General features: G+C 29.2%; 70 protein-coding genes and 1 tRNA gene (2 of these 71 only partly in view). 29 read left to right on the forward strand and 42 right to left on the reverse strand.

Annotation, left to right across the window (positions count from 1 at the left end):
• The 14 genes from ACTTA6_RS05990 to hspQ form a co-directional block, all read right to left on the reverse strand.
• Positions 1-172, reverse strand: the 5' end (the start) of a protein-coding gene (locus ACTTA6_RS05990) for a 2-hydroxyacid dehydrogenase (RefSeq protein WP_440613664.1). 782 nt of this gene lie to the left of the window's left edge; 172 of the gene's 954 nt are visible here — the first part of the coding sequence; it begins with the start codon at positions 170-172; its stop codon lies beyond the left edge, outside the window.
• 7 nt (positions 173-179) lie between these two features.
• A complete protein-coding gene (gene glcF, locus ACTTA6_RS05995) occupies positions 180-1,469 on the reverse strand; it encodes a glycolate oxidase subunit GlcF (RefSeq protein WP_440613663.1) in 1,290 nt (429 codons plus the stop codon).
• Positions 1,469-2,749, reverse strand: coding sequence for an FAD-binding protein (locus ACTTA6_RS06000; RefSeq protein WP_440613662.1), 1,281 nt, complete (start codon positions 2,747-2,749; stop codon positions 1,469-1,471). Before ACTTA6_RS06000 ends, glcF begins: the two co-directional genes overlap by 1 nt.
• Entirely contained in the window at positions 2,703-4,199 is a 1,497-nt protein-coding gene (locus ACTTA6_RS06005) for an FAD-linked oxidase C-terminal domain-containing protein (RefSeq protein ID WP_440613661.1), read from the reverse strand. Before ACTTA6_RS06005 ends, ACTTA6_RS06000 begins: the two co-directional genes overlap by 47 nt.
• A gap of 3 nt (positions 4,200-4,202) precedes the next feature.
• On the reverse strand, positions 4,203-5,366 hold the full coding sequence (locus tag ACTTA6_RS06010) for a pyridoxal phosphate-dependent aminotransferase (RefSeq protein ID WP_440613660.1): 1,164 nt from the start codon (positions 5,364-5,366) through the stop codon (positions 4,203-4,205).
• A gap of 73 nt (positions 5,367-5,439) precedes the next feature.
• The gene (locus tag ACTTA6_RS06015; RefSeq protein ID WP_440613659.1) at positions 5,440-6,591 is read right to left on the reverse strand and encodes an alpha-hydroxy acid oxidase; all 1,152 of its coding nucleotides are present in this window, start codon (positions 6,589-6,591) and stop codon (positions 5,440-5,442) included.
• A 9-nt stretch (positions 6,592-6,600) separates the two neighbouring features.
• Positions 6,601-7,113: an acyloxyacyl hydrolase gene (locus ACTTA6_RS06020; RefSeq protein ID WP_440613658.1), complete on the reverse strand. Its 513-nt coding sequence runs from the start codon at positions 7,111-7,113 to the stop codon at positions 6,601-6,603.
• Positions 7,114-7,119: 6 nt separating this feature from the next.
• Positions 7,120-7,479, reverse strand: coding sequence for a cytochrome c-type biogenesis protein (locus tag ACTTA6_RS06025; RefSeq protein WP_440613657.1), 360 nt, complete (start codon positions 7,477-7,479; stop codon positions 7,120-7,122).
• The gene (locus tag ACTTA6_RS06030; RefSeq protein WP_440613656.1) at positions 7,476-7,994 is read right to left on the reverse strand and encodes a DsbE family thiol:disulfide interchange protein; all 519 of its coding nucleotides are present in this window, start codon (positions 7,992-7,994) and stop codon (positions 7,476-7,478) included. Before ACTTA6_RS06030 ends, ACTTA6_RS06025 begins: the two co-directional genes overlap by 4 nt.
• Positions 7,991-9,865, reverse strand: a complete 1,875-nt coding sequence (locus ACTTA6_RS06035; protein ID WP_440613655.1) for a heme lyase CcmF/NrfE family subunit — start codon at positions 9,863-9,865, stop codon at positions 7,991-7,993. The genes ACTTA6_RS06030 and ACTTA6_RS06035 overlap by 4 nt, the downstream gene beginning before the upstream one ends.
• Positions 9,866-10,285, reverse strand: a complete 420-nt coding sequence (gene ccmE / locus ACTTA6_RS06040) for a cytochrome c maturation protein CcmE (protein WP_262589939.1) — start codon at positions 10,283-10,285, stop codon at positions 9,866-9,868.
• A 10-nt stretch (positions 10,286-10,295) separates the two neighbouring features.
• Positions 10,296-10,523 (reverse strand): heme exporter protein CcmD, encoded by a 228-nt coding sequence (locus tag ACTTA6_RS06045; protein WP_440613654.1) that lies wholly within the window; start codon positions 10,521-10,523, stop codon positions 10,296-10,298.
• A complete protein-coding gene (ccmC, locus tag ACTTA6_RS06050) occupies positions 10,520-11,227 on the reverse strand; it encodes a heme ABC transporter permease CcmC (protein ID WP_428078967.1) in 708 nt (235 codons plus the stop codon). Before ccmC ends, ACTTA6_RS06045 begins: the two co-directional genes overlap by 4 nt.
• A 177-nt stretch (positions 11,228-11,404) precedes the next feature.
• Positions 11,405-11,725 carry a heat shock protein HspQ gene (hspQ, locus tag ACTTA6_RS06055; RefSeq protein ID WP_262589942.1) on the reverse strand — a complete coding sequence of 107 codons (321 nt, stop codon included), beginning with the start codon at positions 11,723-11,725 and terminating at the stop codon, positions 11,405-11,407.
• 87 nt (positions 11,726-11,812) lie between these two features.
• Here hspQ and ACTTA6_RS06060 point away from each other — a divergent pair, with 87 nt between their 5' ends.
• Both ACTTA6_RS06060 and ACTTA6_RS06065 read left to right on the forward strand, forming a co-directional pair.
• Positions 11,813-12,364, forward strand: a complete 552-nt coding sequence (locus ACTTA6_RS06060; protein WP_440613653.1) for a septation protein A — start codon at positions 11,813-11,815, stop codon at positions 12,362-12,364.
• A complete protein-coding gene (locus ACTTA6_RS06065; protein ID WP_440613652.1) occupies positions 12,357-12,701 on the forward strand; it encodes a DUF2794 domain-containing protein in 345 nt (114 codons plus the stop codon). Before ACTTA6_RS06060 ends, ACTTA6_RS06065 begins: the two co-directional genes overlap by 8 nt.
• A 1-nt stretch (position 12,702) precedes the next feature.
• Here ACTTA6_RS06065 and ACTTA6_RS06070 read toward each other — a convergent pair whose 3' ends face one another.
• Positions 12,703-13,464, reverse strand: a complete 762-nt coding sequence (locus ACTTA6_RS06070) for a Bax inhibitor-1/YccA family protein (protein ID WP_440613651.1) — start codon at positions 13,462-13,464, stop codon at positions 12,703-12,705.
• Between the two features lie 79 nt (positions 13,465-13,543).
• Between ACTTA6_RS06070 and ACTTA6_RS06075 the strand changes: the two genes are divergently transcribed.
• From ACTTA6_RS06075 to ACTTA6_RS06105, 7 genes are read left to right on the forward strand one after another with little or no spacing between them, the layout of a single operon-like run.
• Entirely contained in the window at positions 13,544-14,578 is a 1,035-nt protein-coding gene (locus tag ACTTA6_RS06075) for an aldo/keto reductase (RefSeq protein WP_440613650.1), read from the forward strand.
• Positions 14,569-15,078 (forward strand): invasion associated locus B family protein, encoded by a 510-nt coding sequence (locus ACTTA6_RS06080; protein WP_440613649.1) that lies wholly within the window; start codon positions 14,569-14,571, stop codon positions 15,076-15,078. Before ACTTA6_RS06075 ends, ACTTA6_RS06080 begins: the two co-directional genes overlap by 10 nt.
• A 4-nt stretch (positions 15,079-15,082) precedes the next feature.
• Positions 15,083-16,270 carry an argininosuccinate synthase gene (locus tag ACTTA6_RS06085; protein ID WP_440613648.1) on the forward strand — a complete coding sequence of 396 codons (1,188 nt, stop codon included), beginning with the start codon at positions 15,083-15,085 and terminating at the stop codon, positions 16,268-16,270.
• 4 nt (positions 16,271-16,274) lie between these two features.
• Entirely contained in the window at positions 16,275-16,892 is a 618-nt protein-coding gene (locus ACTTA6_RS06090; protein ID WP_440613647.1) for a DsbA family oxidoreductase, read from the forward strand.
• A 53-nt stretch (positions 16,893-16,945) separates the two neighbouring features.
• The gene (locus ACTTA6_RS06095; protein WP_262589950.1) at positions 16,946-17,404 is read left to right on the forward strand and encodes a hypothetical protein; all 459 of its coding nucleotides are present in this window, start codon (positions 16,946-16,948) and stop codon (positions 17,402-17,404) included.
• A complete protein-coding gene (locus ACTTA6_RS06100; RefSeq protein ID WP_075504930.1) occupies positions 17,404-17,784 on the forward strand; it encodes a phosphate-starvation-inducible PsiE family protein in 381 nt (126 codons plus the stop codon). The genes ACTTA6_RS06095 and ACTTA6_RS06100 overlap by 1 nt, the downstream gene beginning before the upstream one ends.
• A 6-nt stretch (positions 17,785-17,790) precedes the next feature.
• Positions 17,791-18,930 (forward strand): FAD-binding domain-containing protein, encoded by a 1,140-nt coding sequence (locus tag ACTTA6_RS06105; RefSeq protein WP_440613646.1) that lies wholly within the window; start codon positions 17,791-17,793, stop codon positions 18,928-18,930.
• Here ACTTA6_RS06105 and ACTTA6_RS06110 read toward each other — a convergent pair.
• Genes ACTTA6_RS06110 through ACTTA6_RS06135 form a run of 6 tightly spaced genes read right to left on the reverse strand, consistent with a single transcriptional unit; the run spans position 18,927 to position 22,009 of the window.
• The gene (locus ACTTA6_RS06110; RefSeq protein WP_440613645.1) at positions 18,927-19,148 is read right to left on the reverse strand and encodes a hypothetical protein; all 222 of its coding nucleotides are present in this window, start codon (positions 19,146-19,148) and stop codon (positions 18,927-18,929) included. The genes ACTTA6_RS06105 and ACTTA6_RS06110 overlap by 4 nt on opposite strands.
• Positions 19,141-19,332 carry a hypothetical protein gene (locus tag ACTTA6_RS06115; RefSeq protein WP_262589953.1) on the reverse strand — a complete coding sequence of 64 codons (192 nt, stop codon included), beginning with the start codon at positions 19,330-19,332 and terminating at the stop codon, positions 19,141-19,143. Before ACTTA6_RS06115 ends, ACTTA6_RS06110 begins: the two co-directional genes overlap by 8 nt.
• Complete coding sequence (locus ACTTA6_RS06120; protein WP_440613644.1) at positions 19,329-20,048, reverse strand: type 1 glutamine amidotransferase; 720 nt, start codon at positions 20,046-20,048, stop codon at positions 19,329-19,331. The genes ACTTA6_RS06115 and ACTTA6_RS06120 overlap by 4 nt, the downstream gene beginning before the upstream one ends.
• Positions 20,049-20,053: 5 nt before the next feature.
• The gene (locus tag ACTTA6_RS06125; RefSeq protein ID WP_440613643.1) at positions 20,054-20,182 is read right to left on the reverse strand and encodes a DUF2256 domain-containing protein; all 129 of its coding nucleotides are present in this window, start codon (positions 20,180-20,182) and stop codon (positions 20,054-20,056) included.
• Position 20,183: 1 nt separating this feature from the next.
• Positions 20,184-20,513, reverse strand: a complete 330-nt coding sequence (locus ACTTA6_RS06130; RefSeq protein WP_440613642.1) for a hypothetical protein — start codon at positions 20,511-20,513, stop codon at positions 20,184-20,186.
• Between the two features lie 5 nt (positions 20,514-20,518).
• A complete protein-coding gene (locus tag ACTTA6_RS06135) occupies positions 20,519-22,009 on the reverse strand; it encodes a cryptochrome/photolyase family protein (protein WP_440613641.1) in 1,491 nt (496 codons plus the stop codon).
• Between the two features lie 27 nt (positions 22,010-22,036).
• On the opposite strand from ACTTA6_RS06135, the gene ACTTA6_RS06140 reads away from it, so the two are divergent.
• Genes ACTTA6_RS06140 through ACTTA6_RS06155 form a run of 4 tightly spaced genes read left to right on the forward strand, consistent with a single transcriptional unit; the run spans position 22,037 to position 24,715 of the window.
• Positions 22,037-22,747, forward strand: coding sequence for an SDR family NAD(P)-dependent oxidoreductase (locus ACTTA6_RS06140; RefSeq protein WP_440613640.1), 711 nt, complete (start codon positions 22,037-22,039; stop codon positions 22,745-22,747).
• Positions 22,722-23,813 carry a PQQ-dependent sugar dehydrogenase gene (locus tag ACTTA6_RS06145; protein ID WP_440613639.1) on the forward strand — a complete coding sequence of 364 codons (1,092 nt, stop codon included), beginning with the start codon at positions 22,722-22,724 and terminating at the stop codon, positions 23,811-23,813. Before ACTTA6_RS06140 ends, ACTTA6_RS06145 begins: the two co-directional genes overlap by 26 nt.
• A gap of 4 nt (positions 23,814-23,817) precedes the next feature.
• Positions 23,818-24,441 carry an MBL fold metallo-hydrolase gene (locus ACTTA6_RS06150; RefSeq protein ID WP_440613638.1) on the forward strand — a complete coding sequence of 208 codons (624 nt, stop codon included), beginning with the start codon at positions 23,818-23,820 and terminating at the stop codon, positions 24,439-24,441.
• Positions 24,419-24,715 carry an MBL fold metallo-hydrolase gene (locus ACTTA6_RS06155; RefSeq protein ID WP_440613637.1) on the forward strand — a complete coding sequence of 99 codons (297 nt, stop codon included), beginning with the start codon at positions 24,419-24,421 and terminating at the stop codon, positions 24,713-24,715. The genes ACTTA6_RS06150 and ACTTA6_RS06155 overlap by 23 nt, the downstream gene beginning before the upstream one ends.
• Before the next feature lie 88 nt (positions 24,716-24,803).
• Here the strand turns inward: ACTTA6_RS06155 and ACTTA6_RS06160 are convergent, their stop codons facing one another.
• From ACTTA6_RS06160 to hemC, 8 genes are all read right to left on the reverse strand, one after another.
• Positions 24,804-25,595: a TauD/TfdA dioxygenase family protein gene (locus ACTTA6_RS06160; RefSeq protein WP_440613636.1), complete on the reverse strand. Its 792-nt coding sequence runs from the start codon at positions 25,593-25,595 to the stop codon at positions 24,804-24,806.
• 8 nt (positions 25,596-25,603) lie between these two features.
• Positions 25,604-25,876: an SHOCT domain-containing protein gene (locus ACTTA6_RS06165; protein WP_440613635.1), complete on the reverse strand. Its 273-nt coding sequence runs from the start codon at positions 25,874-25,876 to the stop codon at positions 25,604-25,606.
• A 3-nt stretch (positions 25,877-25,879) separates the two neighbouring features.
• Complete coding sequence (locus ACTTA6_RS06170; protein ID WP_262589965.1) at positions 25,880-26,083, reverse strand: hypothetical protein; 204 nt, start codon at positions 26,081-26,083, stop codon at positions 25,880-25,882.
• Positions 26,084-26,162: 79 nt separating this feature from the next.
• The gene (locus ACTTA6_RS06175) at positions 26,163-27,008 is read right to left on the reverse strand and encodes a bifunctional 5,10-methylenetetrahydrofolate dehydrogenase/5,10-methenyltetrahydrofolate cyclohydrolase (RefSeq protein ID WP_440613634.1); all 846 of its coding nucleotides are present in this window, start codon (positions 27,006-27,008) and stop codon (positions 26,163-26,165) included.
• 8 nt (positions 27,009-27,016) lie between these two features.
• Complete coding sequence (locus tag ACTTA6_RS06180; RefSeq protein WP_440613633.1) at positions 27,017-27,307, reverse strand: YggT family protein; 291 nt, start codon at positions 27,305-27,307, stop codon at positions 27,017-27,019.
• Positions 27,304-28,389 (reverse strand): mechanosensitive ion channel family protein, encoded by a 1,086-nt coding sequence (locus tag ACTTA6_RS06185; protein WP_262589969.1) that lies wholly within the window; start codon positions 28,387-28,389, stop codon positions 27,304-27,306. Before ACTTA6_RS06185 ends, ACTTA6_RS06180 begins: the two co-directional genes overlap by 4 nt.
• Before the next feature lie 2 nt (positions 28,390-28,391).
• Entirely contained in the window at positions 28,392-29,090 is a 699-nt protein-coding gene (locus ACTTA6_RS06190) for a uroporphyrinogen-III synthase (RefSeq protein WP_440613632.1), read from the reverse strand.
• 1 nt (position 29,091) lies between these two features.
• Positions 29,092-30,009 carry a hydroxymethylbilane synthase gene (gene hemC / locus ACTTA6_RS06195; protein ID WP_440613631.1) on the reverse strand — a complete coding sequence of 306 codons (918 nt, stop codon included), beginning with the start codon at positions 30,007-30,009 and terminating at the stop codon, positions 29,092-29,094.
• Between the two features lie 55 nt (positions 30,010-30,064).
• On the opposite strand from hemC, the gene tsaD reads away from it, so the two are divergent.
• From tsaD to acs, 3 genes are read left to right on the forward strand one after another with little or no spacing between them, the layout of a single operon-like run.
• On the forward strand, positions 30,065-31,138 hold the full coding sequence (gene tsaD / locus ACTTA6_RS06200) for a tRNA (adenosine(37)-N6)-threonylcarbamoyltransferase complex transferase subunit TsaD (protein WP_440613630.1): 1,074 nt from the start codon (positions 30,065-30,067) through the stop codon (positions 31,136-31,138).
• Positions 31,138-31,551 carry an EVE domain-containing protein gene (locus tag ACTTA6_RS06205; protein WP_440613629.1) on the forward strand — a complete coding sequence of 138 codons (414 nt, stop codon included), beginning with the start codon at positions 31,138-31,140 and terminating at the stop codon, positions 31,549-31,551. Before tsaD ends, ACTTA6_RS06205 begins: the two co-directional genes overlap by 1 nt.
• Positions 31,552-31,564: 13 nt before the next feature.
• Entirely contained in the window at positions 31,565-33,631 is a 2,067-nt protein-coding gene (gene acs / locus ACTTA6_RS06210) for an acetate--CoA ligase (protein ID WP_440613628.1), read from the forward strand.
• Here acs and ACTTA6_RS06215 read toward each other — a convergent pair.
• A complete protein-coding gene (locus ACTTA6_RS06215) occupies positions 33,628-34,251 on the reverse strand; it encodes an esterase (protein ID WP_440613627.1) in 624 nt (207 codons plus the stop codon). The two genes, acs and ACTTA6_RS06215, sit on opposite strands and share 4 nt — an antisense overlap.
• Positions 34,252-34,372: 121 nt before the next feature.
• On the opposite strand from ACTTA6_RS06215, the gene ACTTA6_RS06220 reads away from it, so the two are divergent.
• The 6 genes from ACTTA6_RS06220 to purH all read left to right on the forward strand — a co-directional run bounded on the left by ACTTA6_RS06220 (position 34,373) and on the right by purH (position 40,726).
• On the forward strand, positions 34,373-34,633 hold the full coding sequence (locus ACTTA6_RS06220) for a DUF4212 domain-containing protein (RefSeq protein ID WP_440613626.1): 261 nt from the start codon (positions 34,373-34,375) through the stop codon (positions 34,631-34,633).
• Complete coding sequence (locus ACTTA6_RS06225; RefSeq protein ID WP_440613625.1) at positions 34,633-36,447, forward strand: sodium:solute symporter family protein; 1,815 nt, start codon at positions 34,633-34,635, stop codon at positions 36,445-36,447. Before ACTTA6_RS06220 ends, ACTTA6_RS06225 begins: the two co-directional genes overlap by 1 nt.
• 69 nt (positions 36,448-36,516) lie before the next feature.
• Entirely contained in the window at positions 36,517-36,873 is a 357-nt protein-coding gene (locus ACTTA6_RS06230; RefSeq protein ID WP_440613624.1) for a hypothetical protein, read from the forward strand.
• A gap of 28 nt (positions 36,874-36,901) precedes the next feature.
• A complete protein-coding gene (rpe, locus tag ACTTA6_RS06235) occupies positions 36,902-37,561 on the forward strand; it encodes a ribulose-phosphate 3-epimerase (RefSeq protein WP_440613623.1) in 660 nt (219 codons plus the stop codon).
• 4 nt (positions 37,562-37,565) lie between these two features.
• Positions 37,566-39,191, forward strand: coding sequence for a heparinase II/III domain-containing protein (locus ACTTA6_RS06240; protein ID WP_440613622.1), 1,626 nt, complete (start codon positions 37,566-37,568; stop codon positions 39,189-39,191).
• Complete coding sequence (gene purH, locus ACTTA6_RS06245; RefSeq protein WP_440613621.1) at positions 39,191-40,726, forward strand: bifunctional phosphoribosylaminoimidazolecarboxamide formyltransferase/IMP cyclohydrolase; 1,536 nt, start codon at positions 39,191-39,193, stop codon at positions 40,724-40,726. Before ACTTA6_RS06240 ends, purH begins: the two co-directional genes overlap by 1 nt.
• Here purH and ACTTA6_RS06250 read toward each other — a convergent pair.
• Positions 40,716-41,063, reverse strand: coding sequence for a 4a-hydroxytetrahydrobiopterin dehydratase (locus ACTTA6_RS06250; RefSeq protein ID WP_440613620.1), 348 nt, complete (start codon positions 41,061-41,063; stop codon positions 40,716-40,718). The two genes, purH and ACTTA6_RS06250, sit on opposite strands and share 11 nt — an antisense overlap.
• A 6-nt stretch (positions 41,064-41,069) precedes the next feature.
• A tRNA-Gly gene (locus ACTTA6_RS06255) sits at positions 41,070-41,144 on the reverse strand.
• 181 nt (positions 41,145-41,325) lie between these two features.
• Between ACTTA6_RS06255 and ACTTA6_RS06260 the strand changes: the two genes are divergently transcribed.
• From ACTTA6_RS06260 to ACTTA6_RS06270, 3 genes are all read left to right on the forward strand, one after another.
• On the forward strand, positions 41,326-42,081 hold the full coding sequence (locus tag ACTTA6_RS06260; protein WP_440613619.1) for a hypothetical protein: 756 nt from the start codon (positions 41,326-41,328) through the stop codon (positions 42,079-42,081).
• Between the two features lie 9 nt (positions 42,082-42,090).
• A complete protein-coding gene (locus ACTTA6_RS06265) occupies positions 42,091-42,756 on the forward strand; it encodes a hypothetical protein (protein ID WP_440613618.1) in 666 nt (221 codons plus the stop codon).
• 122 nt (positions 42,757-42,878) lie between these two features.
• Entirely contained in the window at positions 42,879-43,520 is a 642-nt protein-coding gene (locus ACTTA6_RS06270) for an LON peptidase substrate-binding domain-containing protein (protein ID WP_440613617.1), read from the forward strand.
• Here the strand turns inward: ACTTA6_RS06270 and ACTTA6_RS06275 are convergent, their stop codons facing one another.
• Positions 43,521-44,597 carry a ubiquinone biosynthesis protein UbiB gene (locus tag ACTTA6_RS06275; protein WP_440613616.1) on the reverse strand — a complete coding sequence of 359 codons (1,077 nt, stop codon included), beginning with the start codon at positions 44,595-44,597 and terminating at the stop codon, positions 43,521-43,523.
• 62 nt (positions 44,598-44,659) lie between these two features.
• On the opposite strand from ACTTA6_RS06275, the gene ACTTA6_RS06280 reads away from it, so the two are divergent.
• On the forward strand, positions 44,660-46,744 hold the full coding sequence (locus ACTTA6_RS06280; protein ID WP_440613615.1) for a DNA translocase FtsK: 2,085 nt from the start codon (positions 44,660-44,662) through the stop codon (positions 46,742-46,744).
• Positions 46,744-47,289, forward strand: a complete 546-nt coding sequence (locus tag ACTTA6_RS06285; protein ID WP_440613614.1) for a LolA family protein — start codon at positions 46,744-46,746, stop codon at positions 47,287-47,289. Before ACTTA6_RS06280 ends, ACTTA6_RS06285 begins: the two co-directional genes overlap by 1 nt.
• Here the strand turns inward: ACTTA6_RS06285 and ACTTA6_RS06290 are convergent.
• From ACTTA6_RS06290 to hisB, 7 genes are read right to left on the reverse strand one after another with little or no spacing between them, the layout of a single operon-like run.
• The gene (locus tag ACTTA6_RS06290) at positions 47,286-47,789 is read right to left on the reverse strand and encodes a GNAT family N-acetyltransferase (RefSeq protein ID WP_440613613.1); all 504 of its coding nucleotides are present in this window, start codon (positions 47,787-47,789) and stop codon (positions 47,286-47,288) included. The two genes, ACTTA6_RS06285 and ACTTA6_RS06290, sit on opposite strands and share 4 nt — an antisense overlap.
• Positions 47,786-48,151 carry an HIT domain-containing protein gene (locus tag ACTTA6_RS06295; protein ID WP_440613612.1) on the reverse strand — a complete coding sequence of 122 codons (366 nt, stop codon included), beginning with the start codon at positions 48,149-48,151 and terminating at the stop codon, positions 47,786-47,788. Before ACTTA6_RS06295 ends, ACTTA6_RS06290 begins: the two co-directional genes overlap by 4 nt.
• Positions 48,148-48,420 carry a phosphoribosyl-ATP diphosphatase gene (gene hisE / locus ACTTA6_RS06300; RefSeq protein WP_440613611.1) on the reverse strand — a complete coding sequence of 91 codons (273 nt, stop codon included), beginning with the start codon at positions 48,418-48,420 and terminating at the stop codon, positions 48,148-48,150. The genes ACTTA6_RS06295 and hisE overlap by 4 nt, the downstream gene beginning before the upstream one ends.
• Before the next feature lies 1 nt (position 48,421).
• Entirely contained in the window at positions 48,422-49,177 is a 756-nt protein-coding gene (gene hisF, locus ACTTA6_RS06305; protein WP_440613610.1) for an imidazole glycerol phosphate synthase subunit HisF, read from the reverse strand.
• On the reverse strand, positions 49,170-49,895 hold the full coding sequence (hisA, locus tag ACTTA6_RS06310; protein WP_440613609.1) for a 1-(5-phosphoribosyl)-5-[(5-phosphoribosylamino)methylideneamino]imidazole-4-carboxamide isomerase: 726 nt from the start codon (positions 49,893-49,895) through the stop codon (positions 49,170-49,172). The genes hisF and hisA overlap by 8 nt, the downstream gene beginning before the upstream one ends.
• Positions 49,895-50,521, reverse strand: a complete 627-nt coding sequence (gene hisH, locus ACTTA6_RS06315) for an imidazole glycerol phosphate synthase subunit HisH (protein WP_440613608.1) — start codon at positions 50,519-50,521, stop codon at positions 49,895-49,897. The genes hisA and hisH overlap by 1 nt, the downstream gene beginning before the upstream one ends.
• A 5-nt stretch (positions 50,522-50,526) precedes the next feature.
• The gene (gene hisB, locus ACTTA6_RS06320; RefSeq protein WP_440613607.1) at positions 50,527-51,117 is read right to left on the reverse strand and encodes an imidazoleglycerol-phosphate dehydratase HisB; all 591 of its coding nucleotides are present in this window, start codon (positions 51,115-51,117) and stop codon (positions 50,527-50,529) included.
• Positions 51,118-51,206: 89 nt separating this feature from the next.
• Between hisB and hslV the strand changes: the two genes are divergently transcribed.
• Positions 51,207-51,722 carry an ATP-dependent protease subunit HslV gene (hslV, locus tag ACTTA6_RS06325; protein ID WP_440613606.1) on the forward strand — a complete coding sequence of 172 codons (516 nt, stop codon included), beginning with the start codon at positions 51,207-51,209 and terminating at the stop codon, positions 51,720-51,722.
• The gene (hslU, locus tag ACTTA6_RS06330) at positions 51,722-53,095 is read left to right on the forward strand and encodes an ATP-dependent protease ATPase subunit HslU (RefSeq protein ID WP_440613605.1); all 1,374 of its coding nucleotides are present in this window, start codon (positions 51,722-51,724) and stop codon (positions 53,093-53,095) included. The genes hslV and hslU overlap by 1 nt, the downstream gene beginning before the upstream one ends.
• On the opposite strand, the gene ACTTA6_RS06335 is transcribed toward hslU, so the two are convergent.
• The gene (locus ACTTA6_RS06335) at positions 53,085-53,507 is read right to left on the reverse strand and encodes a Smr/MutS family protein (protein WP_440613604.1); all 423 of its coding nucleotides are present in this window, start codon (positions 53,505-53,507) and stop codon (positions 53,085-53,087) included. The genes hslU and ACTTA6_RS06335 overlap by 11 nt on opposite strands.
• Positions 53,508-53,538: the end of a Tim44/TimA family putative adaptor protein gene (locus tag ACTTA6_RS06340; protein ID WP_440613603.1), read on the reverse strand. It continues 566 nt past the right edge of the window; the window shows 31 of its 597 coding nt (coding positions 567-597); its start codon lies off the right edge, out of view; it ends in the stop codon at positions 53,508-53,510. It lies immediately after the preceding gene.

The raw sequence follows: 53,538 nt of genomic DNA on the forward strand, positions 1-53,538 counted from the left end.
CATCTAATTTTTCAGTTAAAGATGATAAAATTCCATCACATCCTTTGCTCATTTCAATAATTTTTGATTGTGAATAAAGTTCATCATTTGAATTAAATTTAGCTTCAAATAATTTTGATGCTTTATCTTCACTCTCTCGGATCAGTCTTCTTGTAATTAAAATTTTTTTCATAAAACCCCTATTTTAAAATTTCAGGTTTGGGACCGCCTGTGTACCAATCCAAAACTTCAATTGTATGTAAAATTGGAACTTTAGTACCATGAGAAATTTGGGTAATACAACCAATATTTCCTGTTGAAATAAAATCAGGGTTTAAACTTTCTATGTTATTTACCTTATTTTTTAGTAGTTGTTTTGCAATTTTTGATTGTAAAATATTATAAGTTCCAGCTGATCCACAACAAATGTGTCCTTGTGGAATTTCCATAATTTCATTGTCAGTTTTTTCAAGTAATGAAATTGGTTGTGAATGGACTTTTTGACCATGCTGCATTGAACATGCAGAGTGATAAGCAACTTTATATTTCTTTCCTTTAGATTTTATATTTAGTTTTAAACTTTCAAAAATATATTCAGAAATATCTCTTGTAAGATCTGATATGACTTTTGCTTTTTTACTTAACTCTTTGTCATCTCTAAAAATAAAACCATAATCCTTCATGGTAGTACCACAACCTGATGTATTAGATAAAATTGCATCTAAATTTCCCTTTTGATGCTCCTCATACCAAGTATTTATATTATTTTTAAAATCTTGGTGAGCATCCTCTTCTTTTCCTAGATGGTGATTTAAAGATCCACAGCAACGAATTTTTTTTGGAACTACAACTTCAACCCCATGTCTATTTAATAATCTGATTGTTGCTTCATTTATTTGAGGTGAAATTTCTTTTTGTACACATCCAGTTAATAAAGCAACTCTTGCTATTCTTTTCTTGTCCGAAACTTTGTAAATCTCTTTAATAGGTAAAGTTTTTTTTGGAAAAGTTGTTGGCATTAATTCAATCATGTCTTTAATCTTTGTAGGCATTAAGAATTTAAATGGCATTGCTAATTTAACAAAAAAACTTGAGAGTCTAAATACTTTAACATTTGGTAAAGTGATTGATAAAAAATATCTAATTAGTTTATCAAAAAAAGATCTTTGATAATTTTTTTCAATATATTTTTTTCCATGATCTATGATGTGCATGTAATTCACACCAGCAGGACAAGTAGTCATGCAGCTATAACATGAAAGACAACGATCGATATGCTTAACAACTTTTTCAGTTGGTTTTCTGTTATTTTCCAACATGTCCTTAATAAGATAAATTCTACCTCTTGGACCATCCAATTCATCACCTAACAGCTGATGTGTAGGGCAAGTAGCATTACACATTCCACAGTGAACACACTTTTTAAATACTTTTTCTGTAGCAAAATTATCAGAGTCTTTAAGTTGCTGTTCAGTAAATTTTGTCTGCATTAAATTCCTCTATACATTTTTCCAGGGTTTAAAATTCTTTTTGGATCAAAACTTTTCTTAATTTTTTCTGAAATCATCAAACGTATATCATCAACTGTAAAAATTGATTCTCCATAATCATAATCTGCAGAAGTTTTTATTACAGTTAAATAACCATCAGATTCCAAAGCTATTTTTTTTAGCTCTTTTATTTTTTCTTCTTTATGTTCATCAACTTCTATCCAAAATAATGATCCACACCAATCCACAAAATATTTATATTTATTATCTAAAAATTTTAATAAATTTGACCCTTTTGCTGGAGGAATAACCATTCTAATTAAATTATTTTTTGTATTCTCAAAAATTTCTAAATTATTGATTTTTTTCCAAAATGGTTCTGATTGATAAACATCTAAAGTAGAATTTTCAAATTTATCAAGTTCAAGCTCTTTACTTAAATTTTTAATTTTTTCCTTAATTGAAATTTTATCTCCCTCTACTCTAAAAGCTAGAAAAGAAGTATTTGATTTTAAATCATTAAATTTAAATACAGAATTTTTTTTCTTCAAAAAATCATCATCCTTTGATTTATTAGGAACATACACTGCTCCTGATATTTCACTGCTGGAACTTGATAATTTAATAAATAAATCAAAAATTTCCTCAGATTTATCAATATAAATTGCAATTGTATTTGAAGAATCTTTTTTTGGTAGAACCTTTAAAGTGATTTCTGTTAAAGCTACTAAGGTGCCAAAGGATCCAGCTATAAGTTTTGACAAATCATAACCAGTAACATTTTTAACTACCGTACCTCCTGATTTGATAATATCCCCTTTACCATTTACTCCTTTAAAACCTAACACATGATCTCTAACACTTCCAACTTTAAACCTTCTTGAGCCTGCATAATTACAGGATAAATACCCTGCTATAGTTCCTTTGTTAGATACACCATTTTTTATATAACCAAAATCAATAGGCTCAAAAGCTAATTCCTGATTATTTTCATCAAGTATTTTTTCAACTTCTTCTATTGGCGTACAAGCCTTTACTTTAATATATAGTTCTTCAGGTCTGTAATCTATTATGCCTGTTAATTTTGAAAGCGACATTGTGTTTGCTGATTGAGCTTTATTTCCTATGAAGCTTTTAGAATTATGTCCTATTATTTCTGTGGGAGAATCTTTTTTATAAAGTTCTCTAATTAATTCTGAAACTTCACTCTCGTTTTTTGGATAATAGATATTATTAGAATCTTGGAAGATCTGGGAATTTATCTTTGCTTTTGTGGACATGAACCCTTCCTTCCTCCGCGCATTTTCTAAGAATAGGATATACTTTTCCAGGATTTAATAAATTTTTCTCATCTAATGATTTTTTAATATCTAACTGTTGTTGAATATCATCGTCATTGAACATCTCGCACATAAGTTCTCTTTTTTCGATACCAACTCCATGCTCTCCTGTGATTACTCCTCCAAGTCTTACGCAAGTCTTTAATATTTCTGATCCAAACTCTTCGGTTTTTCTTAACTGCTCTTTATCATTTCCATCAAACATAATTAGTGGATGTAAATTTCCATCACCTGCATGAAAACAATTTGCCACTGGTAAATTATACTTTTCTGAAAGTTTTTTTATTTCAAGTAAAGCTTCTGCGAGTTTACCTCTAGGTATTGAGCCATCCATACAATAATAATCTGGGGCCATCGCTCCACATGCTGGAAACGCAGCTTTTCTCCCAGCCCAGAAAGATAATCTCTCTTTTTCATTTTTGCTTAGTTTTAAACTTGAACAATTATTTTTTTTACAAATTATCTCAACTTTTTTGATCAACTCATTTACTTCTGACTCTGTTCCATCAAGTTCAACGATTAATAATAATTCAGCATCTCTTGGATAACCAGCTTTGCTAAAATTATCTGTTGCTTCAATAAGAGCTTTGTCCATAATTTCCATTCCAGCTGGAACTATTCCACTTGAAATTATTTCAGACGCTGCATCTCCTCCTTCTTTAATAGATGGAAAACCAATTAAAGCTGCTTTAACAACTTCTGGTTTTTTCAGAATCTTAACAGTTACTTCAGTAACAACGCCTAATAATCCTTCTGAACCACAAATTAATCCCATAAGGTCATACCCTTCTTGATCAAAAGATTTTCCTCCAATTTTACAAATGGTTCCATCCATCATTACCATTTCTACACCTAAAATATTGTTTGTAGTGGTTCCATATTTTAAAGAATGAACACCTCCTGAATTTTCAGCCACATTACCACCTATTGAGCATGCTAATTGACTAGATGGATCTGGAGCATAATAAAAACCCTTATGTTCTACAGCATGAGTAATTCCTAAATTAGTAACACCAGGTTGAGTGATCACACATTTATTCTCATAATCAATTTCTAAAATTTTATTAAATTTTCCTAAACCCAAAAGGATGGCATCTTGCAAAGGTAATGCCCCACCAGATAAACCCGTACCAGCACCTCTTGGAACTACTTTGATATTTTCTTCATTACAATATTTAAGAATTTCGCTAACCTCTTTAGTGTTTTCAGGCAAGACCACAGCTAAAGGAGTTTGGGTATAAACTGAAAGAGCATCAGTTTCATAAGGTCTTAATTCATCAGCTTCGCTTAAAACGTTTTCTGGGTTAGTTATGCTTGATAGTTTTTTTACTATCTGAGATTTATTAGATACAATAAATCTATCAATTTTTGGCAAAGCTATTTCAGACATAGCTTAACCTAGCATTTTTTTGATATTTTCCAATGCGTTAGAAATGTTATCCTGAGATGCAGCAAAGCTAAATCTTACGTAATCTTTGCATGTTTTTCCAAATGCTGTGCCTGGGACAATAGCAACACCCGCTTCATGCATAGCTCTTTTACAAAACTCTGAACCATCCATTCCAGTTCCTATAACTTTTGGAAATGCGTAAAAAGCTCCCCCTGGCAAACTGCATTCTACTCCAGGTAAACTATTTAATCCTTCATGAATTAGTTTTCTTCTTTGTGTGAATTTTTCCATCATCAAATCAATTGAATCGTCTGGTCCATCAAGTGCTGCTATTCCTGCAAATTGAGCTGCAGCATTAACACAAGATACACTATTGATTAATAGTTTATTTATATGTTCAATTAATTGCTCTGGCCAAAAACTCCAACCAAGTCTCCATCCTGTCATTGAGTAAGCTTTACTCCAACCTTCTAAAACAATTAGTCTGTCTCTTAACTCTGGATAATTAAAGAATGTTGGCATTTCTTTATTATCAAATATTTGTCTACTGTAAATTTCATCACTTAGGATTGTAACATGCGGATGTTTTTTTAAACCCTCTGCTAATTTATCAATTTCAGACTTCTCAACAAAACTTCCAGTTGGGTTGTTAGGGTTAATTAAAATTAACAATCTAGTCTTTTCAGTGATTAAAGATAAAATTTTATCTGCACTAAATTTTAAATCTTTATCTTCTGTTAAATCATAAGGTACAGCAGTAGAGCCTGTATAATTAATCATAGATTCATAAATAGGAAAAGCTGGTGTTGGATGAATAATTTCTGCTCCTGGCTCACCAAAACACTGTATTGCATAATGCATTGTAGGTTTTCCACCTGGCATTATGATAATTCTTTCTGGATCTACTTCAGCGTTATATCTCTTTTTGATCCATCTAGTAACCGCTTGTCTGCACTCTAAAATTCCGTTTGAAAGAACATACCCATGGTGACCATCATCTAAAGCTTTTTTTGCAGCTTCAACAACATGTTTAGGTGTTTTAAAATCTGGTTGACCCAATCCAAGATGTATCATTGGGTTTCCTTGCGCTTCTAATTTTTTAGCTTCTGCTAAAACTGAAAAAGCACTCTCTGTTCCTAGTCTATTAAGTGATGCTGCTAGTTTCATAATAAAGTTGGAAAATATACATAAATTAAATTGATTGTCTATTAAGATAAAATTTGAATTTCCTTAATTTATCTTAATTTCTGTAGATTATTTTTGATACATCAAGATCTTTTACAGATTTACAGCCCATCAAAATCATATTTCTTCTAATTTCTTTTTGCATGTTCTCTAGTAATCTTTCAACACCTTGTTGTCCTCCAGCGCCCAAACTAAAAAGAAATGCTTTTCCAAAACTACAAGCTGTTGCGCCGGCTGCAAGAGCTTTTAAAACATGCGTTCCTCTTCTTACTCCACCATCTAGAATAATTTCTAACTTATCACCTACTGCATCTGAAATTGCTTTAACTTGATCAAAGGGTGACCTAGATCCATCCAATTGTCTTCCTCCATGATTAGATATCATTATCGCTGTACAGCCTATATCAATTGCTCTCTTTGCATCTTCAACGGACATTACACCTTTTAGTGCCATTGGTTTATTCCATTTTTTAATACAGTATTCTGCATCTTTCCAATTCATCGCTGGATCATATTGCTCATTAATATAATCCATTACTGATTTAGCTATGTTTGTTCCTTTGTCGGTTTTGTTTTTAATATTTGCTAACTCAAATTTTTTATTAGTAAAATATTTAAAAACCCAACCAGGTCTCATGGCAAAACTTAATAAACTATCTAATGTAAATTTAGGTGGAGTAGTAAAACCAGTTCTATGATCTCTTTCTCTATTTCCTGCAACTAATGTATCAACAGTAATGCACATACCGTCAAAATTTGCTCTGCTACATCTATCAATTAAATCATCAGTAATTGATTTATCCTTATGGATATAAAGTTGAAATAGTTTTGGACCGCTAGAAACATTCGCAACTTCTTCTATAGAGAATGATGCCATTGTTGACATACTATAAATTGTATTAAATTTTTCTGCTGCTCTAGCAGAAGCTTTATCACCTTCTGGGTCATACAAACTTTGCATCGCTGTAGGAGACAAAAATAGAGGCATATCAATTTTTCTACCAAAAACTGTTGTAGATAAATCTGGCTCTCCAACACTGTTTAAAATATTAGGAACTAAGTCACAGTCGTTAAATGAGTCTGTATTTCTGTTTAAAGTTATTTCATCATCAGCACCTCCATCAATATAATGAAATATTGGTGCTGGTAATTTTTTCTTGGCTAATTTTCTAAAGTCATCAAAATTATAGCAATCATTTAAATTCATAAAAGTGTATTAGAAGCTTTTAAAGAAATTAAACATATAACTATTTGCCCCAGGATTTTTATCTCCTATACTTGCATTAGATATATGATTATATGAAAAACCAAATTGACTGCTCTCAGACATATCTAAAGAAATTTGTAACTCAGATTTAAATTCTAAAACGTGACCTAAGTCTTTTCCATCACCTTCGTGATATAATCCTGGAGTAAAACTTGGATTAAAATTTAAAGAACCTATTTTATATTGTGCTTCTACTCCTGTATAAACATAAGCCGCACTATCTGCAGTTATAAGAGCACCAGTAATAGGTGATAAATTTCCAAGAAAAGTATCTCTATTTAAGTTTTCATTTTGATGCTGAAAGCCAATTAATTCTGATTTTTTTCCATCGTCACTAAAATCAAACATCCCAGTATAAACGTTAAACTCAGTATTTAAATCTCTCTGTTTAATTTCCTCTGCATTTGATGAAATCGGAAACGCTAGAAATATAAGTAAAATCAGAATTTTTTTTAAATGCATTTTGGATTAATTTTTAAATTTTATTTTTTTGAGGATTATTGCACCTCCAAGTAAAAATATCAATATTGGCAATAACCAAAGAATATAAGTATTTTTATTTAAACCAGGATCATACAAAATCCATTCTCCGTATTTTTCTTTAAAAAAATCATAAATTTGGTTTTCAGATAATCCTTCCTCAAGTTTTTTATCAACTAAAATTTTCATGCTATTTGCAAAATCTGAATCAGAATCATACACAGATTGACCCTGACAAATTAAACATCTTAAATTTTTCGTAATCTTATTTCTTTCAAGCTGATCACTAGCAAATGATATTTTTGGAATTAATAATAAAATAACTAAAATAATTTTTAAAATTCTCATTTTATAATCAAGTTAATTTCTTTGACTAATTGTTCATTTAATGGCCCAATATATTTTGCAACTATTTTATTTTTATGAATTAAAAAAGTTTCTGGCACACCATATGCCCCCCACTCTATTGAAATTGTACCATCTTCATCTAATAATATTGTTTCGTATGGATTTCCCAATTTTATTAGAAAATTTTGAGCATTATTAAAATTATCTTTATAATTTAATCCAATTAAAGTTATTTTATTGTTTTCACTTAATCTCATTAAATAAGAATGTTCTTGTCTACAGGGAACACACCAAGAGGCCCATATGTTTAATAAATAAAATTTATTTGAATTAAATATTTCTGATGAATTAACATTTTCTTTAGTGTTAAAATTAATACTAGAAAAAATTGGTATATTTTTTTTTATTTCTGACTTAGGAGTGTAGATGTTAGTTTCCTGCAAACCTTTATAAAATATTAAAAAAATAATTATAAAACTAATTATTATGATTGAAGGTATTAATTTATCTTTCATATTTTCTTTCTAAAAAAACTCAATATTCCACCCATACTTAATAATAATACTGATACCCATATCCAAAGCATAAAAGGTTTGTCTTGATATCTAACATTAAAATATTCCTGATTTTGCACTAAGTTTATGACAATAAATTTATCTTTCATTAAAGAAGTTTTAATATCAGCTTCACTGGTTACTATATTTGGCTGATTATAAATTCTTAACTCTGGAGACATTTTATTAATTTTTCCATCTGAAGAAATTATTTTAAAATTTGCTACCACTGAGTTGTAATTTTTTTCACTTCTCTGGTTTACATCTTCAAGTGTAATTTTAATTTTTGAGTTTTCATAACTCTGACCAATTTTAAGATTGGTTATTACTTCGCTAGAAAGCAAATTATTAAATAAAATACTTAAAACTAATAAGCTAAATCCAAAGTGAGCAATAGTTTGAGAAATGTTTTTATATTTTTTTGTAAAAAAATCCCTCACAGTAATAAAAAACAAATAAAATGCACTTGAGATTAAAATAGTGTTTACAAGTAAATTTTTATGAAAATTCTTAACAATCAAATAAGATATTAAAATTGATATAAATAATAAAAATATAAGAATTTTTTTACTCTCTAAGTTAGATTTAATCCATTTCAATTGAGGTCCAATCGCCATAGCGATTAAAAATGGAATTAAGAAAGGGATAATTAGTTTATGATAGAACGGTGGACCGACTGATATTTTTTCTGAAGAAATTACATCTAAAAAAATTGGATACACTGTACCAATTAAAACTACAGATAAAAAATACATCATGAACCAATTATTCAATATAATCGCACTTTCTTTACTTAACCAAAAAAGATTTATTGAATTTTTTTGACCCTCTTTATGAAAAAAGAAAAAAATAAATAAAGAAATAAAAATTAGAACAAATAAAAATATTAATATGAACAGACCTCTTTCAGGGTCGTTAGCAAAAGTATGAACTGAATTAAGGATACCTGATCTAACTAAGAAAGTTCCACACATACTAAGTGTAAATGTAGCAATAGATAAAATTATAACCCAAGAGGTTAAAATCGATTTTTTCTCTAAAACTAATATACAATGTAACAATGTGGTCAATGCTAACCAAGGCATAAGAGATACATTTTCAACTGGATCCCAAAACCAAAATCCTCCCCACCCAAGTTCATAATATGCCCAAATAGAACCTAGTAAAATTCCTAACGTTAAAAATATCCATGAAATTAAAGTCCATTTTTTTATATGAGCTGCCCAGCTTCCAGAAACCATTTTTAAAGTTGTTGCTGCTAATGCGGAAGAAAATATTATTGATGAACCAACATAGCCTAAATATAGAATAGGTGGATGAATTGCTAATGCAGGATCTTGCAATATTGGGTTTAAACCTAAACCTTCCTCAGGAATTGGGAATAAGTAATTAAATGGATTAGAAGTTTTTAATAAAAATATAAAAAAACCAATAATTATTATCTGCTGAAATATTGTTGTTAGAGTTTTATATTTTATTGATTGATTATTTGTTCTTAATAAAAAAATGAAAATGAATAATGTTAAAACCAACAACCACAATAATAAACTACCCTCATGGTTCCCCCAGGTTCCTGTAATTTTGTAAAACAAAGGTTTAGTAGTATGGGAATTACTAAATACAGTTTCGTTACTAAAATCTGAAACTATAAAAGATAAAACCAAACCAAAAAAACTAACAACAACAAAAAATAATTGTAAAAATGATAATGATAATATTTTAGTATCCAAAATTTCTGAATTTCTAAAATTTTGAATTGATAAATAAATCAAAATTGAACCACTAATTAATCCTAAAATAAGTGCATAATATCCAACAACGCTATAAATCAATTAATTTTCCTCCAATGCAGCTTTAACCTCTGGAGGCATATAATTTTCATCATGCTTTGCTAAAATTTTTGTTGCTGAAAAGAAATTTCTGTCTTTCAAAACACCTTCGGCTACAACTCCCTTTCCTTCTTCAAATAAATTTGGGACAGCGCCTGAATAAGTAACATTAATCTCATTTTTAAAATCTGTAATAATAAAATTCACTTCATTAGAATTCATACTAATAGAATTTTTTTTAACCATTCCACCTACTCTGATTTTATTATTTGTCAGCTCAGTTAATGACTTAATCTCTGAAGGAGATTGAAAATAAACAACGTTTTCCTCTAAGGATTTTAAAACTAAAAAAACAGTTAATATTAAAATTAATAAAATAGTCGAAACAAACAGAAATCTTAACTTAACTTTTCGACCATACATCGATCAAAAATTAGTTGTTTGTTGCGTCAGCTAAAATTTCTTTATTTATTCTTTGTGATTTTGCAGAATTAGCTTGTTCAGCGTTAAGTGATCCAAACTTAGCAACAAATTTATTTTGTTCTTTAATAAATTGAACCTTTGTTACTAAATATAAACTTAGGAAACTTAATAAAGTAAAACCAAATGCAGATAACACGTATACTGCATATCCATTCATAAATAATAATTCGTTAATCATAATCTATCTAAACCTTTATTTTTAATTTTTATCAGTTCTGTATTATATTTCATTAAGAAAATTAACAACGAAAATAGAGCAAATGCCGCAGTCATTATCAATAATGGATAAAGCATTGATGAATGAATTGAGCTTTTAGACAAAATATTTATTGAAGCAGGTTGGTGAAGTGTATTCCACCAGTCAACTGAGTACTTAATTATTGGCACATTAATAATTCCAAGAATGGTGATAAAAGTTGAAATTTTAAAAACTTTTTCTTCATTTTCATAAATTCTCCAAGAGATTAAGTATAAAGCATAAAATAGTGCTAAAATTAACATCGAAGTAATCCTCGCATCCCAAGCCCACCATGTACCCCAAGTAGGTTTCCCCCAAATAGAACCTGTTACCAAAGCAATTATGTTAAAAACAAAACCTGAAGGTGCTAAACTTTTGGATATTAAAAAAAAATTTTTGTTTTTAAAAATAAATCCTGAAATTGACAAAACAGTTATCGAAGAAAAAATTCCAAGAGAAATCCATGCAGCAGGAACATGAACATACATAATTCTAACAGCGTCACTCTGCTTGTAATCTTCTGGAGACAATATGAGTGCTTCAACTAATCCAACAGATAGAACAACAACAAATAAAAATAAAACATATTTTGGCGCCTTCGAAGTAATTTGAAAAATTTTATTTGGCTCTAAAAGTTTAAACATAACTCTAATTTAGGGATTTATTTTGAAAATACTATTGTGAAAAATTATCTGATCAAGAATGAAGAGGGGGAGGTAATAAAGAAAGATTAACTTTTAACACTCTTGATCAGAATATAACTATTTTATAAAAAATTAGTGTGGCCTAGATTGGAAATAAATGTGTTTGAATAATGATAGCTAATTAGAAAGCTTGAAATAACTTGAGCCTTTTTTACCTGAAAAAATTTCTTCAATTAACGGATGTTTTATAGGCTCGTCTGAGTCGTCCATCAAAAGATTTTGCTCTGAAACATAAGCTTCGTAAGTGATTTCATCATTTTCGGCAAGTAGATGATAAAAAGGCTGATCTTTTCTTGGTCTAACGTTTTTTGGAATAGACTGATACCATTCCTCTGAATTGTTAAACTCGAAATCTACATCATAAATAACACCCCTAAATTCGAAGTGCTTATGTTTAACAATATCTCCAATTGAGAATTTAGCTTTTTGGATTGCCATGATAGTTAGTATGGGTATTTAAAAATAAAAATCAATGTAAAAAATATTAATGTTTTGTGATGTGGCAAATATGTTAATATCTTTTAAGTGAATAAATCTTTTTTAAAATTTGTTACTGATTTTGGACCACTAGCAATATTTTTTTTCTATTATTACAACAGTGGAAAAAATTTATCAGTAGCAATTCCTCCCTTAATAGTTGCAACTATCATTGCATTAGCTGTTGTTTGGTTTTTTGAAAAAAAAATACCACCAATGCCTTTGTTAAGTGGAATTTTAATAACTTTTTTTGGAGGTCTCACTATCTACTTTAATGATCCAATATTTATTTATGTAAAACCAACAATTATAAATATTATGTTTGCTTTAGCTTTATATTTTGGAAAATACTTTACGAGAGAACCAGTGCTTAAAAAAGTTATGGGTAAATCAATACCTTTGTCAGATATCGGATGGGAAATTTTAAATCGGAGATGGATGTTTTTTTTCTTCGGTCTTGCTTTATTAAATGAATTTGTTTGGAGAACACAAACTGAAGAATTTTGGGTTAATTTTAAAGTATGGGGAATGCTTCCAATAACAATAGTGTTTACTGGATTTCAGGTACCTTTAATAAATAAACATAAAATAGATGCGTAATAACTTAAGATTAGTAGTAAACAATCCACATAATAAAATAGAGGAAAAGCAATTTTTTGAAAAAGATGAGCTTAAAATTATTTTAGATCTTTATGCAAAGATGGTTTCTGAAGGCTCTTGGAAAGATTATGGTCTCAACATATCAAGCAAACAAGTTAGCTTTAGTGTATTTAGGAATGCAGCAGAAAATGCACTCTATAAAATTTGTAAAAATTTTAAGCCAAAAAATAAAAATTTAAAATACTTAATCACAGATACAAGCGGTAAGATTTTAAAAAATTCTTACGAACTTAAGTCTTTACTTAAAAATACTAATTGGAAGAAACTTCAAAAATAAATTATCGTCTTTGACCAAAAAGTCTTAACAACATTATAAATAGATTAATAAAGTCTAGGTATAATGTTAAAGCACCCATTACTGCTTTTTTTCCAACGATTTCACCAGAGTCACTTGCAACATACATGTTTTTAATTTTTTGAGTATCATAAGCTGTTAAACCTACGAAAATTAAAACACCTAATATTGAAATTACAAAGTACATCATTGAAGACTTCAAGAAAATATTAACGATTGATGCAATAATTATACCAATCAATCCCATCATTAAAAATGATCCAAACTTAGTTAAATCTCTTTTTGTTGTATAACCATAAATACTCATCGCTCCAAAAGTTGCTGATGTTATGAAAAACACTCTAGTAACACTCAAGCCAGTATAAACTAATAAGATTGAAGATAAAGATAGTCCCATTAAAGCTGCAAACACCCAAAATGTTGTTTGAGCTTTTGAAGCGCTCATCTTATTAATTCCAAAACTCATGTAAAAAACGATACCTAAAGGAGCTAACATTACTAACCATTTAAGTCCTGACAGATAAATTGCATTCCCCATTTGTGTTAATCCAACAATTGCTCCTGATTGATCAGTCACGACTGACATCTTAAATGTCATTAATGCAATGATCCCTGTTAACAACACACCTGTTGCCATATAGTTGTAAACTTTTAACATGTAGGCTCTTAAGCCTTCATCCATTACAGCTGCAGTTTGTTGCGCTGCTTTTGCTCTGTTTAATATTCCGTTTTTATCAAATTCCATAATATGCTACATATAATAGTCTTTTAATAATTATTCAAGACACCTTAAAAGATTAATAAAAAGTTAACATAAAACATTAATGAATTACAAAAAATTGGGAAATACCGATCTTGATGTGAGTACAATTTGTCTCGGTACAATGACTTGGGGAGAACAAAATACTCAAGATGAAGCATTTGAACAAATGGACTTTGCTTTAAGTAATGGAGTAAATTTTTGGGATACTGCTGAATTGTATGCAGTTCCTCCTCGTAAAGAAACTTATGGGGACACTGAAGAAATAATTGGTAATTGGTTTGAAAAAACAAAAAAAAGAAAAGAAGTTATTTTAGCTACTAAAGTTGCTGGTCCAGCAAGAGATTATTTAAGAAATGGAGAAAATAGTTTTACAGGTCCAAACTTAGAGTCGGCTTTGAACAATAGTCTCAAAAGACTTAAAACAGATTATATTGATTTATATCAACTGCATTGGCCAGAAAGAAATGTAAATAATTTTGGAAGACTTGGTTACGTTCATAAAGAAAATGATTGGAATAAATTTGAAGATGTTCTTGGAGAATTAGATAAATATATTAAAGCTGGGAAAATAAGATACGTTGGTCTTTCAAACGAAACTCCTTGGGGAGCTTTAAATTATTTGCAGCTTTCAAAAGATAAAAATTTACCAAGAATGATGTCTATTCAAAATCCATACAGCTTACTAAATAGATCTTATGAAGTGGGATTATCCGAGGTTTCTATTAGAGAAAAAATTGGATGCCTTGCATATTCACCTCTAGCAAGTGGATACTTAACGGGAAAGTACAGAAATAAAAATTTTCCTAAAGGATCAAGAATGGAAAGAGACTTTGATTTTTGGACAAGATATAGAAAACCCAACACAGAGGCTGCCGTAGAACTGTATTTTAAAATCTGTGAGAAACACAATTTAAATATGACTCAAATGTCTATTAAATTCTGTGAAATTCAAGAATTTATGACAAGTGTAATTATAGGTGCAACTACAATGGAGCAGTTGAAATCAGATATAGAAAGTGTAAATGTAAACTTGTCTAATGATGTCATTGAAGAAATCAATCAAGTTCAAACAATTTATCCAAACCCATGTCCTTAATTAAAAAAATAATAATTTTATCAACCATATTTATCTTAAGTTCAAATCATCTATTTGCTCAGGAAGTAAAAAAAATCGGTAAATTTAAAGATTGGGAGGCAATGGTGGCATATGAACCTGATGGCAAAGTATGTTTTGCTCAATCAGTGCCTATACTGCAAGCACCAAAATCAAACAAAAGAGATGCAAAATTATTTGTAACTTTTAGACCAGAGGAAAGTATTTCAAATGAAGTAAGTGTTACTCCTGGATATGAATTTAATAACAAGAATTCTGTTATTGCAGCATCTGGAAAGAACAAATTTAAGTTTGATATAATGCAACAAGGATTTGCATGGATTGCTGATAACAAAATTGAAGTAAAAATGATTAGTAGAATGAAGAAGGGATCAAGAATAATGATTACCGGTTACAATCAAAATGGATCCCAAACAATTGATCATTATTCTTTACTTGGATTTACAAAAGCTTACAACGCATCAAAAAAAGCTTGCACATAATTAAATGAAATCAAAAAATAAAATTGTACTTGCCTACTCAGGCGGTTTAGATACATCCATAATTTTAAAATGGCTTCAAGAAAATTATAACGCTGAAGTAATTTGTTATACTGCTGATGTTGGTCAAGAAATTGATAGAAAAAAAATTTTTAAGAATGCAAAAAAATTTGGTGTCAAAAATATTATTATCCAAGATTTAAAAGATGTTTTTGTAAAAGATTACGTTTATCCAATGATTAGAGGACATGCAATTTATGAAGGCGTGTATCTTTTGGGGACTTCTATTGCTAGGCCACTGATTGCAAAAGACCAAATAAGAGTTGCTAAAAAATTTAAGGCTAACGCAGTTTCACATGGTGCTACAGGAAAAGGAAACGACCAAGTAAGATTTGAATTGGGCTATCATTACTTTGGACCAAAAATAAAAATTATTGCTCCATGGAGAATTTGGAAATTAAGATCAAGAACTGATTTAATTAACTATGCAAAAAAACATGGGATACCAATACCAAAAGATAGAAAAGGTGCTCCACCTTTTTCAGTAGATGACAATTTATTTCATACATCAACTGAAGGGAAAGTGTTAGAAAATCCAAAAAATTCTGCACCAGAATTTATTTTTCAAAGAACAGTTTCTCCTGAGAGAGCTCCAAACAAACCTTCATTTATTACTATCAATTTTAAAAATGGAGATCCCTTTGCAATTAATGGAAAAAAAATGTCTCCTTCAAAACTATTAGAAAAATTGAACAAAATTGCTGGAAAAAATGGAATAGGAAGAGTCGATTTAGTTGAAAACAGATTTATTGGAATAAAGTCTCGAGGTGTATACGAAACACCAGGTGGAACTTTATTAATTCATGCACATAGAGCAATCGAATCCGTAACTTTAGATAAAGAAACAATGCATAAAAAAGATCAGATTATGCCAAGATATGCCGAGCTTATTTATAATGGTTATTGGTATTCAAAAGAAAGATTCAAACTTCAAAAAATCGTAGACCTTAAAAGAAACAAAGTTAATGGCTCAGTGAAACTTAAACTTTATAAAGGAAATGTAATAATCGAGTCTCGAATTACAAATAGTTCTGCCTACTCTATGAAAAAAGTTTCCTTTGAAGAAAATAAAACATTTAACAAATCTAATGTTGAAAGATTTATTAATTTACATAAGAAAAAACTTCGTTCATAAATAAATGGAAATAAATGTATTTGCAGACACTATTTGTGGATGGTGTTACATAGGTCATAAAAATTTAAATACAGCGATTAAAAAATTTCCAAACATAAAATTTGAAATTAAACATATACCTTTTCAATTAAACCCAGATATGCCTCTTGAGGGAATAACTCGTGATAAATATCTTGAAATAAAATTTGGTGGGAAAAAATTTGCAGATCCCATGTATGAAAATATGAAATTAAAAGCAAAAGAGTCTGGAATGAATTTTAATTTAGATAAAATAAAAAAAACTCCAAATACAGTTCTATCTCATTTGCTAATAATTTTGAGTGAAAGGTTTAATATACAAAACCAGATAAAAGAAAAAATTTATCAATCATATTTTATTGATGGTCTCGACGTAGGAGATATTAATGTTTTAACTAATATTGCAAAACAACATGATATTTCTGAAGAAATCTTTAAAAACTTTATCAATGATAAAAATATTGAGGATGTAAATTCAAAAATATTAATTGCTACAAAAAAAAATATAAGTGGTGTTCCGTTTTATGAGATAGGAAATGATTTTATATCAGGTGCTCAAAGTGTAACACAATTGGAAAATGCAATAAATTCAAACTTAAACTAAAATTAAGTCAATTTTTCCTTTGTTATAACTTTTTAAAACTATATGTTAAATACATGGACTCATTAAAAAACTGGATGAAAGATGCTGCAAACATTTTGTTCGATGATAGTAAAAATGATCTGAGAGCACTACCCAAAACAGTTAGACTTCAAATTCTTTTAGTTCTAAGTTTTATTTGGACTACGGTTTTCAGTTTATATGTATTCTCATACACAACATTTGCATTTGGTTGGGCAGGTCTTTATGTGGCGCATGTAGGATTAATTTTTGCTGTGTATATGACTTTTAAACAATTTCATAAAGCAGAGGAAAGATCTAGCAGTGTATTTGAAACTAAAAATTTTGACCCATTTAAGATTATGGTAATTGTTTTTGTGATAGTATTTATATTTGTTTTTTCAAAAGGTATTGAAGTATTAACTAGTCCTAATCCTAGTTCTTATTCAATTCCTTATGATGGGCCGTCAAAATCAGTTTTTGAAAAATGGCTTCCATTTAGTAAAGATAAATAATGGACAAGATAGCGAAAAACTTACAACTAGCTTTGATGGTTATTATCTTAATCAGCACAGTCATTGCAGTTGGAATTGAGATGAAAAATATGTTCTTAAATCAATCTGTAACATTAGCTGATCTACTATTAATGTTTCTTTATCTAGAAGTCCTAGCGATGGTTAGAGTTTTTTGGAACCAACAATCAATTAGTATTACCCTTCCACTGCTTATTGCGATTACTGCTCTTGCACGATTTATTATTTTACAAGGAAAAGAAATGGATCCTACTGCACTTGTTTATGAAGCGGTCGCGATTTTATTAATTGCTGGAGCAATTGTTGTCTTAAGATTGAGACATAGTGATAAATTGGGTCTCAAGAAAAAAAAATCAAAATAATTTAAAATGATGTTTGAAGCTTCAAGGGCTAAGGCCTTAAATCAATTAAATAATTTTATCGATAACGGTCTTGCAGAATACTCTAAATTAAGAAATTTTGATTTTGGTCCTGAAAAAAGAAATAACATATCTTGCTTATCTCCATACATAACACATGGAATTATTAACGAAAAAGAGGTCATCCAGAAAGCTCTAAGCAAATTTTCTTTTTCAAAAAATGAAAAATTTATTCAAGAAGTTTTATGGAGAACTTATTGGAAAGGTTGGTTAGAGCTAAGACCAAATGTTTGGACAGATTATCTTATTGAATTAAATCAAATAAAAAATGAATTTCAAAATAATAAAAATTACCTATCAGCAATTGAGGGAAAAACAGATATTGAATGCTTCAATGAGTGGGTTAAAGAACTAAAAGAAAACAATTATTTGCATAATCACACAAGAATGTGGTTTGCTAGCATTTGGATTTTTACCTTAGAACTACCTTGGCAACTAGGTGCAGAATTTTTCATGCAAAATCTTTATGATGGAGATGCTGCATCAAATACTCTAGGATGGAGATGGGTTGCGGGTATCCAAACTCAAGGCAAACACTATCTTGCTAGTGAATGGAATATTAAAAAATTCACGAACAATAGATTTCAAAACATAAAATTAAATGAAAATGCCCCTCCTAAGATCTCAGAAAAATCTTATCAAATAATAAAACAAGATTTTACTAATCCACAAAATATTGAAGAAAAAAATCTTTTAATTTTTGATAATAATCTCTCATTTGAAATCACTGACTTTAAAGAAAAAAACTTTAAGAAAATTTACTTAGTTTCTAACAAAAATGAAAATAGATCTATAAAACTCAGTGAAAAATTAGTGAAATTTAAATCTCAGTTAATAGAAGACCAAGGACAAAGATTAAAAAATCAATCTATTGATTTTCAGTTAATTGATATAAGTGAAGTGACAAACATTGAAAATTGTTATGGTTTGTATCCTACAGTTGGTGAAAATTTAGACTTCTTAAACTCAAATAATTTAAAGGTAGATTATTTATACAGAAGCCTTGATCAGTTAGCTTGGCAATATTGTAATAAAGGATTTTTTAATTTTAAAAATTATATTCCCAAAATTGTTTCAACCTTGAGCTAAAACCATCGAACCATACCTATAATTCCAGCGGTAGCATAAAAAAATTGCAGTAAGAGAATTCCTTTGTGTCCACCTCTGTAAGCCCAAATTCCGATTAAAATAGATGACAAAAGTAATAAGCAAAAACCAAAAAATTCTATACCTATGTTTAAAGCCACAAATAAAGAATATAATATTGCTGTAATAACCCCTGCCCATTCAAAAATTTTATTATTCATAATTTTTATATATCTCTTCACGTTCACTTTTATTCATACCCTTTGTTTTTTCTAAAAATTCATTTCTTAACTCTCTTGTTTTAAAAATGTAAAAACAAACTGTATCTTTACTGTGATAGATTGCTTTAAGTTCATCATCTATATCGTTTAGCTCATTAGGTATTTCTGTCTTTATGCAAATCATAGAAGTTTTTTAAAGTTATTATAAAGTATTGTAGAATAATTGTTCATGTCATTCATATTATCTTTTGCTGATTGATCAAATTTTTCTAAAGCATTATTACCAAGCTGATCTTCTAAAGCTTTCTTGTATTCAGGAACGCATCCCCATTCATTGACTGTTGTATCTTTTATTTCTATATGAAATTGAATTCCGTAAGCGTGGTTTTGATATTTAAATATTTGATACTTAGTAATCGGTGAGGAAGCCAATAAAGTTATATCATTATTTTTTTCAATTCCTTGGACCTCATAAGAATGCCATTGTAAACTTTTTATCTTATCAGGAAATTGTGAAAACAAATTATCGTTTTCTTTTTCTTTAGAAAAATTAATATCCATAATACCAATTTCTGCAGGATTTGATTTAACAACTTTACCACCTACTACCTCTCCTAATAATTGGCAGCCCAAGCAAAAACCTAAATATGGTTTTCTCAAATCTACAACAAATTCTTTAATTTTTTTCTTTTCTTCAATTAACCATGGATATTCTTTTTCCATATAGGTATCCATTGGACCTCCCATACAAAACATTCCATCAAATTTGCTAAGATCCTCTGGTATTTTTTTACCTTCGTCTAACTCTATTGTGGTTAAATTAAATCCATCAGATAGCATTAAATCTTTAATGTAACCTGGATCCTCTATTCTAATGTGTTGTAGTACAATTATATTCACTATAATTAATTTAGCTTAGAACACTTCTTGGAACAATATTTTACTTTATCCCAATTAAGTTTCCATTTTTTTCGCCACGTAAATGGTCTTTTACATACAGGACATATTTTTGTGGGTAAGTTTTGTTTTTTCAATTTAATATTCTTTAAAATTTTTATTCCAAAGATCTAAAGCTTCATCCCAAGTTGGAATATGATCGCTTTCATAGCCATATGTAGAGCCTGTTGCAATTGCTCTTAAGTTTCGCTTGGCTTTTAAGTGCTGAGTTCCATTTAAATATTTAACCATTAGTTCTCTATCTTTCCAAGCTGTTAAAGTATGTTGGTATCCGTTAAATGGCTTTGTTTCACAAAATATATTTCCTTCGGCTTTTTGTGCTGCCTTAAAAGACGGGATTGCTAACAACCAAAATCTTAATTTTGAAAAAAAATTTTTTGGCTTTAAGCCAGTAATGGCAATATACATAAAATTTAGTTTGTATTTTGTTTAATAAATTTATCTGCTTCGGATAAAATTAATTTTTTTCTATCAGGTTTCATTTTATCAAAGATACGGACCATCATTGAAAGACGGGGATTTTTTAAAAAAAATTTTCTGTTTCGGTCTATGAATCTCCAATAAAGACCATCCATGGTGTTACACCAATCACCTTTCTTAAAGTCCATCATTTTCATAAAATATGCAGATCCACATATATATGGTTTAGTCGCGAAAATCCCTCCGTCACTAAACAATCCCATTCCATATACATTGGGAACCATTACCCAATCTGATGAGTCTACAAACATCTCCATAAACCACTTATAAACAATTGTGGGCTTTATCTCACAAAGGTTCATGATGTTGGATAAGATCATTAATCTTTCAATGTGATGTGACCAGCCATAATTGACTGCATTTTTAATTGCATAATCTAAAGGTGGAAGACCAGTTGAACCCTCATACCATGAACTTCTCATTTTTCTATTCTGTTTAAAAAAATTTCCAGTTTCCATTTCTTGTGAGTAGGACTGGTAAATTCCACGCATAAATTCCCTCCAACCAATTACCTGACGTATATAACCTTCTAAAGAATTCATTCTAATTTTATTTTTTTTATGAAAATCTAAAATTTTTTGGATAACAAATTCAGGTGTGATTATACCTAAATTTATGTAAGGACTTAAAGCGCTATGAAAAAGAACATTATCTTTTTGATCAACAGCATCCTCATAATCACCAAATAGATTAGATTTTTCTTTTATAAAAAAGTTTAAAAGTTTAACTACATCATCATATTCAGTAGCAAACCAAAAATTCTCTGTACTCCCTGGATGATTTTTAAATTCCTTCTCAATAATAGGCTTCAATTTTTTTGTGTGACTAGTTTCATTAATTTTTGGAAATTTAGGAATTGATATATCTTTTGGTAATTTATTTCTGTTATCTTCATCAAAACTCCATTTACCTCCGATTGGATTACCATCTGACCCCATCAATATTCCAGATTTTTTTCTAACATCCTTGTAGAAAGTTGCCATAAAAGGTTTTTTTGATTTTGATAAATAATTTTTAAAATCTTCTCTAGAATTTAAAAACATTGGTGTTTGAATTACATTCCAATTAATTTTTTCTTTTTTTAAAAATTGAGAAATTTTTTTTTCAAAAAATTTATCCTCTACTTCGAAACTAGAAATTTCTTTTATTTTTTTTTGAGTAATAATTTTTTTTAACTTTTTTAAATAATCATCATGAAACTCTTTGTCTTCAATTTTGACATAGTCTAATTTAAATTTATTTTTATTTAACTCATCAGCATAAGATCGCATTGATGATAAAAATAATAAAATTTTTTGTTTATGATGCTTTTCATAGGTGCATAAACCCTTATCTTCAGCCATAAAAAATAGATGGTCTTTTTTGAAGCGGTCAATGTATTTTGTTGGAAATAATTGATTGCCAAGTATAAAAAATAACTTCATATTTAAATATAACTAATAAAAATTTTTATGTCAGAAAAATATCTTATTTTTGGTGCAACTGGCTCGATTGGATCTAGTTTAGCAGAACAATTAAAAAATTCAGGAAATGATATTCATTTAGTTGCAAGAAATGAAAGTGAACTTGCTCCAATTGTAGAAAAGCTTGGGTGCTCACATACTATCGTAGATGTTCTTGAAGAAGGTTTTGTAGAAAAAGTTAAATCAGATATTTATGAAATCAAAGGATTGGCCTACTGTGTAGGATCTATAGACTTAAAGCCACTTAGAATGATTAATGAACAAGATTTTCAAAAATGCATGAAACTTAATCTTTATTCTGCTGTAGAGGCTATCAAGGGATATCAAGAAAGTTTAAAAAAAAATAAAGGTTCAATTGTAATGTTTTCAACTGTTGCCGCACAAAGAGGTTTCACCAATCATGCAATTATAGCTTCAGCAAAGGCAGCTGTTGAAGGTCTGACTGTTTCTTTAGCTGCAGAATTTGCTCCAAACATAAGAGTAAATTGTGTGGCACCAAGCTTAACAAAATCTAAAATTGCTGAACCAATGTTAAAAAATGCTGCTTTAGCAGAAGGTATTGCAAAAGCGCATCCATTAAAAAGATTAGGGGAAGGAAAAGATTCAGCATCACTTGCTAAATTTTTACTTACAGAAGATAGTTCTTGGATCACTGGTCAAGTTATAGCTGTAGATGGCGGTAGATCTAAACTTTCATAAAGTGAAAAAATTTATTTTTATATTTTTTTTTATTTTAATTTCTGCAACAGCAAATTCTAAAAATTATAATTTTGAAAAATTAGGGTCTTTTAGTGAACCATGGGGTTCAAGTTTCATAAATAGTGAAGAATTAATTGTTACAGAAAAAGGTGGCAAAATTAAAATAATAAACATTGTTTCAAAAAATATTTCAGAAGTTGAACATAATTTAAACTATTTTGTTCATGGTCAAGGTGGTCTTTTAGATATTATTCATAAAGATAAAAAATTATGGATTTCATATTCAGAAAATAGAGGAGACTGGAAAACCAGTACCTCAATTGCAAAAGCAGATTTAAATAAGAATTCTTTAAATTTTAAAAATATATTTCAAGCAAATCCACCAATTGAGTCTGGATATCATTTTGGATCGAGACTTGCTATCAAGGAAAATTACTTATTTGCTTCTGCAGGTGAAAGAGGCTTGAATATGATTGCTCAAGATCCAACTCAACATCCGGGCAGTATTATTAGAATTAATTTAGATGGAAGTATTCCAAAAGATAACCCTAAGTTTGAAGGTAAGCCAGATTGGCTTCCAGAGATATACCAGATAGGAGTTAGAAATCCTCAGGGTTTAACTTTTTCAGAATTTGATGGAAAAATTTATATGAGCAATCATGGAGCAAGAGGTGGTGATTGGTTTGGAGAGGCGAAGAAAGGAGAAAATTATGGTTGGAAAATTTTAGGATGGGGAGGAACAAATTATTCTGGAACTAAAATTGGTCCAAAATGGAAAACAGGATTTACAAAAGCCATCCAATATTGGGTTCCATCAATCGCTGCAAGTGCTATTACAATCTATAAAGGTAAAGAGTTTGAAGAATGGAATGGTCATGCATTAATTACTTCTCTTAAAGATAAATCTTTAAGAAAATTAATATTTTCAAACATATCTAAAATCAAAGAGGAAATTATTTTTAAGGATAAAATTGGGAGAATTAGAGACATACAAGTTCACCCAGTTGATGGTAAAATTTACTTTTTAGCTGGAGATGATTTGTGGCTAATGGAAAAAAAAAATTAATAAAATGAAAGAAAAACCTTATCACCACTTATCAGATGGAACTTTTCGAAATCCTAAGGGTTCACCTGTTGTAATATCTAGATCAGGTAAATTTTCTTATAGAACTTTCAGTAAATTAAGAAAAAATATTAGTCTTAATTTTCCAAAAGAGCATGTTGTCAAAAAAGAAAAAGTTAAATCTGATTTAGAAAAATACAAAAATGGTGATTACATTGCCTGGATTGGGCATGCTACTTATTTAATTAAATTAGGTAACACAACAATAATTACCGATCCTGTTTTTTCAAAAAATGCAGGTCCATTAATATTTGGACCAAAGAGATTTACTAAACCTGCACTAGATCTGAACGAAATTCCAAAAACAGATTTGTTTTTATTAACTCACAATCATTATGATCATCAAGACATGTCAACTATCAGAAATTTTCCATACAAAGATGCAAAAGTATTAGTTCCACTTAACCTTGGAAAATATTTTAAGAATTATGAAGATGTAAATGAAATGGATTGGTATGATCACAAAAATATTAATAGTGATTTAAAAATAACCTTACTACCAGCAGTTCATTGGTCAATAAAGAAGCCTTACAGACACAAACAAAACTTTGTGGGGGAATTTTTTAATTGAATATAAAAAAAGAAAAATTTTATTTGCTTGTGATACTGGTTATGGAAATATCTATAAAGAACTAGGAGAAAAATATGGTCCGATTGATCTTACTATGATCAACATTGGAGCATATAATTTTAAACCAATGTTCGATAAAACTATTTACCATACAACCCCAGAAGAAGCTTTAAATGTAGCAAAAGATCTTAAAAGCAAAAAAAGTATTAGGAATGCATTGGGGGACTTTTGTTTTATCTTTAGAGCCAATTATGGAACCACCAATTCGATTTAAAGATAATGCAGAAAATTATGGATTTAAAAGAGAAGATGCAATTACATTAAATATTGGTGAGGTAAAATCCTTAAACGAATTATTATAACTACAATATAGTTATTCTATGCATAATTCTATTGCCTTTAAAAGGGGTAGCTTGGTGGAGCATGGATCTATTGTCCCAAATAGCTAACTGATCTTTTTCCCATTCTAATGAGTATTGAAACTTTTTTTTAACTTGGTGCTTAAATAATTGTTTTTTAACTTTTTCAGAATTTTTTAAATTTGGAGAAAATCCTACAAGATGTCCGGGGCTGCAATAAATCGTATTTTTAGAGTTTATCTTTTTTATAATTTTATGAATAGATTTCAATTCTTCAATCTTTCTACCCTTCTCTTTTACTCTTTCTCTTGTAGTTACTGAAATTGGTCCTTCAGAAGAGTACCTTCCCTTTACTTTTAGTAATTTATTTTTTATTGATTTAGGCAAATAATCATAAGCTAAGTATTGAGAGGAAAATTCAGTATTTGCTCTACCCTTTTTAGGAACTAGTTTAGAATAAAGCATTGTAAATCTCGGTGGTTTTTTTGTGTAAATTGAATCTGTATGAAACTGTTCTCCAAAACTAGGTCCCTTATCTGTTGCTTTCCTTTGAACGACAGTAATTTGTTTATATTTCTTACTTAATCCTTTTAGTCTTGGATAATTTGCTAATTTCCCAAAATGTTTAGCAAACGCTATATAATGTGAAGAATTTAGTTTTTGTCTTCTAAAAAAAATCATACCATAAAGCTCAAGTGCTTTTAAAAAAATTTTAAAATCTTTTTTAGAAATTTTTTTAACGTTACCAAAAATCTCAGCCCCAATATTTTTTTTATTGGGAATAATCTTAAACATATCTAAGTTTAGTTATTCAGTAATTTACTTTTAGCTTTTTCAAACTCTTCTTGAGTAAGAGCTCCATTTTTATACAACTCATTTAATTTAGAAATTTCAGAACTTAGATCGTTACTATTTGAAGGTCTAATTACTGTTTCTGAATCTGATTCTGTTTCCTCAGTTTTATTGGGTCGATTATCAACTTTAGCCTTAAAACCTTTCATTATTGCAGAACCACCTAGGTAAAAAACAAATCCTAAAATTGGCACTGCTAAAGCAAAAAAAATAATTTTTTCCATTAATTAATCCTCATCCTCATCTCTCCAACCTTTTTCATACATCAAATATCCAGCTAAGATAACAGAAAAAACTCCAGCAATCATTCCAAAATCAAAACCAACTTGTTTGTTATATAAATACCAACCTAATTGGGTAGCCCCAATTGGAACTGCAGTTAATAAAATCATTATTATTGCAATTCTGTATTCGTATTTAGGTTTTTTCATCAAAATCAGCTTATCAAATACAACAGTAATTAAATCAGTTTAAATATCCTTGAGACAATTAAACTTAGATAAAAAGTCTTTATTTTTGTGATCTTTTAAAACACTCGATTGTGTTTTTTAATAAACAAGCGATAGTCATTGGTCCCACACCGCCTGGAACTGGCGTTAAGGCTTTTGCATTTTTTGAAACGTCTTCAAAATCAACATCTCCAACAATACCTTTGTCAGTTTTATTGATACCAACATCGATTACTATTGCATCTTTCTTTACCCAGTCTCCTTTTACAAGCTCGGGTATTCCAACTGCTGCAACAATTATATCAGCTTCTAAACATTCAGCTTTTAGAGCTTTAGTTTTTGAATGAGTAATTGTTACAGTACAATTTTCTTTCAAAAGTAGTTGTGTCATTGGTTTTCCATTTAAATTTGACCTACCAACTACTACTGCTTTTTTTCCACTTAAATTTGGTTCAATTTTTTTAATTAACAAGTAACACCCAAGAGGTGTGCAAGGAACTGAGCTTTCATAACCTGATGAAAGATTACCAACATTCATTGGGTGAAATCCATCTACATCTTTAGAAGGATCAATGGCCTCAATTACTTTTTGTTTATCTATATGTTTTGGTAACGGTAATTGAACTAAAATTCCTGAAACTGTTTCATCTTTATTTAACTCCTCAATTTTTTCTAAAACAGTTTTTTCTTCAACACTATCTGGATATTTAATTACCTCTGATTTTAACCCTACTTCGTTCGCTGATTTTTCTTTATTACGAACATAGATTTGGCTTGGAGTAAGATCTCCAATTAATATCACAGTTAAACCGGGGACTTTATTATATTTAGATTTAAGTCCAGATACTTCTTGTTTTAATTCTTCTCTTAATTCAGCTGCAGCTTTTTTTCCGTCAATTAAAATCATTTTACTTTTTAAAATATTATTGGTGCAATGTAGAGCTTCATACACATTTCAATAAACCAAATCAATAGAAGAAGAATGATTGGTGAAATATCTAGTGATCCTAAATTGGGCAAAAAACGTCTGATTTTATTAAGTATTGGCTCAGTTAATTTGTAGGTAAGTTCTAAAATTGAGTAAACAAATCTATTTTGAGTATTTAAAATATTAAACGCTATCAACCAGCTTATAACTACATTTGCTATTACAACATAAGAATACAGTTTTAAAATCTGTAAAACTAAATAAAAAATTGCTATCATTTTTTTTCAACATAAATTGACTGACTTGGGAAAGCAAAAGAGGCCTTATTTTTTTCTACAATCTGCTTAATTTCAATTGCCAATCTCTCTTTAACTTCTAGTGAATTACTCCAACTATTTGAATTAGTAAAACATCTTACTAATAAATCTATGGAACTATCAGAAAACTTCTCAATTCTAACAGCAACCCCAGTTGATTGATTAAAGTCTTCACTGTTATTTATATAACTTTCAATTTCCTCTCTTATTTTTTTTAATTGATCAATTGTAGAGTCGTACTGCAATGTAATTATCCATCTAATTCTCCAATTAGATGTTTCGCTAACATTAACCACAGCATTTTCTGCAAATTGAAAATTAGGAATAATAGCTAGAGATTTATCAAACTTTCTTATTGTCGTTGATCTAAAACCAATTTTTTCAACTGTGCCTTCAATAATCCCATCAACCGCAATCCAATCTCCAATTTTAAATCTTTTTTCAACTAGTACTAAAATTCCAGAAATTAAATTTTTAAATAAATCTTGAGCTCCAAGCGCAACGGCAACTCCAAACAAACCAAGACCAGCAATAATTGGTCCTATCTTAATACCCCATAGTTCTAGTACTGCAGCTAATCCTAAAATAAATATTAAAATCTTAAGTGATTTAATTATCCAACCAATAAGTTCTCTAGTTAAAAGTTTATCTAGTCCACTCAAGATATATGAAATTGGTTCTATAATTTGATGAATAACCCAAAAAATTAATATCGTAATTAATGTTCTATTAATTGTATCAACTACTTCTCTACCCTCTGTTGAAAAGGTCATATAGTAACTTGCAATAAAAAAACCTAATACAATTGGTAAAAATCTAGCTGGACCAATTAATGACTGAACAAAAGTGTCATCTAATTTGTTTGTTGTTCTTTTTGAGATAATTTCTAATTTTTTTATAATTAATTTACTGATTAATCCTCTAAAAACCAAAAAGAGTAAGAATATGCCTATTCCAATTAAAATTTGAAAAATATCAACACCAAGTATTCCTTTATTCCAAACAGATAAAAATATTTCAGAAAAATTATTTATTAATTCCATACCTAAATTTTATATAACAAAAACTCTTCTTCTCCAGGATTAAAAAGAAATATCTTTTTCCATTTGATTTCATTCAATATTGACGAGGTTTTTTCACCTATACACATCAAGTTTGTATTCATCCAAAGGTTTTCTGTTTGATAGATTTTTATAAAATTTAAGAAACTAGAGGCACTGTTTTGAGAATAAACATAAACAATATCTGGCATATTCTGCTTTAATTCATTAACAAAATTTTCATCAAAATTTTCAGTATGATTTACTTTATAATTAATAATACGTTTAACTGCATACCCTTCTTTTAATAATTGTTGGTCTAAATCAGTTGTTATGATCTCACCACTTATATAGAGAAGTGGAGTTTCTTTTAATTCATAATTTTGTAAAATTAATTCTTTAAGATTTGAAACATTTCCTTCTGCAGCAATTGTGTTTTGAAAGCCTAAACTTCTAGCTTTATTTTCTGTAGCACTACCAACGCAAAAACAAATTAATTTTTTATTTAAATTTTCTACATTTAAATTTTTTACAGCATTAGAACTTGTAAAAATTAAACCACCATAATCACTAGAGTTAATTTCTTCATGTTGAACTTTTTGAACATTTATTAATGGAAGGTGAGAAACTTTATGATCTAAACCTTGAAACCTAGTTATCATTTCTGAACAATCTTCTATAGGTCTAGTTAACAAAATATGCATTTTACTTTTTATATGAATTATTTGATTTAATTTTTAAAGTGTTACCAACTTCTGTTCCAATTTCTTTAAACATATTAATATTACCAGATTTTTTTTCATAAAATATTTGAGAACCATCTAGTGAGAATAGTTCAGCTTCAACAGTAATTTTATCCCCTTCTATTGTTGAATGAGCACCTATTGCCGTTTCACAGTCGCCTTCCAATACCTTTAAAATGTTTCTCTCTATGTGAGCTCTCATATAAGTATCTTTGTGATTTATTTTTTCCAAAACTTTTATAATTTCATCATCATCATCTCTACACTGTAAAGCGATAATACCTTGGCCTGCACTTGGAATAATTTGATCAGTCGAAAAAATTTCAGAAATTTCATTATCTAAATTTAAATATTTTATACCTGCATAAGATAAAACTATTGCATCATAAATACCTTCCTTTAGCTTTTTGATTCTGGTATCTACATTTCCTCTTATTAATTTACAGTTAACATCTGATCTTATTTTTTTAATTTGGAATTCTCTTCTATAAGATGAGGTTCCTACCATTGCATTCAATTTTAATTCTTCGATACTTTTCTTGTCATTGGATATTAAAATTTCTCTTGGATCTGTCCTTTCTAAAAATGAATCTGTTCTAAGTCCTTTAGTTTCAATTGCCGGCATATCTTTTAATGCATGCACGGCTATATCAATTTTTTTTTCTTTCAGTTCTTTTTCAATGGTACTAGAAAATAAACCCTTACCACCGACCTCTGATAATCTTCGATCCTGAATTTGATCACCTTTTGTAGTTATTGTTTGAATAACAATCTGATCATCTGGTAACTCTAAAGTTTCAATAATTTTAACTTTAGCTTTTTGCGCATAAAGCAAAGCCAATTTACTTCCTCTTGAGCCTATTATAATTTTTCTATTCATTAAAAATTTATTTCTTACTTGTATTGAGATTGTACAATTATTAAAAACTATTTGAATGAGTAAAAAACCCTTAATTCTTGGAATAGAAACTAGCTGTGATGAAACAGCAGCATCTATAATAACTGAAAATGACAAAGGAATCCCAACAGTTTTATCCAATATTGTTTCTAGTCAGGTTGATGTTCACAAAGAATTTGGAGGGGTAGTTCCCGAACTAGCCGCAAGATCACATATAGAAAAAATAGATTGGATTGTTGAAAAAGCAATTTCAGATAGTGGAAAAAAAATTGAAGAAATTGATGCTGTTGCTTCAACTGCTGGGCCAGGTTTAATTGTTTGTTTGTCAGTTGGTTTAAGTTTTGGAAAAGCTTTTGCAAGCGCAATTAATAAACCTTTTATAGCAGTTAACCATCTTGAGGGTCATGCATTAAGTCCTAAGTTAAATTCCCATTTAAATTATCCCTATCTATTATTATTAATTTCAGGAGGTCACTCACAATATTTAAGTGTTCAAGGTCTTGGAAAATATAAAAGATTAGGAACAACTATTGATGACGCATTAGGTGAAGCATTTGATAAAACAGCTAAACTTTTGGGAATTGAATTTCCTGGTGGACCACAAATCGAAGTTTTGGCAAAAAAAGGAGATCCTGGAAAATATAATTTACCTAAACCAATTTTTAATAAAGGTGGATGCAATTTATCTTTTGCGGGATTAAAAACTGCAATTTTAAAAATTGCAAAATCTATAAAAACAGAACAAGAAAAATTTGACTTAGCAGCCTCTTTTCAAAAAACTGTTGAAGAAATTCTTAATAAAAAAACAAAGATAGCATTTGAAGAATTTGAGAAAGAAAATAAATTAAAAGAAAAAGTTTTTGTAGTTGCTGGAGGAGTTGCTGCTAACAAAAAAATTAGATCTATGTTAATTAATTTATGTGAAGCTAATAACTATAAAAATATATTTCCACCAATAGAACTTTGTGGAGATAATGCTGCAATGATTGCAATGGTAGGTTTAGAAAAATATAAATTAAATGAATTTAATACTTTAGATTACCCAGCAAAACCTAGGTGGCCTTTAGATGAAAAAGCTGCATTTTTGAAAGGTGCAGGAGTGCAACTGTAATGAACTATTGGTTATTAAAATCTGAACCAGATGTTTGGTCAATTGATCAACAAATTAAGGCTGGAAAAAAAGGAGCACCTTGGGATGGCGTTAGAAATTATCAAGCAGCAAACAATCTAAAAAGTATGAAGAAGGGTGATCTATGTTTTTTTTATCACTCTAATATTGGCAAAGAAGTGGTTGGGATAGTAAAAGTAATTAAAGAACACTATTTAGATAAAACTGATAAGACTGGAAGATTTGTTGCAGTAACAGTCCAATTTAAAAGTAAGTTCTCTAAACCAGTGACCCTTGAAAATATCAAAAAAAATAAGGATTTGAGCGATTTAGCGCTTATTAAACAAAGTAGACTTTCAGTAATGCCAATTGATGATAAAAGCTGGAAAATTATAAATAACATGAGTAAAATTTAAAAAAAAATAATCCATGCCAAAAAAAAAGAAAAAAGCTAAATCTAAAAAAAAAACTAAAGTAAGAAAGAAAACTGCAGTTAAGAAAAAAACTAAAGTTAAAAGAAAAAAATCAAAAAAAATTTTAAAACAAAGTGAAAAACCTGCTCCTGAATTAATTATAAAAACTAAACCTGAGTGGATCAAAAGTAGTTTGGCCAACAAAACTAAATACGAGCAAAAATATTCTCAATCTATAAAAAATAACGACGAATTTTGGAAAAAAGAAGGAAAAAGAATTACTTGGATTAAACCTTATAAAAAAATTAAAGATGTTAAATACAGTTCTAAAGAAGTAAAAATTAAATGGTTTGAAGATGGAACGCTAAATGCATCTGCAAACTGTATCGATAGACATCTAAAAGATAAAAAAGATAAAACAGCAATAATTTGGGTTGGTGATGATCCAAAAGATAGTCAAAAAATTACTTACAAACAGCTTCATCAAAAAGTTTCTAAAGCAGCAAACGGTTTAAAAAAATTAGGTATTAAAAAGGGAGATCGGGTTACAATTTATCTTACGATGATACCAGAACTTGCTATTTTAATGTTAGCATGCGTTAGGATTGGTGCTGTCCACTCAATTATTTTTGGAGGTTTTTCAGCAGACTCTATTTCTGGAAGAGTGAATGACTGTGAGTCTGAATATATAATTACAGCAGATGAAGGTGTTAGGGGAGGAAAAACTATTTCATTAAAAGAAACAACTGATGAAGCATTAGAGAGTTGTCCTAATGTAAAAAAATGTATTGTTGTTAAACGTACAGGTAACTCAGTTAGTTGGAATTATGATAGAGACGTTTGGTATCATGATTTAATTAAAGATGTTCCTTCTCAGTGCGAGCCAGAAGAAATGAACGCTGAAGATCCTTTGTTTATTTTATACACATCAGGTTCAACTGGAAAACCAAAGGGAGTTTTACACACAACAGGTGGATACATGGTGTATGCATCAATGACTCATCAATATATTTTTAATTACAAACCTAAAGATATTTATTGGTGTACTGCAGATATTGGTTGGGTAACAGGTCACAGTTATATTATCTATGGTCCTCTTTCGAACGGTGCAACGACTATAATGTTTGAAGGAATACCAAACTATCCTGATAGCTCTAGATGGTGGCAGATAGTAGATAAATACAAAGTAAATACATTTTATACCGCACCTACCGCAATCAGAGCTTTAATGAGGGAAGGTGATAAGCCTGTCAAAAAAACATCCAGAAAATCTTTAAAATTACTTGGAACTGTTGGTGAACCAATAAATCCAGAAGCTTGGATGTGGTATTATAAAACAGTTGGAAATTCTAAGTGCCCGATCGTAGATACGTGGTGGCAGACAGAAACAGGAGGGATATTAATTGCCCCTCAAACAGGTGCTATTCCTTTAAAACCTGGCTCTGCAACAAAACCATTTTATGGAATTAAGCCTATGTTAGTTGATAAATCAGGCAAAGAGATAAAAGGGCCTGGTGAAGGAAGACTTTGTATAGCTCAATCGTGGCCTGGACAAATGAGAACAGTATATGGGGATCATCAAAGATTTATAGATACTTATTTTTCTCAGTTTGAAGGTAAATATTTTACTGGTGACGGATGTCGAAGAGACAAGGATGGATATTATTGGATTACAGGTCGGGTAGATGATGTAATTATTGTATCAGGACACAACTTGGGTACTGCTGAAATTGAAAGTGCATTTGTGGCTCATCCAAAGGTAGCAGAGGCAGCAGTTGTGGGTTACCCACACGATATTAAGGGTAATGGACTATATTGTTATGTAACATTAAATGCTGGTGAAAGAGAAACTGGTGAACTCGAAAGAGATCTAAAACTTTGGGTTAGAAAACAAATTGGTCCTCTTGCTACACCTGACTTAATTCATTTCACTCCAGGACTTCCAAAAACAAGGTCTGGAAAAATTATGAGAAGAATTTTAAGAAAAATTGCTGCAAATGAACATGGTCAATTAGGAGATACAACTACATTAGCCGATCCTAGTGTTGTAGATAGTTTGGTTGAAAACAGAAAAAATATTTAGAACTGTATTCTGTCTTTAAATTCTTTTTTAATAACATCCCATTTTAAAATAACAGAATTTAAAACTATTTTTCGATCAAGAGTTTTTAATTCATCTGCTATTGGAGCCCATTTGTACATTGCCAAAGCACTTGGATTGAAAGGACGATCGTTGTGATACTTTTCCCAATCAATTTTAATTAATCTTTCATCAAATTCTTTTTTTGCTTCTTCAATAATATTCAAAGGCATATTATTTGTTGTTTCATCATCTAAAATTTTTAAAAAAATTTCCTTAGCTTTATCTAATTCATTATAACTAGAATTAACTTTTAAATAAGAAAAAGTGAAAAATGTTAAATCTTGAAGAGCAACAGAATAAATATTCCATTTAGCTTCATTGACAGACTTCATAAATTCATCATTATCAAAATGAAGAACATACCTTGTCCCCATTCTAGTTTTTAAGTAACTATAAAGTGTAACTTGAGATACCCAGGCAGATTTTGTTTGTATAAACTCCTCTAACTCATCTAAAGTTTTAATTTTTGTTTTAGGAATAAAAGCTTTGAACAAAGAAAAAAAATAAACTTTGAAATCACTCAAAGATAAATCTTTCCAACTTAATTTTTTTTTATCCATAAAAAGTTAATTTTATTGAAAATATTAGAAAAAATTAACCTAATACGGCTAATTTTACACTTTTATTCTCTTTCATAATGGTTAAGGTTTTATCAGTTATAACTAAAAAAGAGAGGTATACATGGCGAAAAACGCTCAACACTGGGAAAAGACCAGAGGTTTGCTATTTGTTACTTTAGCAATCTGGGCTGTATTCTCAATGGGTATATTCCTTTTCGGAGCTGAAATGAACGAAGTTACTGGACCTTTTGGGTATCCATTAACTTATTGGTTCACATGTCAAGGTTCTCTTGCAATATTTGTAATCCTTATTTTCTGGTTTGCAGGTAGACAAGAAAAAATTGATGAAGAGTTCGGCTTCAGTGAAAAAGGAGACGACTAATGATTAAGGGTAATTTTATAGATAACTTGCCTAAAGTTTATGGAATCTACACAGGTGGATTTATAGGTTTCATAATCTTAATGGCGATTGGTGAGCAGATGGGTATGTCTGCAAAAGCAATAGGTATTTGCTTTGTAGGTTTTACCATTTTCATCTACGCAGCAATTGGTTGGCTATCTCGAACAGCCCAAGCAAGTAACTATTACGTAGCTGGAAGAACGGTTCCAACTGTATTCAACGGAATGGCAACAGCAGCCGACTGGATGTCTGGAGCTTCATTCGTTGCGATGGCAGGTGGTATTTACTTCCAAGGTTATGGATATATGGCTTTGCTTGTAGGTTGGACAGGTGGTTATGTGTTAGTTGCAACTTTATTAGCACCATACTTAAGAAAATTTGGCTGTTACACAGTTCCAGATTTCGTAGGTACTAGATACGGTGGTAATACTGCAAGATTGATGGCGGTTATCGTTTTAACTGTTGCATCATTCACATATGTGACTGCACAAATTAACGCTACAGGTACTATTGCAGCTGTTGCTTTAGATATCCCATTCCAATACGCAGTATATGTTGGACTAGTTAGTATTTTACTATGTTCAATGCTTGGTGGTATGAGAGGGGTAACTTGGACACAGGTTGCACAATACATTGTACTAATTATAGCTTACCTACTTCCAGTATTCTGGATCAGTAATAATATTGGTGCGGGTTTCTTCCCACACTTCATGTTAGCTGATGAAGTTGCTAGAATTGGTGAGTTAGAACAACAGTATGGGTTTGTTAAAAACTCTGCTGCTGATTTAGCTACAGTACCTAAAGGGTTAGCTGGTATTACTAAGGCTCACTCTGAAGTAAACGCAACACCTTGGGCTTTCATCTCATTAGCATTAGCAATGATGATGGGAACAGCTTCATTACCACACGTAATGATGAGGTTCTTTACTACTCCAAGTGTTAAAGCAGCTAGAAAATCAGTAGGTTGGTCAGTATTCTTTATCTTCCTACTATATTCTTCTGCACCGATGTTAGCGACACTATCTAAACTTGCTTTGATTGATCCAAACTTACCGACAGGTATTATTGGTAAATCAATTGCAGAAGTTCAAGCAATCGATTGGTATCAAAACTGGAACCAAGCAAATCTGATGTTTGTAAGCGACTTTAACGGAAATGGAACTGTTGAATTAAACGAGTTCTTCATGGGCGGTAAAGCCGTTGTATTAGCAACGCCAGAAATTGCTGGATTACCATATGTAATCTCAGGTCTAGTTGCTGCTGGAGGTTTGGCAGCTGCGATGTCAACTGCAGATGGTTTGATTCTTGCAATTGCAAATGCAATCTCGCATGACGTTTACTACAAAATGGTAGACCCTAAAGCTGAGACTGCTAAGAGACTTGTTGTTGCAAGGGTATTACTTGTAGTAATTGGTTTTGCAGGAGCAACTATTGCAGCAATGGAGATCCAAGGTATCTTAGGTTCAGTAATCTGGGCTTTTGACTTTGCGATGTCTGGATTGTTCTGGCCACTTGTACTTGGTGTATGGTGGAAGAGAGCTAATAAAGAAGGTGCTATAGCTGGTATGGTCTTAGGATTAGTTTCTGGTTTCGCGTATCTAGTTTGGGTACGAAGTGGTGGAAGCGGATTCTTAGGAATTACTCAGTTAACATTTGGTATCTTCGGATCTACTGTTAGCTTAGTGGCTATGGTTGTTGTAAGTTTAATGACTTCAGCACCAAGCGCTGCAACACAAAAAATGGTTGATGATTCTAGGGTACCTGCGGGTGCATCTGTAATCGGCGGCCAAAAATAAATAATCTTTTTAAGGGGCGATTAATTTCGCCCCTTTTATTTCTATTTAAGATCAAATATAAATCCCTTAATGTCAGCTAACTTTCATCCTTTAGTTTATATAATTGACTATATCCTTGGAATTATAATGTGGACTTTAGTTGGAAGAGTAGCAATGAATATCTTTCAAAGAGAAGACTCAAATTTTTTCTTTATGAAAGCTTTTGTAAAATTTACTAATCCTCTATTAAGAGTATTTAGACCTGTTACTCCTTCTTTCATAATTCAACCATTGGTACCTCTTTATGTGGCTTGGTTTTTTTTCATGATTAGATTTTATTTGATGCCTTGGATATTGGGATATTCAGTTATGGGAATGTTATCCTTCCCTCTTGAAAGTGAAATTTCTAGGCAGATTTATCAATTTTTTAATTCAATTAAATTTTAAAAATTGATACTAGTAAGTCTAGATATCAATGAAAAATATACAAATATCACCATCAATTTTATCAGCTGATTTTAGCCAATTAGGTACTGAGATAAAAAGACTTGAGGAAGGAGGAGCTGATATGATTCATGTAGATGTTATGGATGGACACTTTGTTCCAAACTTAACAATAGGTCCTCCAGTAATTAAAGCTCTCAGAAAACATTGTTCATTAAAATTCGATGTTCATTTAATGATTTCTCCAGTGCATAAATACATAGAAGCTTATGCGGATGCGGGTGCAGATATAATTACTGTACATCCAGAAGCAACTGATAATTTAGAAGATTCAATAAATAAAATAAAAGATCTAAAAAAAAAGGTAGGAGTTTCTCTCAATCCTGAAACAAGTATAGATTTAATTAACAATCTTTTAGATAAAATTGATTTAGTTTTAATAATGAGTGTAAATCCTGGGTTTGGTGGACAAAAATTCATGCCAGAAGTTTTAGAAAAAATTAAACAATTAAAAGAAATTAGAGAATTAGAAAAACTTAATTTTGATATTGAAATAGACGGTGGGATAAATTTTGATAATTGTAAAATAGCAATTGAAGCTGGTGCTAATATTCTTGTATCTGGTACAACGGTTTTTAAAAGCAATGATGGAGATATTAAAAAAAATATTAATTTATTAAAAACAAAATAAGTTAATGCAATCTCAAAATTCCTTAAATCTTTCTAATGGAATATTTTTTAAATTAAAATCTTCATTTAAAAAATTATATAAAAATTCAAATTTTTACGAGAAGCGAATTTCAAAAACCTTTGATAACAGTTTTGAATATAAACCAAGTCCTCATCTTTTATCTTCCATTATAAAATATCAGAAAAAAAAATATAAAATTGAAGATTTTGCAACTGAAGCCATCTGGCAAAAAAATATTTCCTCAAATGACTTTAAAAAACTAAATAATTTTTTTTGGTTTTTTAGTTTGGATTTAAAATCATCTAAAAAAGCCACACAATCAATTATCCTTAAATGGATTAATAAGAATGAAAAATTTGATGAAAATATCTGGGAATTCAATATTACTGCAAAAAGAATTATTGCTTGGCTTTCAAATCATCAGTTAACTTATGAAGATAGTAATGAAGAATATAGATTATTTTTTAATCATATGCTTCAAAAACAAACTAACCATTTGTTGAATGAAATCAAAAATTTAGATGAAACAGAAGAAAAACTTATTGGTTGTGCCGCAATAATTTTAACAGGTTTAGCATATAAAGATGAGAAAAATTATTTAGACAATGGTTTGAACATATTAAAAAATTTAATTAAACAATCTCTTGATAAACATGGTTTTCCCAAATCAAGAAATATTCAAAATTTAGTTTTTTATCTTAAATATCTCATCATTATTAGAGAGTGGTTTAAAGAATCACAAAATTCAATTCCAGAATATATTGATGAAACTATATATTATTTAGGATCCAGTTATGCTTTTATATGGCAAAACATAAAACAAGATATTTTTTTTAATGGAAATTATTCATCTAATTATCATGAATTTGATCAATATTTAAAAAGATTTGGATATACTTTTAAAAATCAAATCAATGAGTTAGCTGGATATACGATATTAAAAAATAAAAAGTTTATACTTGTAGCTGACATTGGTTCAAATCCTGAAAAAATATATACCAAAAATTATCAAGCAGGCGCCTTATCTTTTGAAGTTTTTTCTAATGATAAAAAATTAATTTCAAATTCTGGATATTATCCAGATGCAAAAAATAGATTAAATAAATTTTCCAAAAGTACTGCTTTACAAAGTACACTTTCAATTGAAGATTATTCTTCATGTGATTTTATTAAAGCTGGTAATAATTTTTTGATACAAAAAGATTTAAAAATTGAGAATAAAAATGTAGTTTTTGAGAAAAACTATTGGAAAATTTCAGCAAGTCATAATGGTTACTTCAAAAAGTTTAAATTAGATCATCATAGAGAAATAGAATTCTATCCTGAACAATTTAAATTTATTGGTCATGATAAAATAGTAAGAAAAGATCCTGATAAGCAAATTAAATTTGATATTAGATTTCATCTTCATCCAGACTCTAAAGTTATGAAAACACAAAATAATAAGTTTATATTAATTCAATTAGAAGATGAAGGTTGGCAATTTAGTTGTGATAACTATGATATAAATATTGATAATGGTTTATATTTCGGTAATAAAAATTCATATCAAGAAAACCAAAATATATATATTTCAGGCATGAATAATGAAATTGAACAAATAATTAGATGGGAAATAAGTAAAATTTAATGAAAAAAATAAAGACAGCTCTTATTTCTGTATCAGATAAAAATAATTTAAAACCAGTTTTAGAAATTTTAAAAAAATACCAAATAAAAATTATTAGTTCTGGTGGAACTTATAAAGAAATAAAAAAATTAAAATTTAATTGTTTAGAAGTATCTGATTTTACAGATTCTCCTGAAATTTTAGAGGGAAGAGTTAAAACCTTACATCCAAAAATACATGCAGGGATCTTAAATAAAAGAAATAATAAAACACATTTAAATGACTTAAAAAAAAATAATTTTGAAAATATTGATCTAGTAATTGTAAATTTTTATCCTTTTGAAAAAACTTTAGAAACTACAAATAATCATAAAAAAATAATTGAAAATATAGATGTAGGAGGTCCCACTATGGTTAGGTCTGCTGCTAAAAACTATGATGATGTAACGGTGATTACTTCTGCAGATCAATATCCAGAATTAATAGATGAAATGAGTAAAAATAATGGAGCTACATCATTAAATTTCAGAGAAAAACTATCAAGAACAGCTTTTACAAAAACTGCTTATTATGACTCGATAATCTCAAACTATTTTAATAAAAAAGCAAACATACACTTGCCAGATAAAAAAGTTTTTTCTGCAAATTTAATTGAAAAACTAAGGTATGGAGAAAATCCACATCAATTTAGTGGATATTATTCAAAAAATTTAAAAACTAATTTAAAACAACTTCACGGAAAGCAATTAAGTTATAATAATTATAACGATATTTTTGCTGCATTAACTATTTCAAAATCTTTACCAAGAAACAAAGGTACTGTAATTGTAAAACATGCAAACCCTTGTGGTGTATCAATAAATACAAATCCTATAGATAGCTATAAATCTGCATTAGCATGTGATCCTGTGAGTGCTTTTGGGGGAATTGTATCTTGTAACTTTAAAATAAGGAAAAATCTTGCAGTTGAGCTAAATAAACTTTTTTTAGAAGTAATAATTGCTAATGGTTTTGATGGTGATGCGCTAAAAATACTTAAAACAAAAAAAAATTTACGTGTAATTGATGCAACAAGTTATTTAGTTAGTGAAATTACAAAATTCACTTCATCAAATGAAGCAATATTAGTTCAATCTGAAGATTTAAAAATATTCAAAAATAAAGATTTTAAAGTTGTATCTAAAAGAAAACCAAACCCTAAGCTGCTTGGAAATCTAATTTTTGCTTTCAATGTTTGTAGATATGTCAAATCAAATGCAATTGTTCTTGCAAAAGATGATTCTATTGTTGGTATTGGATCAGGTCAACCGAGTAGATTAGATAGCTGTGAGATAGCAATTAATAAAATGAGAAAATTTAATTTATTTGGAGATAATTTGGTTGCAGCATCAGATGCTTTCTTTCCATTTGTGGATGGAATTGAAAAATTAGTTCAATCAGGAGTTCAAGCTGTAATTCAACCTTCTGGATCAATTAGGGATAAAGAAATAATTAAATTTGTAAACGAAACAGATACTATTCTGGTCTTTTCTAAGACAAGACATTTCAGACATTAGTAATTTTATCTATCTTAGCAGCTAAAATAAAATCATTTTCTGAGAGACCTTTAATGGCATGTGTTGTAATTTTAATTTCTGCATAACCCCAACCAAAATTTATGTCTGGATGATGACCCTCTTCCTCAGAAATTTTACCAACTTCATTAACAAAATTTTGACTTTTTAAAAAGTTTTCAAATTGAAATTTTTTAAATAGGAAAAATATTTTATTTGCATCTTCAGTAATATCCCAACCATCAACTTTCTTCTGATATTTATGAATTTCAGATACATCAAAAGGAAGAACTCCTCCCTCACAAGGCAAACATTTTTTAGTTAAAAGATCATCACTCATAAAATTTGGAGCGGGCAAAGGGGGTCGAACCCTCGACCTTCTCGTTGGCAACGAGACGCTCTACCACTGAGCTATGCCCGCATTTAAATTCTTATTATAAGTACGAGGTTTTATATTTGCAAGAATTAAGATTGGTCTTTAATAATTTATTCTCTATAAAAGTTTAAAAATTTTTTTTAAAAATAAAGTAATTTAAGTGAATAATATTAATTATATTTATAATAAATCTAATTTATTTCTTATTTTATTTATTCTTATTCTAATGTTGGAAAGTTTTGATCATCAATTTGGATGGGGTTTAAATCAAATGTTTCCGAAATTCTATTTTGTAACTTTTGGAACAATTTATGAGGGTTGGAATAAATCTATTTGGCATGAAAATGGCTTAGTTGAAAATCTTCAAGTTGTAATTTTATTTTTTGTAATCACGATATTAATAAATTTTTATATAAAATTAAAAAATTTAGAGGAAAATTCAAATTTAAAATCTTTTATTATATTTGAGATAGTATGCTTATTTTATTTTTTACTTGAAGAAATAAGCTGGGGACAACAAATATTTAAATTTGCAACATTCGATTTGTTTATGCATGTTGATAGCTTATTATACAATAAACAAGGTGAGACAAATTTGCATAACATATCTAATTTGTTTAACGAAGTACCAAGAGCTCTAGTTCTAATATGGTGCATTATGCCAATTATTTTAAATAAAAAATTAAAATTAAAAGAAAGTTTTGTTTTAAAAGTTATATGCCCATCTGAAAAACTTTATATTTTAAGTATTATAACAATCATGTTTTTTCTTCCTGATTTTATAATAAGTAAATTCAATCTTATTGATTATTCAAACCTACATATTATTGAAAATGGTGTATTTATAAAATTTAATCTAAATATGTTGTTTTTAATTAGTGTAAGTACTAATTATTTAAGATTATCAGAACTTCAAGAACTTTTATATTGTTATTATTTTTTATGGCATTCAATTTACTTAAAAAATTTAAATATTAAATAATCTTATTTTATGGGAAATTTTTATAATTACTTTAATTCTATAAAAGATAGATTAGGCATTAGAAAAAAATCATTTTCAATGATATTCGAATATCTTGATAAACAGGAAGGACCTATAAATATTGTTGAAACTGGATGTTTACGAATAGAGAATAACTTTGAAGGAGATGGTCAAAGTACTTTACAATTTGACAAATATACTCTGAGTAGAGAAAATGGATCTAAAGTTTATACTGTAGATATTAACCCTAATGCAACTAAAGTTTGTAAATCAGTTGTAAGTAAAAATGTAGAAGTAAATACTGGTGATAGTGTTACATATTTAGTTGAATTGATGGAAAGATTTAATAAAGAGAATAAAAAAGTAACTTTATTTTACTTGGATTCGTTTGATGTTGATTGGCAATCCTCAGATCGGTCAGCTGCACACCATCTTAAAGAGCTAACTGCTATAATAAACCATATATCTGAAAAAGCATTAGTAGTAGTTGATGATGCTCCAATATTAATGCCCATGAAAATAGAAAACAACAGATACATTCCTATTTCTAATAAACCTGCTCCTGGACCTTTCATAGGTGGCAAGGGATATTTAGTAAATGAATTCGCTAATGCTTATGGGGCCAAAATATATTTTTCAGATTACCAAACTGCCTGGTTAGGTTTTAAAAAATAATATTCTCTTCAAATTTATAATCCTGAAGCAATTTGAGACTTAAGGTGTTAAGGTTTGAAGGTTGCGAGATGAAAAGATTTATAAATATTGTTATTTTATAAATATTTACTATCTTACATAATATGCAAAATAAATTGCCAAAAACTATTCCAATATTCCCATTAAGCAACTTTATTATATTTCCCAAAACTACAGTTCCTTTGAATATATTTGAACCTCGCTATATAGATATGATTAATGATAGTATGAAAACAAACAAAATAATAGGAATGATACAGCCAAAATTAACTAGTTACAAAGAAACTAAACCTAAGCTTCATAAAGTTGGCTGCATAGGTAAAATAACGAGTTTTAGAGAAACAGAAGATGGAAGATATCTTATTGAATTAAAGGGAATAGTAAGATTTAATTTAGTTAAAGAATTAGAAACTGAAACGAAGTATAGAATTTTGAGTATAAATTATGATGGTTTTATTCAGGATTTAGAAAACAAAAAAGAAGATCTTAAATTTTCAGATTTAGAGTTAATCTTCAAAGACCTAAAGTCTTTATTTGAAAAAAAAGGCTTTATCATTAATTGGAAAGCACTAGAAAAACAAAGTTTAGATGAAACAATTAACGCCTTAGCTATGGCCTCACCTTTTTCTCTTGAAGAGAAACAAGTTTTATTGGAAGCTCAAAATTTAGATATTAGAAAAAATAAAATTGCTGAGATATTAAAAACTTATACTCACGATATCTATGAAAATAACACTATTCAATAATCAATAATTCAAACCATTATCTGCTATTCGTTTGAGCATGTTATTTATAAAATTTTTGTTTCCTATATATTTTAAAGAATTCAAAAGAAAATTATTCTTAGTCTTACTCTCGTAGTTAAAAAATTCGTAAATAAAGTCAATTCCGTTTGAAAAAATAAAATTTCTATGTCTTATATTTTTTTGAAATTCTTGATTAACAGAAATATTTAATTGTAGTCCAAGATCTATTTTATTTTGAATTATCTCTAATAAAGTTTTTATATCTCTAATTGTCATATTAAAGCCTTGTCCAGCTAAAGGGTGTATTTTGTGAGTTAATTCACCAAAAGCCAGGATATTTTTATAATAGTAATTTCTTAAACTTGCAGACAATAATTCAAATGAAGATATTTTTTTAATTTTTTTAATTTTATATTTTGGATTATGTAAGCTTATAAGTTCTATTAAATTTTCATTTTTAATTTTAGCAGTATTTTTTATAGAATAAACAACAGAAGTTTCTTTGTCAGAAATAGGTAAAAATGCCAAAGGTCCAATCTTTGTAAATACTTGTCTTGCAATTTTATTATCTATTTTCTCGTGTTCTAGTATTAAAGTGTAAGCTAAGCTTTTATATTTTTTGATAATTTTTTTACTAAAAAATTTTTTTGCAATCAAATTTGTGAAATTTAAATTTATTAAAAGATTGTATTTGTTATGAATATTTTCTAAATTTATTTTATTATGTATTTTAAAAAATTTATTTTTTTTGAGACTTTTTTCTAAAATATTATAAAGATCAAAACTTCTAACCATTGAAAAAAGTTCTTGATTATTATTTTGAAACTCTAATAATTTTTCTTTATTTAGTTTATCAGAAAGAATTTCTATTTTATTCAATTTCCAGATTATTTTATCAATATTGACTATATTATTATTAAAATATTCAACGTTACTTTTAGCAATACCAATAGTTCTAGATTGATCGATTGATTGTTTTTTTTTATCTTTTAAAATATCTACATGTATATTCTTATTAACTAAAGCTTTTGCTAAAGTTAAACTAGTTAGACCACTTCCTATTATACAAATCCTCATATTATTTTTAATTTTAACAACAAAAATTAGATGATACAAAGTGGTATAATTGATTTGTATAAATGGACATTAAAAAAACAGCTAATTTATTACTTAATTTTAGTTTAATGAGATTAGCAGAAATATCTGGAATCATTATTTTCTTTGCTGGTATTCTCTTATTAATTGCACTTTTTTCATATTCACCTGAGGACCCTAACTTTATTTTTCCTAAAGACACTGAAATTAAAAATTTATTAGGTTTTCAGGGAAGTTTTATTTCTGATCTGTTTTTTCAATCTTTTGGATTTATTGCTTATCTAATTTCTTTCACATACATAATTACTGGAATTAATATATTTCGATTAAAGGAATTTTTTTTAATAGTTGAAAATACCTTTATAGCAATATTATATATTATAATTGGAACGTTATTTTTAAACCATTTTTATTCTGATGCTTTTACATTTTACATAAATGGAAATGGTGGTTTTGTAGGAGAATATTTTGGACAAACTTTTTTAAACACAATAATTCTTACAAATGAAACATTAATTTACTATGTTCTAATTATACTGATAATTACTTTATTTTTATTAAGTGTAAATTTTCACCCTGTTAAATTTTATAATTTTTTCATTAAAATTTTTAAATTTTTTAATAAAAAAGAAAATAAATCTTACACTGATAAAAGTGAACTTATAAGTGAATATATTCCTCAAGAGGAAATTAAAAACTTAATACAAGAAGACTTGCCATTTATCAAAGCAGAAAATAAATCAAATTCTAAAAATAATTTTCAATTACCAAAAATAGAATTATTAAAAGTTCCAACTAAGAAAGAAAGAGAAAACTCAAATAAAAATGAAACTAATGACCCTAAATTTTTAGAAAAAATTCTAATGGACTTTGGAGTTAAGGGCGAAATTCAAAAAGTAAGTCATGGTCCAGTTGTAACTCTCAATGAATTTGAGCCAGCTGCTGGCGTAAAAGTTTCTAAAATTATAAATTTATCAGATGATATTGCTAGAAATACTAGTTCTGAATCTGCTAGAATTTCAACTATACCAGGCAGCAATACTGTAGGAATTGAATTACCAAATAATTCAAGAGAAAACGTTTATCTAAGTGAAATTCTAAATAACGCTGATTTTAAAAAGAAGGAAACTAAATTACCAATAGCTCTTGGTAAAAATATTTCTGGAATACCTATTGTAGGAGATCTTTCTTCTATGCCGCATTTGCTGATAGCTGGTACTACAGGTTCAGGAAAATCAGTTTGCATTAATACAATTATTTTATCACTTCTTTACCGTCACACACCTGAAAGGTGTAAGTTTATATTAATTGATCCTAAAATGCTTGAGCTTTCAACATATGAAGGCATACCACACTTACTGTGCCCTGTAATAACTGAAGCTAAAAAAGCTGCGTCAGTTCTTGGTTGGGTAGTAAAAGAAATGGAGAGTAGATACAGGTTGATGACAAAAGAAGGAGTTAGAAATATCGATGGTTACAATGCGAAGCATAAACTTCCAATGCCCTACATAGTAGTGGTGGTAGATGAAATGTCAGACCTAATGTTAGTGGCAGGAAAAGAGATAGAAAACTATATACAAAAATTATCTCAAATGGCTAGAGCTGCTGGAATACATATTATTATGGCTACGCAAAGACCAAGTGTTGATGTCATAACAGGTACAATTAAAGCTAATTTTCCAACAAGAATATCTTTTCAAGTGACTTCAAAAATAGATAGTAGAACAATTTTAGGTGAACAAGGAGCAGAGCAGCTATTAGGAAAGGGTGACATGCTTTATATGTCATCTGCTAACCGAATAGTAAGAATTCATGCTCCATTTGTTTCAGATAATGAGATAGAGAAAATAAACAATTTTTTAAGATCACAGGCGGAACCAGATTATATTGATGAAATCTTGAATTTTGCTGACGAAAAAGAGTTGAGTTCAAATACAGATCAAGGTGATAAAGATGAATTATATCAACAAGCTGTTGAAATAATTAGATCTGAAGGAAAAGCATCTACCTCGTTTTTACAAAGAAAACTTCAAATTGGGTACAATAGAGCTGCACGAATAATAGATATGATGGAAGCTGATGGAATTGTTAGCAAAGCAAATCATGTGGGTAAAAGAGAAGTTCTTTGATGTTGAGATTTTTGCTATTGGTTTATCTAATTAGTTTTTCTAGTGAAGTAAATGCAAATAATAAAAATCAAATAATTAATAAATTAAAAGATACTTTAAATTTAAATTTTGACTTTGAACAAAATATTAATGGAAAAATAGAATTGGGTAATTGTACAATTCAATATCCAAAAAAAATGTTTTGTGATTATGAAAATAGAAATAAAGTCATAGTTTCAAATGGAAAATCTTTAGTTATTAAGTCTACTTCAAGCTATTACAGGTATCCATTGGATAAAACACCATTGAATTTTATTTTAGATAAAAATTTCTTACTAAAAAAAATATCCGAATTAAATGAAGAAATTATTAATAATTCTCTGGTCAAATTTATAATAAAAGAAAACAATCAATCAATAGAGATTTTTTTTGATGTAAATAAACATAACTTAATTGGCTGGCAAACTAAGGATATTTATCAAAATATTGCTGTCACACTTCTTTATTCAGTTAAATCAAATCAAATTGTTGACGAAAATATATTTAAAACTCCTCTTCAAAATTAAATTTTAACAATTTCTGATTTAAATATTTTCATTCCTCTAGCTAGATAATTATTAAGTGCATTTTTATGATCCAAAGAACACGTATGAAGCCAAACTCTCTCTACATTTTGTTGAAATGATTTTTTAATGGCATCTGATAATAAAAATGATCCTAATTTTTTATTTTGATATTCCTCTAATATTCCAAAATAGGCTATTTCAACTTCTTTCTTTTCAGGATGAATAATTAATTCAAAAAAACCAACTAAATCATTTTTATTTTTTAACACAAATGTTTTAACATTTTTATTAGAAACATATTTGATCCACTGTTCTTCTGTCCATATTAATCTATCAACCCACTTGTGTTTTTTTCCAATATTTTTATAAAAAAATTTATTTAACTGAAAATCAGTAGGTTCAATCAAGTTAACTTGGTAATCTTCCGAAGGTGGTTCACCATCTTTTAAATCATGCAATGAGTTTATTTCTAGATAATTTCTTTTAACTTCTTCTGTCACTCGACCATTTTTCCAACAACTTCACCACCAAATAAATGAAAATGTAAATGAGGAACTTCTTGGCCACCATGTTCACTAATATTAGCTAGCGCCCTATAACCCTGGCCTACTTCTGTTGAAATACCTAGCTTTTTTGCAACTATATTAATACCTTTCAAAAGACCTACCATCTCTTCTGAAGATGCATTCATACTAAAATCATCAAGATCTATATATTTTCCCTTAGGGATTACTAAAGCATGAACTTTTTTTTGTGGGTTGATATCATGAAATGACAAAACATAATCATCTTCGTAAATTTTATTACAGTGCATCTCTCCACGTAAAATTTTAGCAAAAATATTATTGTCATCGTAGCTCATTTTTTCCTTTTTTCTAATTCTTCCATTACTTCTTCAATTTTTATATCATTAGCTTCTAAATACATTAATAAATGATAAAATACGTCAGCTGCTTCATGAATTTTATTTGTATTTTCCTCTATAGCTTCAATTAATTCATCAATTTCTTCTAAGACCTTTGCTTTACTAAGAGATTTGTCTGTAAGCAATTTGTTTGTATAAGAACCTTCAACTGGATTAATTTTTCTTTCTCTTGCAAGTTTAATTAAATTTTCTAATGTATTAAGCATATTAAATTCTAACAGGTATTCCTTTTGAATCCAGATATTCCTTCGCTTCTTTTACAGAGTGTTTGCCATAATGAAATATTGATGCTGCTAAGACTGCACTAGCATTTCCCAATTTAATTCCATCAACTAAATGATCCAGATTCCCTACTCCCCCTGAAGCAATGACAGGAATATTTACCTTGGATGAAATTTTAGACATAAGCTCAATATCATAACCTACTTGCGTGCCATCTCTATCCATAGATGTAACAAGCAACTCACCTGCTCCGCTACTTTCCATTTTAAATGCAAATTCTATTGCATCAATTCCAGTATTATTTCTTCCACCATGTGTAAAAATTTCCCATTTATCTGCATTTTTTTTTGCATCAATAGCCACCATAATACATTGTGAACCAAATTTTTTTGAGCTTTCAACTACTACCTCAGAATTTTGAACTGCTGCCGTATTAATAGAAACTTTATCTGCTCCACAATTAAGTAATTTATTAATATCTTCAACACTTCTAACCCCTCCTCCAACTGTTAATGGAACAAAGCATTTTTTTGAAGTTTTCTCTACAACATCATAAATTGTATCTCTATTTTCATTTGATGCAGTGATATCCAAGAAACAAATTTCATCCGCTCCTCCATCAGAATAAATTTTAGCCTGTTCAACTGGATCTCCTGCATCCTGCAGATCAACGAAGTTAATTCCTTTTACAACACGACCATTTTTAACATCTAAACAAGGTATTATTCTATTCTTAAGCATCTACTTCCTTAGCTAATTCATCCAATTTAATATCACCATCATAAATAGCTTTTCCAACTATAATACCTTCGATATTACTATTATTTAACTCCTTAGCTTTTTTAATATCTAAAATTGATGAAACTCCACCAGATATAATTACAGGACAATTTGAGGTATCCGCAACTTTAAATGTCTCCTCGAAATTAGGACTTTGCTTCATTCCATCTCTATTGATATCAGTATAAATGAGTCTACTTACTCCATATTCATTTACTTCTTTTAAGTAATCTAAAGTCAATTGATTTGAATTTTCTTTCCAACCAGAAACAGACAAATAACCGTCTTTGGCATCTAAACCTAAGGCAATTTTGTCTGGAAATATTTTACAAGCTTCTTTTAAAAAATTTTTGTCTTTTATGGCAGCACTTCCTAAAATAACTTTTTCAACACCAACATCAGTATATTTCTGAATACTTTTAAAATTTCTTACACCTCCACCAATCTCAATTTTAAGATCAAATTTAGTAACTATTTCTTGAATAATATCTAAATTTACTATTTCACCAGTTAATGCCCCATCTAAATCAACTATGTGTAAGTTTTTAAAACCATGATCTTTATATTTTCTAGCTTGTTCAATTGGAGACATTTCATATTCAGTTTTATTATCAAAGTCTCCTTTAACTAACCTCACGCACTTTTTGTCTTTAATATCTATTGCTGGAAATATCTTCATTATAAATTTATAAAATTATCAATTATTTTGAGCCCAATTTTATCGCTTTTTTCAGGGTGAAACTGTGTTCCAAAAATATTTTCTTTTTCAACTGAACAAACGATATTTGAAGAATAATCTGTAGTTGCAGAAATCACATTTTTATCTTCTGGAATAAACTCATAACTGTGTACAAAGTACATGTGAGATTTATTATCAATACCTTTAAAAATTTTACTATTTTTTGTTATATTAATTTCGTTCCAGCCAATGTGTGGAAGTTTATATTTTCCATTTTGATTGTCTATTTTTGATACTTTACCTGCAATCCAACCGAGTCCCTTTGTTTCTCTTTCTTCAAAACCTATGTCCGCAAACATTTGTAAACCAACGCAAATTCCTAGAAGTGGTTTTTTATTACTTATTGCAAATTCATTTAATATATCTACCAAGCCATCGATTTTACCAAGTGCATCAACACAACTTTTAAACGAACCCTGGCCTGGCAGAACTACCTTATCAGAAGATTTAATCTTGTTTAAATCTGAAGTTACTTCAATATTCACCTTATTTTTGGCAACTTCCTTAAATGAGTTTATTACCGAGCTTATATTACCCGAATTATAATCAACAATAATGACGTTCATTAAACTTATAATGAGCCTTTAGTTGATGGAATACTTTTTTTGCTTCTAGAATCCATCTCTAATGCCTCTCTTAATGACCTTGCTAATGCTTTGTAACAAGACTCAATAATGTGGTGACTGTTATCACCATAAATATTTTCTACATGCATTGTAATACCTGCGGCTTGTGAAAATGCCTGGAACCATTCCTTAAATAGTTCTGTATCCATCTCACCAAGTTTCTCAACTTTTAATTTTACTTTCCAAATTAAATAAGGTCTGTTTGAAACATCTATTGCAACTCTGGTTAATGTTTCATCCATAGGAATGACTCTGTGTGCGTATCTTTTAATACCTACAAATTTATTTGCAGCTTTTTTTAAGGCTTCACCAATTGCAATTCCTGTATCTTCAGTTGTGTGGTGAAGATCAATATGAGTATCACCTTTTGCTTTTACTTTTAAATCTATCAAAGAATGCTTTGATAATTGCTCAAGCATGTGATCTAGAAAGCCTATTCCAGTATCGATTTGGTATTTACCTTTACCGTCAATGTTTAATTCAACATTGATACTGGTTTCTTTTGTTTTTCGAGATACTTTTCCTTTTCTAGCCATATATTTTAAATGGTATACATACTTAATCCAACTATATCAATATTAGTGTAAAGACTTGAAGTATCAAAAATAGTTACCATTTATTAGTTATGACAACAATTGTACTAGTTAGAAAAAATAATGAAGTTGTAGTTGCTGGTGATGGACAAGTAAGCATGGGAAATACTGTTGTTAAAAGCACAGCTTCAAAAGTTAGAAAAATTGAAAAAAGGGATGTTGTTGCTGGATTTGCAGGATCAACAGCTGATGCACTAACTTTGTTTGAAAGACTAGAAGGAAAGTTAGAAAAACATGCGGGCAATTTATCTAGAGCAGCTGTCGAGCTGGCAAAAGATTGGCGAACAGATAAATATTTAAGAAGATTAGAGGCACTAATGGCTGTAGGTGATAAGAACAATAGTTATATAATTTCTGGAACTGGGGATGTTCTTGAACCAGAAGGTGATGTAATAGGTATAGGTTCTGGTGGGAATTATGCTTTAGCAGCTGGAAAAGTTTTAATGGAAGGTAATTTGACTGCAGAGGAAGTGGCTAAAAAAGCAATTAAAGTTGCAGCTGACATTTGTGTTTTTACAAATGAAAATGTTAAGATTGAAAAAATATAATGGATAATTCAAACGTAACACCTTTGCACCCTAAAGAAAAAACTAAAAAAGAAGAAGCCTCTTTAGTAAGTGCCCTTTCACCAAGAGAAATAGTATCTGAGTTAGATCGTTTTGTTGTTGGACAAAATAAAGCGAAAAAAGCTGTTGCTATTGCATTAAGAAATAGGTGGAGAAGACAGGCTTTAAAAGGTGAAATGAAAAATGAAGTTTTGCCAAAAAATATATTAATGATTGGACCAACTGGGGTTGGTAAAACAGAAATTTCTAGAAGACTCTCAAAACTTGCTGAAGCACCCTTTGTAAAGGTAGAAGCAACAAGATTTACAGAGGTTGGATACGTTGGAAGAGATGTTGAGCAAATTGTTAGAGATTTAATTGAAATTGCAATTGCTATGGAAAAAGTAAAAAAAAGAAAAGAAGTATACGCAAAAGCTCAAAAAGCTGCCGAAGAAAAGGTTTTAGATGCGTTAGTTGGAAAAAAAGCAAGTCTTGCAACAAGAGAAAGTTTTAGAAAAAGACTTAGAAATGGCGATTTAGACGACAATGAAATTGAGATAGCTGTAAGCGATACAGGTTCTAATGGTACCTCCTTTGAAATTCCAGGAATGCCAGGTGCTAATGTTGGAATGATTAATATTGGAGATATGATTGGAAAATCAATGGGACCCAAAGAAAAGAAAAAGAAAATGACTGTTAAAGAATCTCATGAAATTTTAATCAATGATGAATCTGACAAATTAATAGAACAAGATAAAATTATTAAAGCTGCAAAACTATCAACTGAAAATAACGGGATAGTATTTCTAGATGAAATAGATAAAATTTCAGCAAGAACTGATAGGGTTGGAGGTGACGTATCTAGAGAAGGAGTTCAAAGAGATCTATTACCTTTAATTGAAGGAACAACAGTAAATACAAAACATGGTCCAATAAAAACAGATCATATTTTATTTATTGCCTCTGGTGCATTTCAACTTGCAAAACCCTCTGATTTACTTCCAGAATTACAAGGAAGATTGCCAATAAGAGTAGAACTAGAAGCATTAACTAGTGACGATTTTAAAAGAATACTTAGAGAGCCAGACTTTAGTTTAATTAAACAATATATAGCTTTGTTAAAGACTGAGAATGTTGATCTCGAATTCTCAGATGATGGGATAGATACGATTGCAAATATAGCCTCTGAAGTAAATGCAACAGTAGAGAACATTGGTGCAAGAAGACTTCATACTATAATTGAAAAAATATTAGATGATATAAGCTTCACAGCAACTGATAGAGCTGGAGAAAAGATTGTAATTAATAAAGAGTATATTAATAAAAATCTCGATAACCTTGTTAAAGATACTGATCTTTCTAAATTTATCCTATAGATTTATTTTTTTTTAAAAGAATATAAAAAGCGCCACTACCTCCATCTTCAACAGTAGCATCTTGTATATCATTTATAACTTTCATTAGATTGTGATTATTATTAATAAATTCAGGCACTGAATATTTCAAAATACTCAAATCTTTTGAAACATACGGATCTTTATCAACATCTGAGTGAAGTCCTTTTCCGGTAACAACGATTAATTTATTTACTTTTTCCTCATACGCTTTTAATATAAATTTCTCTATGGCATTATTTGCTTGTTCTAACGTATATCCATGAAGATCAATAGTTCTTACTTTTGGTATATTCTGCTTTTGTGGTTTAAAATCTTTGTTAGGTAACTTGTCTTTGCTTGAAAGAAATGTTTGCCAATCCTTTTTATCTTTATTTGAAATACTATCGTTCAATTAAGTTAGTATATTAACTAGCTGCCAATTT

Source organism: Candidatus Pelagibacter sp. HIMB1636 (assembly GCF_052047675.1).
Taxonomy (GTDB): Bacteria; Pseudomonadota; Alphaproteobacteria; order Pelagibacterales; family Pelagibacteraceae; genus Pelagibacter.

What these genes read in the sequence shown, in the direction of transcription:
- ACTTA6_RS06070 (WP_440613651.1), bottom strand. Translation starts at nt 13,464, where the DNA reads ATGGAATTTGATAAAAACGGAATATTAAACAGAGCAAAAGCAGCGCAA.
- hisH (WP_440613608.1), bottom strand. Translation starts at nt 50,521, where the DNA reads ATGAACGTCATTATTGTTGATTATAATTCGGGTAATATAAGCTCGGTA.
- ACTTA6_RS06005 (WP_440613661.1), bottom strand. Translation starts at nt 4,199, where the DNA reads ATGTCTGAAATAGCTTTGCCAAAAATTGATAGATTTATTGTATCTAAT.
- ACTTA6_RS06020 (WP_440613658.1), bottom strand. Translation starts at nt 7,113, where the DNA reads ATGCATTTAAAAAAAATTCTGATTTTACTTATATTTCTAGCGTTTCCG.
- ACTTA6_RS06240 (WP_440613622.1), top strand. Translation starts at nt 37,566, where the DNA reads ATGCAATCTCAAAATTCCTTAAATCTTTCTAATGGAATATTTTTTAAA.
- ACTTA6_RS06295 (WP_440613612.1), bottom strand. Translation starts at nt 48,151, where the DNA reads ATGAGCTACGATGACAATAATATTTTTGCTAAAATTTTACGTGGAGAG.
- ACTTA6_RS06115 (WP_262589953.1), bottom strand. Translation starts at nt 19,332, where the DNA reads ATGATTTGCATAAAGACAGAAATACCTAATGAGCTAAACGATATAGAT.
- ACTTA6_RS06160 (WP_440613636.1), bottom strand. Translation starts at nt 25,595, where the DNA reads ATGTTTAAGATTATTCCCAATAAAAAAAATATTGGGGCTGAGATTTTT.
- ACTTA6_RS06135 (WP_440613641.1), bottom strand. Translation starts at nt 22,009, where the DNA reads ATGAAGTTATTTTTTATACTTGGCAATCAATTATTTCCAACAAAATAC.
- ACTTA6_RS06140 (WP_440613640.1), top strand. Translation starts at nt 22,037, where the DNA reads ATGTCAGAAAAATATCTTATTTTTGGTGCAACTGGCTCGATTGGATCT.
- hisA (WP_440613609.1), bottom strand. Translation starts at nt 49,895, where the DNA reads ATGAAGATATTTCCAGCAATAGATATTAAAGACAAAAAGTGCGTGAGG.
- acs (WP_440613628.1), top strand. Translation starts at nt 31,565, where the DNA reads ATGCCAAAAAAAAAGAAAAAAGCTAAATCTAAAAAAAAAACTAAAGTA.
- ccmE (WP_262589939.1), bottom strand. Translation starts at nt 10,285, where the DNA reads ATGTATGGTCGAAAAGTTAAGTTAAGATTTCTGTTTGTTTCGACTATT.
- ACTTA6_RS06225 (WP_440613625.1), top strand. Translation starts at nt 34,633, where the DNA reads ATGATTAAGGGTAATTTTATAGATAACTTGCCTAAAGTTTATGGAATC.
- ACTTA6_RS06105 (WP_440613646.1), top strand. Translation starts at nt 17,791, where the DNA reads ATGATGTTTGAAGCTTCAAGGGCTAAGGCCTTAAATCAATTAAATAAT.
- ACTTA6_RS06250 (WP_440613620.1), bottom strand. Translation starts at nt 41,063, where the DNA reads ATGAGTGATGATCTTTTAACTAAAAAATGTTTGCCTTGTGAGGGAGGA.
- hisF (WP_440613610.1), bottom strand. Translation starts at nt 49,177, where the DNA reads ATGCTTAAGAATAGAATAATACCTTGTTTAGATGTTAAAAATGGTCGT.
- ACTTA6_RS06165 (WP_440613635.1), bottom strand. Translation starts at nt 25,876, where the DNA reads ATGGAAAAAATTATTTTTTTTGCTTTAGCAGTGCCAATTTTAGGATTT.
- hisE (WP_440613611.1), bottom strand. Translation starts at nt 48,420, where the DNA reads ATGCTTAATACATTAGAAAATTTAATTAAACTTGCAAGAGAAAGAAAA.
- ACTTA6_RS06075 (WP_440613650.1), top strand. Translation starts at nt 13,544, where the DNA reads ATGAATTACAAAAAATTGGGAAATACCGATCTTGATGTGAGTACAATT.
- ACTTA6_RS06285 (WP_440613614.1), top strand. Translation starts at nt 46,744, where the DNA reads ATGTTGAGATTTTTGCTATTGGTTTATCTAATTAGTTTTTCTAGTGAA.
- ACTTA6_RS06130 (WP_440613642.1), bottom strand. Translation starts at nt 20,513, where the DNA reads ATGTATATTGCCATTACTGGCTTAAAGCCAAAAAATTTTTTTTCAAAA.
- ACTTA6_RS06085 (WP_440613648.1), top strand. Translation starts at nt 15,083, where the DNA reads ATGAAATCAAAAAATAAAATTGTACTTGCCTACTCAGGCGGTTTAGAT.
- ACTTA6_RS06150 (WP_440613638.1), top strand. Translation starts at nt 23,818, where the DNA reads ATGAAAGAAAAACCTTATCACCACTTATCAGATGGAACTTTTCGAAAT.
- ACTTA6_RS06030 (WP_440613656.1), bottom strand. Translation starts at nt 7,994, where the DNA reads ATGAAAGATAAATTAATACCTTCAATCATAATAATTAGTTTTATAATT.
- hspQ (WP_262589942.1), bottom strand. Translation starts at nt 11,725, where the DNA reads ATGGCAATCCAAAAAGCTAAATTCTCAATTGGAGATATTGTTAAACAT.
- hslV (WP_440613606.1), top strand. Translation starts at nt 51,207, where the DNA reads ATGACAACAATTGTACTAGTTAGAAAAAATAATGAAGTTGTAGTTGCT.
- ACTTA6_RS06180 (WP_440613633.1), bottom strand. Translation starts at nt 27,307, where the DNA reads ATGATAGCAATTTTTTATTTAGTTTTACAGATTTTAAAACTGTATTCT.
- ACTTA6_RS06175 (WP_440613634.1), bottom strand. Translation starts at nt 27,008, where the DNA reads ATGATTTTAATTGACGGAAAAAAAGCTGCAGCTGAATTAAGAGAAGAA.
- ACTTA6_RS06045 (WP_440613654.1), bottom strand. Translation starts at nt 10,523, where the DNA reads ATGATTAACGAATTATTATTTATGAATGGATATGCAGTATACGTGTTA.
- ACTTA6_RS06015 (WP_440613659.1), bottom strand. Translation starts at nt 6,591, where the DNA reads ATGAATTTAAATGATTGCTATAATTTTGATGACTTTAGAAAATTAGCC.
- ACTTA6_RS06145 (WP_440613639.1), top strand. Translation starts at nt 22,722, where the DNA reads ATGGCGGTAGATCTAAACTTTCATAAAGTGAAAAAATTTATTTTTATA.
- ACTTA6_RS06280 (WP_440613615.1), top strand. Translation starts at nt 44,660, where the DNA reads ATGGACATTAAAAAAACAGCTAATTTATTACTTAATTTTAGTTTAATG.
- ACTTA6_RS06065 (WP_440613652.1), top strand. Translation starts at nt 12,357, where the DNA reads ATGCGTAATAACTTAAGATTAGTAGTAAACAATCCACATAATAAAATA.
- ACTTA6_RS06205 (WP_440613629.1), top strand. Translation starts at nt 31,138, where the DNA reads ATGAACTATTGGTTATTAAAATCTGAACCAGATGTTTGGTCAATTGAT.
- ACTTA6_RS06000 (WP_440613662.1), bottom strand. Translation starts at nt 2,749, where the DNA reads ATGTCCACAAAAGCAAAGATAAATTCCCAGATCTTCCAAGATTCTAAT.
- ACTTA6_RS06010 (WP_440613660.1), bottom strand. Translation starts at nt 5,366, where the DNA reads ATGAAACTAGCAGCATCACTTAATAGACTAGGAACAGAGAGTGCTTTT.
- ACTTA6_RS06230 (WP_440613624.1), top strand. Translation starts at nt 36,517, where the DNA reads ATGTCAGCTAACTTTCATCCTTTAGTTTATATAATTGACTATATCCTT.
- ACTTA6_RS06170 (WP_262589965.1), bottom strand. Translation starts at nt 26,083, where the DNA reads ATGAAAAAACCTAAATACGAATACAGAATTGCAATAATAATGATTTTA.
- ACTTA6_RS06275 (WP_440613616.1), bottom strand. Translation starts at nt 44,597, where the DNA reads ATGAGGATTTGTATAATAGGAAGTGGTCTAACTAGTTTAACTTTAGCA.
- ACTTA6_RS06265 (WP_440613618.1), top strand. Translation starts at nt 42,091, where the DNA reads ATGGGAAATTTTTATAATTACTTTAATTCTATAAAAGATAGATTAGGC.
- rpe (WP_440613623.1), top strand. Translation starts at nt 36,902, where the DNA reads ATGAAAAATATACAAATATCACCATCAATTTTATCAGCTGATTTTAGC.
- glcF (WP_440613663.1), bottom strand. Translation starts at nt 1,469, where the DNA reads ATGCAGACAAAATTTACTGAACAGCAACTTAAAGACTCTGATAATTTT.
- ACTTA6_RS06110 (WP_440613645.1), bottom strand. Translation starts at nt 19,148, where the DNA reads ATGAATAATAAAATTTTTGAATGGGCAGGGGTTATTACAGCAATATTA.
- ACTTA6_RS06260 (WP_440613619.1), top strand. Translation starts at nt 41,326, where the DNA reads ATGTTGGAAAGTTTTGATCATCAATTTGGATGGGGTTTAAATCAAATG.
- hslU (WP_440613605.1), top strand. Translation starts at nt 51,722, where the DNA reads ATGGATAATTCAAACGTAACACCTTTGCACCCTAAAGAAAAAACTAAA.
- ACTTA6_RS06220 (WP_440613626.1), top strand. Translation starts at nt 34,373, where the DNA reads ATGGCGAAAAACGCTCAACACTGGGAAAAGACCAGAGGTTTGCTATTT.
- ACTTA6_RS06095 (WP_262589950.1), top strand. Translation starts at nt 16,946, where the DNA reads ATGGACTCATTAAAAAACTGGATGAAAGATGCTGCAAACATTTTGTTC.
- ccmC (WP_428078967.1), bottom strand. Translation starts at nt 11,227, where the DNA reads ATGTTTAAACTTTTAGAGCCAAATAAAATTTTTCAAATTACTTCGAAG.
- ACTTA6_RS06270 (WP_440613617.1), top strand. Translation starts at nt 42,879, where the DNA reads ATGCAAAATAAATTGCCAAAAACTATTCCAATATTCCCATTAAGCAAC.
- ACTTA6_RS06100 (WP_075504930.1), top strand. Translation starts at nt 17,404, where the DNA reads ATGGACAAGATAGCGAAAAACTTACAACTAGCTTTGATGGTTATTATC.
- tsaD (WP_440613630.1), top strand. Translation starts at nt 30,065, where the DNA reads ATGAGTAAAAAACCCTTAATTCTTGGAATAGAAACTAGCTGTGATGAA.
- ACTTA6_RS06080 (WP_440613649.1), top strand. Translation starts at nt 14,569, where the DNA reads ATGTCCTTAATTAAAAAAATAATAATTTTATCAACCATATTTATCTTA.
- purH (WP_440613621.1), top strand. Translation starts at nt 39,191, where the DNA reads ATGAAAAAAATAAAGACAGCTCTTATTTCTGTATCAGATAAAAATAAT.
- hemC (WP_440613631.1), bottom strand. Translation starts at nt 30,009, where the DNA reads ATGAATAGAAAAATTATAATAGGCTCAAGAGGAAGTAAATTGGCTTTG.
- ACTTA6_RS06025 (WP_440613657.1), bottom strand. Translation starts at nt 7,479, where the DNA reads ATGAGAATTTTAAAAATTATTTTAGTTATTTTATTATTAATTCCAAAA.
- hisB (WP_440613607.1), bottom strand. Translation starts at nt 51,117, where the DNA reads ATGGCTAGAAAAGGAAAAGTATCTCGAAAAACAAAAGAAACCAGTATC.
- ACTTA6_RS06185 (WP_262589969.1), bottom strand. Translation starts at nt 28,389, where the DNA reads ATGGAATTAATAAATAATTTTTCTGAAATATTTTTATCTGTTTGGAAT.
- ACTTA6_RS06090 (WP_440613647.1), top strand. Translation starts at nt 16,275, where the DNA reads ATGGAAATAAATGTATTTGCAGACACTATTTGTGGATGGTGTTACATA.
- ACTTA6_RS06190 (WP_440613632.1), bottom strand. Translation starts at nt 29,090, where the DNA reads ATGCATATTTTGTTAACTAGACCTATAGAAGATTGTTCAGAAATGATA.
- ACTTA6_RS06215 (WP_440613627.1), bottom strand. Translation starts at nt 34,251, where the DNA reads ATGGATAAAAAAAAATTAAGTTGGAAAGATTTATCTTTGAGTGATTTC.